Annotated in this window: 46 protein-coding genes, 2 tRNA genes and 1 riboswitch (2 of these 49 running past the window's edge); of the genes, 28 read left to right on the plus strand and 20 right to left on the minus strand. The window is 51.4% G+C overall.

Annotated features, from left to right (window positions below):
* Both MKQ68_RS04370 and MKQ68_RS04375 read left to right on the plus strand, forming a co-directional pair.
* A protein-coding gene (locus MKQ68_RS04370) for a hypothetical protein (RefSeq protein WP_244841430.1) crosses the window boundary here: on the plus strand, positions 1-34 show its 3' end. 737 nt of this gene lie to the left of the window's left edge; 34 of the gene's 771 nt are visible here — the last part of the coding sequence; the start codon falls outside the window, past its left edge; its stop codon occupies positions 32-34.
* Between the two features lie 36 nt (positions 35-70).
* Entirely contained in the window at positions 71-949 is an 879-nt protein-coding gene (locus MKQ68_RS04375) for a hypothetical protein (RefSeq protein ID WP_244841429.1), read from the plus strand.
* Positions 950-999: 50 nt separating this feature from the next.
* Here the strand turns inward: MKQ68_RS04375 and MKQ68_RS04380 are convergent, their stop codons facing one another.
* The 3 genes from MKQ68_RS04380 to MKQ68_RS04390 all read right to left on the minus strand — a co-directional run bounded on the left by MKQ68_RS04380 (position 1,000) and on the right by MKQ68_RS04390 (position 4,380).
* The gene (locus MKQ68_RS04380; protein WP_244841428.1) at positions 1,000-1,341 is read right to left on the minus strand and encodes a hypothetical protein; all 342 of its coding nucleotides are present in this window, start codon (positions 1,339-1,341) and stop codon (positions 1,000-1,002) included.
* A gap of 136 nt (positions 1,342-1,477) precedes the next feature.
* Positions 1,478-2,242: a helix-turn-helix domain-containing protein gene (locus tag MKQ68_RS04385; RefSeq protein ID WP_264282243.1), complete on the minus strand. Its 765-nt coding sequence runs from the start codon at positions 2,240-2,242 to the stop codon at positions 1,478-1,480.
* 74 nt (positions 2,243-2,316) lie between these two features.
* Positions 2,317-4,380, minus strand: a complete 2,064-nt coding sequence (locus MKQ68_RS04390; protein WP_264282244.1) for a CehA/McbA family metallohydrolase domain-containing protein — start codon at positions 4,378-4,380, stop codon at positions 2,317-2,319.
* A gap of 137 nt (positions 4,381-4,517) precedes the next feature.
* Here MKQ68_RS04390 and MKQ68_RS04395 point away from each other — a divergent pair.
* The 3 genes from MKQ68_RS04395 to MKQ68_RS04405 all read left to right on the plus strand — a co-directional run bounded on the left by MKQ68_RS04395 (position 4,518) and on the right by MKQ68_RS04405 (position 6,619).
* Positions 4,518-4,602, plus strand: a tRNA-Ser gene (locus MKQ68_RS04395).
* A gap of 152 nt (positions 4,603-4,754) precedes the next feature.
* Positions 4,755-4,829: transfer RNA gene (locus MKQ68_RS04400), tRNA-Pro, on the plus strand.
* Between the two features lie 233 nt (positions 4,830-5,062).
* Positions 5,063-6,619 carry a family 43 glycosylhydrolase gene (locus MKQ68_RS04405; RefSeq protein WP_264282245.1) on the plus strand — a complete coding sequence of 519 codons (1,557 nt, stop codon included), beginning with the start codon at positions 5,063-5,065 and terminating at the stop codon, positions 6,617-6,619.
* A gap of 125 nt (positions 6,620-6,744) precedes the next feature.
* Here the strand turns inward: MKQ68_RS04405 and MKQ68_RS04410 are convergent, their stop codons facing one another.
* The 5 genes from MKQ68_RS04410 to MKQ68_RS04430 form a co-directional block, all read right to left on the minus strand.
* A complete protein-coding gene (locus tag MKQ68_RS04410; RefSeq protein ID WP_264282246.1) occupies positions 6,745-6,951 on the minus strand; it encodes a hypothetical protein in 207 nt (68 codons plus the stop codon).
* Between the two features lie 108 nt (positions 6,952-7,059).
* Positions 7,060-7,416 (minus strand): hypothetical protein, encoded by a 357-nt coding sequence (locus MKQ68_RS04415; protein WP_244841422.1) that lies wholly within the window; start codon positions 7,414-7,416, stop codon positions 7,060-7,062.
* Between the two features lie 46 nt (positions 7,417-7,462).
* A complete protein-coding gene (locus tag MKQ68_RS04420; RefSeq protein WP_244841421.1) occupies positions 7,463-7,843 on the minus strand; it encodes a hypothetical protein in 381 nt (126 codons plus the stop codon).
* 60 nt (positions 7,844-7,903) lie between these two features.
* Positions 7,904-9,391: a family 43 glycosylhydrolase gene (locus tag MKQ68_RS04425; protein WP_264282247.1), complete on the minus strand. Its 1,488-nt coding sequence runs from the start codon at positions 9,389-9,391 to the stop codon at positions 7,904-7,906.
* Between the two features lie 150 nt (positions 9,392-9,541).
* Positions 9,542-10,888 (minus strand): sulfatase-like hydrolase/transferase, encoded by a 1,347-nt coding sequence (locus tag MKQ68_RS04430; RefSeq protein ID WP_264282248.1) that lies wholly within the window; start codon positions 10,886-10,888, stop codon positions 9,542-9,544.
* A gap of 352 nt (positions 10,889-11,240) precedes the next feature.
* Between MKQ68_RS04430 and MKQ68_RS04435 the strand changes: the two genes are divergently transcribed.
* The 7 genes from MKQ68_RS04435 (at position 11,241) to MKQ68_RS04465 (ending at position 24,273) form a co-directional block, all read left to right on the plus strand.
* Entirely contained in the window at positions 11,241-15,248 is a 4,008-nt protein-coding gene (locus MKQ68_RS04435; protein WP_264282249.1) for a hybrid sensor histidine kinase/response regulator transcription factor, read from the plus strand.
* 270 nt (positions 15,249-15,518) lie between these two features.
* On the plus strand, positions 15,519-18,716 hold the full coding sequence (locus tag MKQ68_RS04440) for a SusC/RagA family TonB-linked outer membrane protein (RefSeq protein ID WP_264282250.1): 3,198 nt from the start codon (positions 15,519-15,521) through the stop codon (positions 18,714-18,716).
* Between the two features lie 17 nt (positions 18,717-18,733).
* Entirely contained in the window at positions 18,734-20,671 is a 1,938-nt protein-coding gene (locus MKQ68_RS04445) for a RagB/SusD family nutrient uptake outer membrane protein (RefSeq protein WP_264282251.1), read from the plus strand.
* Positions 20,672-20,697: 26 nt separating this feature from the next.
* The gene (locus MKQ68_RS04450; protein ID WP_264282252.1) at positions 20,698-21,897 is read left to right on the plus strand and encodes a DUF5000 domain-containing lipoprotein; all 1,200 of its coding nucleotides are present in this window, start codon (positions 20,698-20,700) and stop codon (positions 21,895-21,897) included.
* A gap of 11 nt (positions 21,898-21,908) precedes the next feature.
* On the plus strand, positions 21,909-22,583 hold the full coding sequence (locus tag MKQ68_RS04455) for a DUF4998 domain-containing protein (RefSeq protein ID WP_264282253.1): 675 nt from the start codon (positions 21,909-21,911) through the stop codon (positions 22,581-22,583).
* A gap of 122 nt (positions 22,584-22,705) precedes the next feature.
* Entirely contained in the window at positions 22,706-23,335 is a 630-nt protein-coding gene (locus MKQ68_RS04460) for a hypothetical protein (RefSeq protein WP_244841406.1), read from the plus strand.
* Between the two features lie 68 nt (positions 23,336-23,403).
* Positions 23,404-24,273: an FKBP-type peptidyl-prolyl cis-trans isomerase gene (locus tag MKQ68_RS04465; protein WP_264282254.1), complete on the plus strand. Its 870-nt coding sequence runs from the start codon at positions 23,404-23,406 to the stop codon at positions 24,271-24,273.
* Here the strand turns inward: MKQ68_RS04465 and MKQ68_RS04470 are convergent.
* The 4 genes from MKQ68_RS04470 to MKQ68_RS04485 all read right to left on the minus strand — a co-directional run bounded on the left by MKQ68_RS04470 (position 24,265) and on the right by MKQ68_RS04485 (position 27,748).
* Positions 24,265-25,395, minus strand: coding sequence for a hypothetical protein (locus MKQ68_RS04470; protein WP_264282255.1), 1,131 nt, complete (start codon positions 25,393-25,395; stop codon positions 24,265-24,267). The genes MKQ68_RS04465 and MKQ68_RS04470 overlap by 9 nt on opposite strands.
* The gene (locus MKQ68_RS04475) at positions 25,392-25,934 is read right to left on the minus strand and encodes a DUF4365 domain-containing protein (protein WP_244841402.1); all 543 of its coding nucleotides are present in this window, start codon (positions 25,932-25,934) and stop codon (positions 25,392-25,394) included. The genes MKQ68_RS04470 and MKQ68_RS04475 overlap by 4 nt, the downstream gene beginning before the upstream one ends.
* 148 nt (positions 25,935-26,082) lie before the next feature.
* Positions 26,083-27,051 (minus strand): methylenetetrahydrofolate reductase, encoded by a 969-nt coding sequence (locus tag MKQ68_RS04480; protein WP_264282256.1) that lies wholly within the window; start codon positions 27,049-27,051, stop codon positions 26,083-26,085.
* A 70-nt stretch (positions 27,052-27,121) separates the two neighbouring features.
* On the minus strand, positions 27,122-27,748 hold the full coding sequence (locus MKQ68_RS04485) for a chloramphenicol acetyltransferase (RefSeq protein WP_264282257.1): 627 nt from the start codon (positions 27,746-27,748) through the stop codon (positions 27,122-27,124).
* Between the two features lie 31 nt (positions 27,749-27,779).
* On the opposite strand from MKQ68_RS04485, the gene MKQ68_RS04490 reads away from it, so the two are divergent.
* The 3 genes from MKQ68_RS04490 to MKQ68_RS04500 all read left to right on the plus strand — a co-directional run bounded on the left by MKQ68_RS04490 (position 27,780) and on the right by MKQ68_RS04500 (position 30,725).
* Positions 27,780-28,457, plus strand: coding sequence for a Crp/Fnr family transcriptional regulator (locus tag MKQ68_RS04490; protein ID WP_244841398.1), 678 nt, complete (start codon positions 27,780-27,782; stop codon positions 28,455-28,457).
* A gap of 36 nt (positions 28,458-28,493) precedes the next feature.
* Positions 28,494-29,414: a helix-turn-helix domain-containing protein gene (locus tag MKQ68_RS04495; RefSeq protein WP_264282258.1), complete on the plus strand. Its 921-nt coding sequence runs from the start codon at positions 28,494-28,496 to the stop codon at positions 29,412-29,414.
* 81 nt (positions 29,415-29,495) lie between these two features.
* Positions 29,496-30,725, plus strand: coding sequence for an MFS transporter (locus tag MKQ68_RS04500; protein ID WP_264282259.1), 1,230 nt, complete (start codon positions 29,496-29,498; stop codon positions 30,723-30,725).
* A gap of 29 nt (positions 30,726-30,754) precedes the next feature.
* Here the strand turns inward: MKQ68_RS04500 and MKQ68_RS04505 are convergent, their stop codons facing one another.
* From MKQ68_RS04505 to MKQ68_RS04515, 3 genes are all read right to left on the minus strand, one after another.
* On the minus strand, positions 30,755-31,657 hold the full coding sequence (locus tag MKQ68_RS04505; protein WP_244841396.1) for a UbiA family prenyltransferase: 903 nt from the start codon (positions 31,655-31,657) through the stop codon (positions 30,755-30,757).
* A 62-nt stretch (positions 31,658-31,719) separates the two neighbouring features.
* Positions 31,720-33,471, minus strand: coding sequence for a hybrid sensor histidine kinase/response regulator (locus MKQ68_RS04510; RefSeq protein WP_264282260.1), 1,752 nt, complete (start codon positions 33,469-33,471; stop codon positions 31,720-31,722).
* 411 nt (positions 33,472-33,882) lie between these two features.
* Complete coding sequence (locus MKQ68_RS04515) at positions 33,883-34,659, minus strand: DUF1963 domain-containing protein (protein ID WP_244841393.1); 777 nt, start codon at positions 34,657-34,659, stop codon at positions 33,883-33,885.
* A gap of 187 nt (positions 34,660-34,846) precedes the next feature.
* On the opposite strand from MKQ68_RS04515, the gene MKQ68_RS04520 reads away from it, so the two are divergent.
* Positions 34,847-40,228 (plus strand): DUF7379 domain-containing protein, encoded by a 5,382-nt coding sequence (locus tag MKQ68_RS04520; RefSeq protein WP_264282261.1) that lies wholly within the window; start codon positions 34,847-34,849, stop codon positions 40,226-40,228.
* 156 nt (positions 40,229-40,384) lie between these two features.
* Here MKQ68_RS04520 and MKQ68_RS04525 read toward each other — a convergent pair whose 3' ends face one another.
* On the minus strand, positions 40,385-40,762 hold the full coding sequence (locus MKQ68_RS04525) for a winged helix-turn-helix transcriptional regulator (protein WP_264283633.1): 378 nt from the start codon (positions 40,760-40,762) through the stop codon (positions 40,385-40,387).
* A gap of 74 nt (positions 40,763-40,836) precedes the next feature.
* Between MKQ68_RS04525 and fabF the strand changes: the two genes are divergently transcribed.
* The 3 genes from fabF to MKQ68_RS04540 all read left to right on the plus strand — a co-directional run bounded on the left by fabF (position 40,837) and on the right by MKQ68_RS04540 (position 44,467).
* Positions 40,837-42,084, plus strand: a complete 1,248-nt coding sequence (gene fabF, locus MKQ68_RS04530) for a beta-ketoacyl-ACP synthase II (protein ID WP_264282262.1) — start codon at positions 40,837-40,839, stop codon at positions 42,082-42,084.
* Positions 42,085-42,117: 33 nt separating this feature from the next.
* Positions 42,118-42,903 carry a DUF2490 domain-containing protein gene (locus MKQ68_RS04535; RefSeq protein ID WP_264282263.1) on the plus strand — a complete coding sequence of 262 codons (786 nt, stop codon included), beginning with the start codon at positions 42,118-42,120 and terminating at the stop codon, positions 42,901-42,903.
* A gap of 292 nt (positions 42,904-43,195) precedes the next feature.
* Complete coding sequence (locus MKQ68_RS04540) at positions 43,196-44,467, plus strand: MFS transporter (protein WP_255861158.1); 1,272 nt, start codon at positions 43,196-43,198, stop codon at positions 44,465-44,467.
* A 149-nt stretch (positions 44,468-44,616) separates the two neighbouring features.
* Here the strand turns inward: MKQ68_RS04540 and MKQ68_RS04545 are convergent, their stop codons facing one another.
* Genes MKQ68_RS04545 through metE form a run of 3 tightly spaced genes read right to left on the minus strand, consistent with a single transcriptional unit; the run spans position 44,617 to position 47,697 of the window.
* Positions 44,617-44,859, minus strand: coding sequence for a cysteine-rich CWC family protein (locus MKQ68_RS04545; protein WP_264282264.1), 243 nt, complete (start codon positions 44,857-44,859; stop codon positions 44,617-44,619).
* Positions 44,860-45,351 carry a PAS domain-containing protein gene (locus MKQ68_RS04550; protein ID WP_264282265.1) on the minus strand — a complete coding sequence of 164 codons (492 nt, stop codon included), beginning with the start codon at positions 45,349-45,351 and terminating at the stop codon, positions 44,860-44,862. It abuts the gene before it with no gap.
* Positions 45,352-45,390: 39 nt separating this feature from the next.
* Positions 45,391-47,697, minus strand: coding sequence for a 5-methyltetrahydropteroyltriglutamate--homocysteine S-methyltransferase (metE, locus tag MKQ68_RS04555; protein ID WP_264282266.1), 2,307 nt, complete (start codon positions 47,695-47,697; stop codon positions 45,391-45,393).
* Positions 47,698-47,855: 158 nt separating this feature from the next.
* A riboswitch (cobalamin riboswitch) is annotated at positions 47,856-48,054 on the minus strand.
* 145 nt (positions 48,055-48,199) lie between these two features.
* Here metE and MKQ68_RS04560 point away from each other — a divergent pair.
* The 7 genes from MKQ68_RS04560 (at position 48,200) to MKQ68_RS04590 (ending at position 54,483) form a co-directional block, all read left to right on the plus strand.
* Positions 48,200-51,043: a TonB-dependent receptor gene (locus MKQ68_RS04560; RefSeq protein ID WP_264282267.1), complete on the plus strand. Its 2,844-nt coding sequence runs from the start codon at positions 48,200-48,202 to the stop codon at positions 51,041-51,043.
* A 64-nt stretch (positions 51,044-51,107) separates the two neighbouring features.
* Entirely contained in the window at positions 51,108-51,668 is a 561-nt protein-coding gene (locus MKQ68_RS04565) for an RNA polymerase sigma factor (RefSeq protein WP_264282268.1), read from the plus strand.
* A 51-nt stretch (positions 51,669-51,719) separates the two neighbouring features.
* Positions 51,720-52,058 (plus strand): hypothetical protein, encoded by a 339-nt coding sequence (locus tag MKQ68_RS04570; RefSeq protein ID WP_264282269.1) that lies wholly within the window; start codon positions 51,720-51,722, stop codon positions 52,056-52,058.
* Complete coding sequence (locus MKQ68_RS04575; protein WP_264282270.1) at positions 52,058-52,582, plus strand: hypothetical protein; 525 nt, start codon at positions 52,058-52,060, stop codon at positions 52,580-52,582. Before MKQ68_RS04570 ends, MKQ68_RS04575 begins: the two co-directional genes overlap by 1 nt.
* Before the next feature lie 32 nt (positions 52,583-52,614).
* Positions 52,615-53,001, plus strand: a complete 387-nt coding sequence (locus tag MKQ68_RS04580; protein ID WP_244841371.1) for a DUF4890 domain-containing protein — start codon at positions 52,615-52,617, stop codon at positions 52,999-53,001.
* A gap of 152 nt (positions 53,002-53,153) precedes the next feature.
* A complete protein-coding gene (locus MKQ68_RS04585; protein ID WP_244841370.1) occupies positions 53,154-53,348 on the plus strand; it encodes a hypothetical protein in 195 nt (64 codons plus the stop codon).
* A gap of 13 nt (positions 53,349-53,361) precedes the next feature.
* Positions 53,362-54,483, plus strand: coding sequence for a hypothetical protein (locus tag MKQ68_RS04590; protein ID WP_264282271.1), 1,122 nt, complete (start codon positions 53,362-53,364; stop codon positions 54,481-54,483).
* Here MKQ68_RS04590 and MKQ68_RS04595 read toward each other — a convergent pair.
* Positions 54,464-55,033, minus strand: a complete 570-nt coding sequence (locus tag MKQ68_RS04595; protein WP_244841368.1) for an RNA polymerase sigma factor — start codon at positions 55,031-55,033, stop codon at positions 54,464-54,466. The genes MKQ68_RS04590 and MKQ68_RS04595 overlap by 20 nt on opposite strands.
* Positions 55,034-55,287: 254 nt before the next feature.
* On the opposite strand from MKQ68_RS04595, the gene MKQ68_RS04600 reads away from it, so the two are divergent.
* Together MKQ68_RS04600 and MKQ68_RS04605 are read left to right on the plus strand one after the other, a co-directional pair.
* A complete protein-coding gene (locus tag MKQ68_RS04600) occupies positions 55,288-56,292 on the plus strand; it encodes a FecR family protein (RefSeq protein ID WP_264282272.1) in 1,005 nt (334 codons plus the stop codon).
* 24 nt (positions 56,293-56,316) lie between these two features.
* On the plus strand, positions 56,317-57,671 hold the 5' end (the start) of the coding sequence (locus MKQ68_RS04605) for a SusC/RagA family TonB-linked outer membrane protein (RefSeq protein ID WP_264282273.1). Its footprint extends 1,873 nt past the window's final position; only the first 1,355 of its 3,228 coding nucleotides appear in the window; its start codon is at positions 56,317-56,319; the stop codon falls past the right edge of the window.

Consider the following 57,671-nt stretch of genomic DNA (forward strand, 5'->3'; position numbering starts at 1 on the left):
CAGCACCTGGGGATTTGTACCCGCAGAAAAGTAAGTTTTTATTTCACCCATTCATAAACACAATTTACCTATGAAAGCCATTTATGCGCTGGCAGTAGCGGCTGCTGTAATGTTTACCGCTTGTTCAAAAGATGACAAACCGACACCTAAGCCCGACGGTGGCGCAACTTACGTGTACACTAAAGTGCAGGGCAAATGGCTGTTCGGCGAAGAAGTGATTATTCCAACCGGCAAAAAGGCTGCTGATTCCAAATCAGGTTTGTTCGGCAAACGTGGTAATGCGCAGGGCAAAGAAGCTTCTGCGATTGTAAGCTTCGTAGAGTTCCTGAGTGATAGCACATTCCTGGTGGTGGATGCTATGGGCGCTACCTTCAAAGGTTCCTTCACTGCCAAGGATAGCACCACCATCGATCTGAAAGACTTCGGTACGATCTCCGGCATTTCCTTCACAGAGGGTAAGATCAATTTCAAACTGACTTACAAGGACCAGCAGATTGTGGTTGCGGCTAACAAAGCACCGCAGATCGCAGCGGATGACCGCAATAAACTGATCTGCCGTACCTGGTATCTCACAAAAGAAGAAGATGGCGGAGATGCTTTTGAAGGCGATGCTGTCTACGACGATAACGGAGAGATAATTGGTTACGAAAATGTGCCTGACAGCATCACGTTCCAGGCAACGCTTTCCGGAACGTACATGATCCAGTTCTTTGCCAACAAGCAACTGCTCGATGCAGATGTAGCTAACTGGAAGTGGCACGCAAGCGCTAATACATTCCAGTATTGGTGGGGTAACCAGGAACCTTCTGAAGATGAAAACCTGGTGATTATCCGCGAGCTGACGAAAGACGTGTTGAAGATCACGGAATCTGACGACTACAACCAGGACGGTCAGGTTACTGCCGACGAGATCACTAAAAATACACTGAGGCCGGCTGTTAAAAAGTAACGGCATCAATATTAGTAAGGGGCTGACTACCTGTCGGCCCCTTTTTTATTTCAAGCAGGCCTGCGTAGCGGGTAAAAAATCTTCCGCTCTACCTGCACCTGCAGTCGTTGATAGAAGGGAACCGGATCGAACCCCAGTCTTTTAAATTCCTGCTGAACAGATAACTTTGCATCGTCAAGCAGCTGTTGGTTTTGCCAAACAGCAATGGTGATGATGGTTACATTACTTTCGCTGTCGCTGGACTCAAATGCTTCGCCCCTGATGTATCCCGGAAGTTGTGCAATGAAACGGCGGTTAATCTCCACTTGTTTAATAAACGCCGTCACCGACGCTTTAGGCACAATAAATTTGTCTATAAAGCAGACCATGTTCGTGGTATCCTGATTTTCCATATTATTCGACTTTATCTGTGAAGCTGCCGCATGTGTCAACGTTGCTGTTAATCCAAGAAGACAGGCTATAAGGAATTTTTTCATGACTCAAAGCTCACAAATGTTGCCGCCAAATCATTGTAAAAAATCATTGAAGTTACCAATAGGAGGAAGCCCGGAAGAAGTCTGTAGGGGTTTGACCGGTAAAGCGTTTGAAGTCTCTGTTAAAGTGAGGTTGATCATAATATCCATGCTCAAACGCAAGGTCTAATAGGGAGGGGACTGCTGTGTATAGGGAGATGGCCGATTTCATTTTTACGATATGCGCAAACTGTTTCGGTGAGGCGCCGGTAGCCTTTCTGAATCGCTTCTCGAAAGCGTCCTGGCTGATATACATTTCCTTGATCAGCTCTTTTATCCTGATATTTCCTTTTGTACGGTTGATTTTGTCTATCGCCGCTACGACCATTTCATCTGCACTTTGCTCATGCAGTGTTGCTAACAGAAACCGTTCCAGGATAGCGATTCTTCCGGTATTGGAAGCGCTTTCCAGCATTTGTTCCCGGAGGATGCAAAGCGCTGATGGAGCGAACAATTGATCCAGCGAAACACTTTTTCCACAAAGTTCGAAAACGGGCATTTTGAAAAAGGCAGGTAAACTGATCTCCCTGAAAGTAACGATGATAGCAGCGGTGCCAGCTTCATATTGGATCAGCCTTGTCGTTTTTTGAATACCTGAAAAAGTAGCGAAATCCAGTGTGGCCCCATGCAGGTAAGAAATGTTGCCACTGAAACAAAATGCGAGTGTCGCGGAGGTGTTGGGTAGTACTTTGTTGGTGGTCCCCTGCCGGCTTTCAATGATTTTGTAGTCCCTGATGTAGGGGCTTAATTCCTCACTCGGTATGTAGGTTACGATTTCCACCGATGTAAAGTTAAGCTATTTCACCGTTGTAAATAGGGCTGACCAGTGTTACCGATCAGCCCTGTAGTGTAAGCTTATTTAATGTAGAAAGTCTGACTGAAGGCGCCATTTACGGCCACGTCCCAGGCTTCTACCCGTACCCATTTCCGGCCTTTCAGTGCGGGTTTGAAGCGGAAGTTTTGTTTTCCAAACGCTTTCGTATCGGTCAGCTGTATCTTTTCATGATATACTTTTTCGCCGTCACCGGAGATGATATCTACATATTGCATGGGGAAAGTCCAGCTCAGATCAAGTACCACGTCGGCGGTGCCGTCAGCCTTCAGTGACAGGCTGTCGCCGGAAATGCGGTCGTTGATGCGGAGAGATGGTATCAGTACTTCGCCCGTGCTGCCGAAGAAGCGGCCGTGCTGCATGGCATCCAGGATCGGCATCCAGCTGTCGCTGTATTTTGGCAGCTGGTCCAGCATGAGGTAGTTTACGTTCATGTGCGCGTACATTTCGTTTTGTGGGGTGATGGTGAACAAATCGGCTTCACAGATCACGGTTTTCTTCACGCCCCAGTTGTTCATGTCGTCCATTAAGTCGAGTACACGTTTACCCAGGCGAGGCTCGGATAGGTCGGCGGGCATTGCCTTCCAGGCTGCTCCCATGAAGCGGTCGGATAAAAAGAAGGCTTCATGGTTGTAAATGTCGGGCGTATTTACGGAGCCTTTAGTGCGCGGGTGAGCGGTCCAGGCGAGGCCTTTTTCATCTTCGAGGAGCTTCAGCATTTCCTGCTTATTGCCGATGTGGTACACTTTACCATAACCAGGTTTCTCCTCCACATAAGGTACGCCCTGCTTGCGCGACATCACCCAATACACAGGTCTGGGGAAGATGTCGAGCCAGTGACCGCCAAAGAACTCGTTTGGTTCTTCACCAGGTAATAACAAAAACTCGTTATCAGATTGTTTTTCGCAAAGATCGAATAAAGCTTTCAGCTGTGGCAGCCTTTTCTCATCCGGCCCCTTTGGATCGGCAGTGTAATGGAACTCCGCGAGATGCACGATGTCTACGCCCATCCGTTTGAAAACGCCCACAAACTCAGGCTTTTCAGGAACAGGTTTGCCCGCCATGATCACATTCATCACAAATTCATTATGAAAATGGCTCGACATGGTTTTGAAGCCGGGCAGCTTTTCATAGCGGTCATTACGAGTGAATGTTTTCGCCGCAGTCAGTGCTGCATTTGCGTTTCGGTCACTTAACAGGCAGAAGAAATTCAGCCTTTGCTTCGTGCCGGGAGGCGCATTAAACCAGGGTACAAAGCGGTTGTCGCCTTGCAGCTCCTGGCGGATGCCGATGCCGTAACCCTCGGCCATTTTGCGGTATTGGCTGCCGAACCAGGTGAATCGCAGGTTAAAGGCTTCATCCAGTGGATAAAAATACTGGTGGGGTGGAGGGAACAGGGCCAGTGCGCCTTTGTTGCCCGCGGCTGCAATGGCGCGGTACTTTACGGCCATGTGCTGCGCAGTATCACTGCTCACGATAGGCTGCTGTTTCAGGCTGTCGCCGGTGTTGATCCATGACACGTTTTGCCATTGGTTGCTGTTGCTCACCAATCCTGCATCAAACACGATGGCTTTGGCGTTGCGACCGGTGGTTAGTACAGCGGCTACGTTAAACAGCGGGCTGCCATGGAAAAAGGTGACTTCCAGGTTGCCTTCGAACGTTTCTGCGGACAGGCGGCCGATGGTGACGATCGTTCTGCTACCTTCCGTTTTTACCGATGCCGAACTTTTCTTTAGTTTGATCGGATACGTTTCGTGTGGGCGTGTGGGTACTTTGTCGAAAAAGATGTTCCACCCGTTCTGCGATAACAGATCGCGCCGGCCTACAGTGAGCAGGAAGACAGGATCTACACCCGCAGCAACCGGTTGATTGCCGAGTGTGACCGTGCGCAGCAATGGCTTGGCAGGGTCGAGGTCGAACGTTACTTTGCCCGTGAGATTGTTGCCCGCGGGCCAGCTTACATCGAGCTGTGATTGTTGTTGCACGGCCGTCGCGCCGGTGCCGGTTTTCAGTGATTTGAGGTCTGCTTTGATTTGAGCGGATGCCGTCACAGATAAGAGTAGTGGTAATAAGAGCGCCAGTTTCATTAACATGGTTTTAGTCGGCATCAATATAAAAAGTAGGGGAGGGAAGGAGAAGTTTTTTATATGGGCGGTTGCATCTATTTTTATTGCAGAGAATAAATTTTTTTTGAAAATTGATTCTGATTTATCACCTTTGCGCCGGAGGAATGGCAGAGCGGTCGATTGCGGCAGTCTTGAAAACTGTTGACTGTAACAGGTCCGGGGGTTCGAATCCCTCTTCCTCCGCTGAAAATGTTCAGCGTTTTACGCGGAACATTTTGCGTTTTTAGAGCGGCAGTCTTTGCATAAACGATATTGACTGTAACAGGAAATTTGCCTGGCGATGGTCAGGCGTTTTTTTTCAGAATGTGTGTAAATATGTTCGGGAAAATGAGTTTCGGGATGTAGCGTAGTCCGGTTATCGCGCCTGCTTTGGGAGCAGGAGGTCGCAAGTTCGAATCTTGCCATCCCGACTACAAAAAATGAAAATGTCCGGTGTTATGCACCGGACATTTTTCGTTTTAGCTGGCAATAGTTTTGTGCTGGCCAATTTAATTGTTGTTGTGATGTTGACCTGGAGAACCCTATCGCCCTATATAAAATATCAAACTAATTATCTATCTTATAATCTCAGTTAACTCAATTCCAAACCCCGCTACAATTCTTCCACGTTAAACAAACCCGGGTTGTAGCAATAAACACGCTCATGAAAAACAAAAACTGCACAACACTTGTCGCCGTATTGGCCCTATTTGCCATGGCCTGTCAAAAAGAAGCACCCAACAAAAAGGAACTGGTTAAAATGGATGATGCCCGCATCAGCGCAGCGCCCCCGCTCGGTACGTTGATCGATGGTGCCACCTATCGCATCCGCAGTGTAGCATCTTCTGCACCAGCCGGCCCCGTTGTGGAGGTTACCGGTAACTCCACTGCCGAAAACCAAAAGATCCAGCAGTGGTGGTGGTTTCCTAACAACGGGCAGCGATGGAAACTGGTGAAGATAGATGCAAGCTATTACAAACTGGTAAACGTTAAAAGCGACAAATGCCTCGAATCCCCATCTGCCACTTCGGGCGATATTCTGCAGCAGGCGACCGACGATGGGAGCGACTCACAGGCTTGGTCAATTGCTTATTCAGGAAGTAACAATGTGTTTTCGCTCACCAACAAAGCTACGGGCATGAAGATGGCATTAGACCCGCAAAGCACGACGCCCGGTGCGAAGATTCGACAGATAGATTCCGTTACGGGCAATCAGCACCTGTTCAACTTTCACAACCTCAATTTCCAGAACCCGCTGATCAATGCCAGCAGGCCCGATCCGTTCGTTGCAGAAAAAGATGGTTACTATTACTTCATGTACACCAGGGGGAATAACATTGGTCTGAGGAAAACCACCTCTATGTCATTGCTGTCAAATGCCCCCGAATCCGTGATCTGGACGCCGCCTGCAGGCACTGCCTACTCGTCCAACATCTGGGCGCCCGAACTATTTTTCTTATCCGGGAAATGGTACATCTATTTCGCTGCGAACGACGGCACCGGCGATTCGCACCGCATGTTCGTATTGGAAAACCCCAATGCCGATCCTATGACCGGCACCTGGACGTTTAAAGGAAAGATCTTCGACTCCAGCGACCAGTGGGCCATTGATGGCACCATTCTCACTGTAAACGGCAATAACTATTTTGTATGGTCAGGTTGGGAGAGCACTGCCAGCCGGTATAAACAATATTTGTACCTGGCTTCCATGTCAAATCCCTGGACGATCAACGGACCAAGAATAAAAATTTCTTCTCCGACCAATACCTGGGAAAAACACGAACCCAATTCAATTGGCGCAGGCGTAAATGAAGGCCCCATCATGCTGCAGCGCGATGCGAACAGCCCGGTGTTTATCATCTATTCCGCCAGCCGTTATACCAGTGACAACTATTGCCTGGCCCAAATACAACTCAAAGCCGGAGGAGATCCTACGGTAGCGGCAGATTGGATCAACAAGAAGCAGGTGTTTGTCCGCAATGATGCCAACTCCGTTTACGGACCAGGGCACAACGGCTTTTTCACCAGTGCTTATACCGATCCTAATGGCGTTGCGAAAAAGGAGCACTGGTTCATCTATCACGCACGCAGTGTGGCCGCTACTACCAATGGTCAACGTTCGCCGAGGATGCAGAAGATTACCTGGAATACGGACGGTTCGCCCAACTTTGGCGTGGCTGCGGCTACCGGGGTTGATATGGCGGTCCCGGTAGGGGAATAGCCTATAGCTTCTTAACGCAAAATGTCTGGTGTTTTTGCACCGGACATTTTGTTTACACTGTAAAACGCATGATATTGAAGTAGATGATATTACAGTAAAAGCCGGGCATCTCCACCCGGCTTTCATCAGCTACCGCCCCGCACTTCATTATTGTCAATATCTTCATCTCGCTTATCTGTCCTCGAATATTTCCCATTTGCAGAATCACCTCTCGTACTCACTGCGTCTTCAGTAGCCTCCGGGTTATCAGGTAATTTCTTATACCCGGCAGGAATCGGATTTTCGGCCTGGACCGGCTTCTTCTTTTTCTCTTCTTCTTGTTGATGTGCCATGGTATGTTGTTTTGGTGTAACAACAAAGGGACAAAATCCATTCCTGTACACACTGTATAAATAATGGGTTTCAGCGAACAGGCAATACATTACCCATTGTGTAATTTATTACGCTTCCTCATTCCAATCGGTGAATAGTACAGTGAGTCCTGCCAGTGCAGTGAACGCCAGGTTGAACAGCAGGGCTTTCCGGCTTTTACGGAATGCCGGCAGCAGGCTTTGCGCAGCAAACTGGGCTACGTTCACCGGGTCAATTTTACCGTGAGTTTTGTAGGGGATCAGGCCTTTTGCGGCCAGTGGCTGCCTGGTGAGCATCGCGTAAGGTAGCAGCAAGGCTGCCTCAGCAGCGTAGAGCAAACGGGCCTTTTTATTCAGCTTCAGCAAAGAAGGTAAAACCAGCATGCCGCCGATAAGGGCGTAGTCCATGATGGCGTGTTGTTTCGGAGATAGGATGTTCGTCTTCATATAGATGTCTTTTGGAACATAAAGACAAATCGCCCGCCAAACATCCTTAATGTGTTGCATACACAAAATCTAACAGCGAAAACGCCGCCGGATCAATTTCATCTGTATGCCAGGTTAAACACGCAAGCGCATCCAGGTTAATGGAGTAATCCGCACTCCACCAATCGTTCGCAATCACGACCTCCATAGGATGAGGGTAGCGCTCCACACCCGGCAGCCTGCCTGCTGCGAATAACAGCGGGATCGAACGCCCGCAGAAGAATACCTGCTCACCTTTATCGTTCATCACATTGATCCAGGCGTCGTCCTCTTCATTTGATGAGTATTCAAGGTCGTTGTCGGTCACCAGGGAATCGACAAACCGAAGCCAGCTGGCGGCATCGAAATTATGCGCACAGGCGTTGTTGATGGTGTTGGTAAGGTCCATATTGCTAAGGAAAACAAAAATACGGAGACGACAAGCAGGCCGTCTCCGTAAAGTATAAATTTATTCGGCCATAATGAACGCGCCTGCTTCGGCAAGGCCAGGTTGTGCCTGGGTGTCGTGGCCGTTAACAGGTACAAGTTTGAAGTAGCGGAACTGTTTGCGGGCGGGCAGTTTGTAGTACTGCCTGTTCGGACTCAAATCCAGTAACTGCATAGTGCCCACGCTCTCCCAGGTCTGGTTATCGTTGCCGACGAGGATCTCCAGGTCCTTCACTTTCCGGTCGCCGCTCTTTTGTACGAACACGAAACCGTCTACCGGTATGGTGTCCTGCATGTCTACGGTTACCCAATGATCGGGGTAGGTGGTCGGGGCGGTGGAGTAGCGACTAACCCAGAAGGTGGACGGGTTGTTATCGATCAAACGGATCGACAGGCGGTCGTTCACGAGTTCTTCGGAGCTGTAGCCTGCGATGGTCCAGTTGTCGGTACGGTACACTTCGCGTATAGGTTCACCAGAAGGCTTCTGTACCGGGAAGCCGATCTTGGCAGGGATGCCGAAGTTAGGCGATCCGTCGGCGTTCCAGGTGAACTTTTGGATACGGGCGTTGCGGCTGCCACCGCCAGGACCGCTGCGGGCGTGATAAATGATCCAGTCTTCTTTGCCGTCGGGCGATTTAAAGAAGCCGTTATGACCAGTACCATAAGCGCCGCTTTCGGCGTTCATAGAAAAGACAGGCTGCTGGGTTTTGGTCCAGTCTGCCGGATTCATAGGATCGCCGTTTACCTTAAGGGTGAGTAGTCCCAGGCAATACGTATCCACCCAATAACCACTGCCAGAGTACACGATCAGTACCTGGCCGGAGGGATTGATCAGCACCTGCGGACCTTCATTGATCGCGCTGCCGTTCATTTCCCAGTTGTAAGACGGACTGGAAATTGCGACTCTCGGGCCGGAGATGGTCCACGGGTTGCTCATCTTCGCAATGTAAATATGTTGTGGTGCAGCGCCTGCAAGGCCGCCTGACCATAACATGTACATCTGTCCCTGGTGTTGCAGAATGGTGCCGTCAATGGCCCACTGGTCGGTCGAATCGGCTACTTTGCCTTTCATGACCCATTCACCCTGCATCGGGTCGGACGAGCTGTTTTCGACCACGTACATGCGGTGATTGGCATTACTGCCATTGTCGGCTGCGAAGTACATGTACCATTTGTTGTTGATCTCATGCAGCTCGGGTGCCCATAGGTTTTTCGAGTAAGGCATGTTGGGCTCGGGCGTCCACGCGTCGTGTTGTGGGGCCAGGGCCAGTTCGGATAAGGTGTTGGTCTCAAACAGTACCAGCTTACCTCCATGGGTATACGTAAAGTAATACTTGCCGTTCTTCTGGGTTACCCAGGGATCGGCGCCGCGGGGGATGAGCGGATTGGTAAAGGTGTTCTCAACGATGACCGGGTGCTTGCGGTACCCCGGGAGGTCACAGACTTTTTCACAAGCGGAAAACAGGGCCAGGCCTAGCATGCCAAGGACATAAGAGCAGTTTGTTCTCATGGATTAACGATTAAGAGTAGTTCGTGGAATAAGGGTCAAAGTAGTAAATAATTTGAATTGTTCATAGCGTTGGTGGCCCCGAAAAAAAATAGTCGCGTTACAGCAGTGGCAATGCTTCCTGGCATTACAGTGTGACGGCCACCTTGCGAGTTAGGACGTCTTCAGTTTCGGCAACGCCTCCCACCATTTCAGCAGCTTCTCCTTTAGCGCGCCAACTACTTTCGCTTCTTTGTCCGCCAGGTTCACCGCTTCCGTTTTGTCTTTGACGATATTGTATAACTCCACCCCGCTGCCATCGTGGTTCATGAGTAATTTCCAGTCGCCGGAGCGTACTGCCAGTTGCGGGCTTTTGTCCTGCGCACGGGGATAGCGATACGCAATAGTGTTGCGGCCATACTCCCAGTACATTTCCTGCTTGCGGGCAGCGGGTTGGCCGAGTAGTACACGGCTGCGGTCAATGCCGTCGCCTTTATAGTTTTTGGGCAAGGATACTCCGGCCATCGACGCCAATGTGGGTAGGAGGTCTGTGGCGTGAATGGGCGAGGTGTGATCAACGCTGCCGGCTTTTACGTGGCCCGTCCAGTTCACGATGAAAGGCATCCGGGTACCGCCTTCGTAAAGCGACAACTTGGTGCCACGCAAGCCTGCTGCCCGTTTACCGCGGAAGGAGGGCAGCGGACCGTTATCGCTGGTAAAAATGACGATCGTATTTTTGTCTAACCCGTGTCGTTTCAGTTCGGATAAGAAGCGCCCGATCTGCATATCGTATTCCTTCATAACGGCGACCAATGCCGCTTCCTCTTCCCGGTTGGAGGGATGCTGCTCCGCATCTGGCACCCACGGCGTATGTACGTCATCCGGCCAAAGATTAATGAAACAGGGCTGGTCGCGGTGGCGTTGCAGGAAGTCCAGTGCCTTATCTACGAAATACGTGCTGCGGTCCCAACGTTTGATCGAATCTTTATCTGACCATATCCAGTTGGTTGCGGTCAGTAACGGATCCGGATCGGGGCTTTCGTATGTGCTGCTATGTTCATCGATCCCATATTGTTCAAAACCCGGTGCATCCTTTACATCCCTTCCGCCACCAAGATGCCACTTGCCGAAATGCGCCGTTGCATAGCCGGCGTTTTTAAAGATCCGGGCGATAGAAGGCGCCTTTGGATCGAGGTAGTCGGCCTGTTCGGCGTCCCGGTTATGTTTTTTGTTATCGAGATAGGTGGCGAAATTCCAGCGGCCGGGGTACTGACCCGTTAGTAATCCTGCCCGGGAAGGCGAGCAAATAGGGGCGGCACTATAATATTGCGTACACATCAGGCCGTTCCTGGCCATCTGGTCGATGTTCGGGGTAGGTACCAACTGCCCGCCGTAGCAGGCAATATCGCCCACACCCATATCGTCGGTGAGAATGATGACCACATTAGGTTTAACTGGCGACTGGGCCTGCAGGTAATGCATTGGTGCAAACAATAGTGTAACGAGGAGCATTTTTTTCATAGTGATAAAGATAAAAAGGTTTTATTATCAAAAGCTTACGCCATCCGATCGCGTTATTTAAAAAGAATATTTTCCATTTAGAGTGTCACATCGACACTTTTTATTTATATTGCGTGAAAGACAATTTATCAACCAGCATCAGAATGACCTGAACAGAAGCGCGGACTTAATTGATCTAAATTGCTGCATACTTAATCACACGTTAATGAAAATGATTCCCTTTAGTTGCCAGTGACCCGTTTGGCCTGACTTCCGGCCTGCGCAGAGATGTTAGAAATGATCGTTTTTTTTATAGTGGACATTGCTTCAAAGCAACTGTTAAGGCATTGTATTGTCCTTAAACATGTGTGTTATGGTAAAACCCTGGTTTGTACTCGCATTGCTCATCGTAGGCGTAGGCACGCCTTTGTGCGCCGCTATTCCCGGTCCGGTAAGTTATATCGGCAGGGAGCAGGGGCTGTCTAATAATTCGGTGCGGTGCATCTACAGGGACGATAACGGTTACATGTGGTTCGGTACGTACGATGGCCTCAATCAATACAACGGGTCGGGGTTTAAGGTGTTTCGTAATAAACTCTCTGATCCGTTCTCGCTGCCGCATAATTACATCTATTCTATTACGGGCGATAAACAACACCAGGTGCTGGTAGGTACCGGGCAGGGACTTGTATCCTATAACAGTGTTTCTGGCCGGTTTACGCCGGTGGACTGTCGCATGCTTAACGGACAGCAGTTTGCGCTTAAAGTGCACGTAAATCTCCTTAAAACAGATAAGAACGGGCATGTGTTCGTGTGTACGAATGGCCTAGGGTTGATGGTGCGGCCGAACGGGCAACAGGTGGCAGTACAGGCGGCGTTGCCCTCGGGTAGTCCGAATGTGAATGCGCAATGCATTACGTTTGATGATAAGGGCGGCGCATGGGTTATTATAGGCGATGGCGGCCTGTACCGGTACGATCATGCGAAAAATGCACTCACGCTTGCAGATACGAGCATACGCTCTGCATCGGCCATGGCGGCAGATAAACGCGGGCAATTGTGGGTGGCGAACGGGAACGGACTGTATTGTTATAATATGTTAACTCGTACGACTACACTACGTAATAAAGCGTTTACAGACATCCTCTCCCTGCACGCCGCAGCTGACGGCCGTTTATGGATAGGCACTGAAGGAAACGGGATCATGGTATTAGATCCGCAAACGGGCGATCTAACGCACCTGCCTGCCGGTCGCAACGGCTTGTCGAGCGAAAGTGTGCATGATATGTTAAGTGATCCCGCCGGCAGAATGTGGATCGGTACGATCAAAGGCGGCGTGAATGTGATCGATCCGCAGAAGGGACGGTTCCAGACGATCAGTCGTAATCCGCAGGAAAGTAACAGTCTTGTATCCAACTTTGTATCCAGCTTTTGTGAGGATGGGAACTTGCTCTATGTAGGTACAGACGGCGGCGGAATGAGTATATGGGACAGAAGGAACGACACATACAAGAACTACAAAGCTTCACCCGGTGGCCTTAGCAGCAATATCATCAACAGTATCGTGAAAGGCCCGGAAGGGGACATATGGATGGCGACGTTCGTCGGCGGTATTAACCGGTATCATCCGGCTACAGGCAGTTTCCGGCAATACAAGTGTATCAACCCACTTACGAAGTTTGAGAACAAAAGCGCCTGGCTGCTCTTTCTCGATCGCGACAAACAGTTATGGGCTACCACGTTTGGCGCAGGTAAGTTGTATCGCTATAACCGCGGCACCGACGAGTTCGAGATGTTCGACGATGCATTCAATGATTTGCTGTCGATGGCGCAGGATGCAGATGGTATGCTGTGGGCGGGCAACTATAATTACCTCATTCGCATCGATGCACAAAAGCGGAAGTATGATTACTTCGAGATAGGCAAGCCGGTACGGGCCATTCATCCGGATAAACAAGGTGGCCTCTGGCTGGGTACAGAAGGGGGCGGACTGGTGTTGTTCAAAAATGAGAAGATCGAAAAACGATATGCCGATGGCGAAGGGCTGTGTAATAACGCGGTATTAAATATTTTGGAAGATGCGCAGGGCCATTTGTGGCTCAGTACTTTCGATGGGCTTGCGAAGTTTGATAAATCGGCAGGCAAGTTCGAAACGTTTTACCAGGGCGATGGTTTGCAGGGCAACCAGTTTCTCTACAATGCGGCGCTGCGGCTTTCTTCCGGGGAACTGGCGTTTGGCGGCATCAATGGATTTAACCTGTTTCAACCTGTTAAAATTACAGCTAACCGGCCGGATGCGCCAGTTGTGATCAGCGATCTGCTGGTTAATAACAAACCGTTGGAAGAGCAGCACATTACGGAAATGACCGGCGGCGTTGTGCGTGCGTTGGAAATTCCATTTCATATGGGCGCTTTCTCCGCCAGTTTCGCGGCGCTGGAATATTCATCACCTGAAAAGGTGCATTTTTCCTACAAGCTGGAAGGGTGGGATAAAGACTGGATATCGCCGGGCAGCAGCCGGTCTATGATTTATACAAATCTGCATGAGGGGGACTATACGCTACGGGTGCGGGCTACCAATGCAGATGGTGCGCTGCAAACGCGCGAATTTACGATGAAGATCAAAGTGCTGCCACCGTGGTACCGCAGCTGGTGGGCCTGGCTGCTGTACACGTTTTCTGCAGCAGGCGTGGCTTATGCAGGCTTACGTTACAAAACGGCACGACAGCGCATGAAGTACGAGATAGCCATCGCACACCTGGATGCGGCGCGGCAACAAGAGGATAACGAACGCAAACTAGGCTTCTTCACGAATATCGTACACGAGTTTCGTACACCACTTACGCTGATCATTAACCCTGTGAAGGATATGATCAAACAGGCAGAGGAGGAGCCGGAGGAATTACAAACGGTGTATCGCAATGCGCGCAGACTTTTGAGCCTGGTAGATCAGTTGATGTTGTTCCGCAAATCGGAAAGCGAAACGGAGGAGCTGCATCCCACGGTGCTGGACTGTGAAGCATTTTGTCACGACATCTATCTCTGTTTTATACAACAGGCGAAAGCCAGGCAGCTAGACTATGTATTTCGCTGCGATGTACCGGGGCTACAGCTGGTAGCCGATCGTCAGAAGATCGAGATTGCATTATACAATTTACTTTCCAACGCGATCAAGTTCACGCCGGTAGGGGGCAGGATCGTATTTGCCGTGACGTTACAGGATGGGCAGGTGGTGATTAGCGTGGAAGATAACGGGGAAGGTATTCCTGCAGCAGCAGGCGAATTGCTGTTCAATAAGTTTTACCAGGTGCACCGTAAAACGGGTACGATCGGCTTCGGCATCGGTTTGTACCTGGTGAAGAAACTGGTGACGCTGCATAAGGGCACGGTATCTTATGAAAGTAAAGAAGGCGTGGGCACGACTTTTACGGTTACATTGCCGCCGGGCGATGTGAGTGTTTGTCCGCAAACCACTGTCGCCAGCCGCTCCCAGGTGTTGGAAACATTGGCGGAAGAATCCTCCGTTGCACCGAAAGTACGCAGTCGACAGGAGGAAGTGGTGTCTGAGAAAGATACGATGCTCGTAGTCGATGATAACGAGCAGATGCGCGACTACATCAAAAAGATATTTGCAGATAAGTTTCTCGTACATGGCGCCGGCAGCGGCCCCGAGGCATTCGACCTGGCCTCGCAGCTGCTGCCGGACATTATCATTTCTGATGTGGTGATGGATGGGGGAGATGGTATTGAATTATGCCGCCGCATCAAAAATACGCCTGCACTCAGTCACATTCCCGTTATCCTTTTATCTGGCAGTGTGCTGGAAAATACGAAGCAGTACGGCGTGTCGCAGGGGGCGGAGGATTTTATCACCAAACCTTTTGAGAAGGATTTCCTGGTCACGAAGGTGGAAAATCTGCTGAACGCGCGCAACAGTCTGCAACGCTACTTTTATAACGAGATTACCCTGCAACAGCAAACGACGCGTATTTCGCCGGAGTATAAATCTTTTATCGACGACTGTATAAAAATACTGGAGGCGCATCTGCAGGATGAAGACTTTTCCGTGAAAACGTTGGCATCCGCGCTGGGCATGAGTCATAGTAAGTTGTACAAACGGATCAAACTGGTATCAGGCCAAACCGCGAATGGATTTATTCGGTTTATCCGGCTGCGTAAAGCGGCGGAATTGTTTATCAACTCGGATTGCAACGTCAGTGAAGCCGCTTATTACGTAGGCATGCGCGATATCAAACATTTCCGCGAACAGTTCAATAAAACTTTCGGGATGAATCCCTCTGAATATATTGGAAAGTACCGTAAAACCCTGGGTAAAAATTACCAGTTAGGTACTACAGTATTGCACCGCGGGCGAAAATAACATTCGCCCGTTTTACCCCCTCTTTCCTATACGAAAATCACCCCTTTTTATCCGAATTTCCCCATCACTCCCAGGCTGATCTATACCTATTTTTCCGGAGAGGTTAGCATTCCACGTTACAGCCAACAAATTTTATCACCAAAATTGACAAAATGCGCAGATCGATTCCACACGCGCTGTTCGCCAGGAGGGGTATTCATTTTCCCTTGCCACCGCGGCCTGCCGCGCCAGCAATTCTCACATTCGTATACCTCCAATCAAAACTGATTTATGCAATTGACTTTTAAGAAGCTGTTAGCCTGTATGGCGCTGCCGCTAACGATGTTGTGCCATAGTGCGTCGGCGCAGCAGAAGATCGAAGTAAAAGGGGTGGTGACCGACAGCACCGGCGGCGTGCCCGAAGTGAACATCGCCGTAATGGGACAAACAACGCGGTTTACGACCGATGCGCAGGGACGTTTTTCCCTCACTGCCAACCGCGACGCCACGCTGCAGTTTTCCATGATCGGCTTCGTGTCCCGCGTAGTGCGCCTCTCCACCCAAAAGCCGGATGCTGCGGGTAATTATTTCCTGGACATCCGCCTGCTGCCCGACCAAAAGGACCTGAACGAGGTAACAATCGTAGGTTTCGGTACGCAGAAAAAGGCGAGTATGGTGAGTGCGGTAGCCACGGTAAACGTAAAGGACCTGAAAGGCCCGACGGGCAACCTTACCAACACGCTCGCCGGTAAAGTACCCGGCCTCATCTCGTTCCAGCGCAGCGGCGAACCGGGCCTGGGTACAGATAACTCGAACTTCTTCATTCGTGGTCTCTCTACCTTTGGTACCGGTAAACAAGACCCCCTGATCCTGATCGACGGGGTGGAATCCAGTCCGACCGATATGGCCCGCCTGCAACCGGACGATATTTCCGACTTCTCCTTATTGAAAGATGCGGCCGCCTCGGCGGTATATGGCGCAAGGGGGGCAAATGGCGTGGTGCTCATCAACACTAAACAGGGGCAATTGGGTACGGTGAAGTTTAATGTAAGGGGGGAAAATCGTATTTCCTCCAATACGAGGAACTTTAAGTTCGCCGATAACATCACGTATATGGAGCTGGCCAACGAAGCCACGGCGGTAAGATCGCCGCAGGCTATTTTGCCTTACTCCCAGAACAAGATCAATCACACTAAAGCAGGGGATGATCCGGTGCTTTACCCGAATAATAACTGGCTGGAGAAACTGATTAAGCCTAACACCGTGAACCAGGGGTACAATATGAACCTGAGTGGTGGTACAGGTAAGGCCCGCTATTACGTGGCCGGTACGTTTAACCGCGACAACGGGGTGTTAAAGGTGGATAAGGTGAATGATTTCAATAGCAACATCAAACTGTTGAATTACTCCCTCCGCACGAACGTAAACCTGAATGTGACCAATACTACGGAACTGGTGTTTCGTATGTACGGACAGTTCGACGATTACCAGGGCCCTATCGGCGGTGGCGCGCAAACGTTCAGGAACGCGCTTACGTCCAACCCGGTGGCATTCCCCGCGTTGTACCCTTCGGAATTACTGCCTTATGTAGAACACCCGCTGTTTGGCTCGGCGCCGATGGTATCCAATGGCGCCTTAACGACTACACTGTTCCGTAACCCGTACGCCGAAATGGTGAAAGGTTATAGGATGTACAAGTCGTCCAACCTGCAACCGCAATTCGAATTGAAGCAAGACCTGAAATTCATTACGCCCGGTCTGCGACTGGATGTGATGACTTATGTACGCAGGGATTCTTACTTCGAGGTAGACCGCTCGTACAATCCATTCTTTTATAACGCGGTGATCAATCCGCAGGACCAGACTTACCATATTAAGGTGCTCAATGACGGCTCTGCTACTTCGATTGGTACCGTGGGATCGGAATTTCTGGGTTATGGCGAAGGGGCAAAAACACTTTCTTCCCGCGTATGGTTACAATCGGCGTTGAACTACAACCGCGATTTCGGTAAACATTCGGTGGGCGGCATGCTCATCACGTATCTTTCCAGCTTTCAGCGGGGTAACGACGGTGGTGTGACTAAATCTCTTCCGCAAAGGAACAACGGTGTTTCCGGCAGGTTTACTTACGGATATGATGATCGTTACATGGCGGAGCTGAACTTTGGTTACAATGGTTCCGAGCGTTTTGCGGCCAATAATCGTTATGGGTTTTTCCCTTCTGCAGGTGTGGCTTACCGGGTAGTGAACGAGGCTTACTTCCAGCCGCTCAGGAAGGTTGTTACGGACATGAAACTGCGCGCTACCTATGGGATTGCAGGTAACGACGCCATCGGCAACCAGGATGACCGGTTCTTCTATTTATCCAGCGTAACGATGAACGATGCGGCGTATGCCGCAAACTTCGGTAAAAACGAAGGGCAGGGCACTTACGGCCGGCCGGGTGTATCTGTACTACGTTATGCCAACCCCAATATTACCTGGGAATTGTCGCGCCAGCTGAACCTCGGTATGGACCTTAAACTGTTCGAAGACTTTGAACTGATCGTGGACGTGTACAAGCAATGGCGCTCCAAGATCCTCATGAATAAAGCGTTTACAGAGTCGGCCTCCGGGTTGATGGCCACGCCGATGTCTAACTATGGTAAACTCGAAAGTAAGGGCATCGACTTATCCGCCCAATACCGCAAGTCATTCAACAAAAACCTGTGGGCTACCGCCCGTGGTACGTTTACTTACGCGGTGAATGAAAGAACGTTGGTGGATGAGTTGCTCTTCGACCCCTCAGTGGCCTATCTATCTGCAAGGGGGCATTCGGTAAGTCAGACGTGGGGCCTGGTAGCCGAACGTTTGTTCGTCGATACCAAGGAGGTGGCCAATTCGCCGGTGCAGTTCGGCGATGTAGGCTTACTGGCTGGCGATATCAAGTATAAAGACATTAACAAAGATGGGATGGTCAATAATGACGACCTCGTGCCGATCGGTTATCCTACACAACCCGAAATAATTTACGGTTTTGGTGGTTCGGCGGGATATAAAAACTTTGACTTCAGTTTCTACTTCCAGGGTTCTGCAAGATCGTCGCTGTTCATTGATGCGGCGGCCATACAGCCCTTCTTCCGCGATAGCAATACGCCAGGTACTGAAACAGGTTTGCTGAAAGTGATTGCCGATAATCACTGGTCTCCCGAAAATCCCAACCTCTATTCGTTCTGGCCGCGCCTGAGCACCTGGAGGGTAGGCCCCAACAACCAAACGTCTACCTGGTGGATGCGTAACGGCAACTTCCTGCGCCTGAAGAGTGTGGATGCCGGTTATACCTTCCCTACGATGAAAAAAGCGGGTATCGATATGGCGAGGATATATTTCTCTGCAACCAACCTTTTCATCCTGAGCAACTTCAAACTGTGGGATGTGGAAATGGGTGGTAATGGTTTGGGGTATCCATTACAATCCGTGTACAGCATGGGTGTACAGGTTAATTTCTAATTTAAAAACTTAAGTTGATGAGACATATAAAGATTGCGCTTGTCTGTACACTGCTGGCGCTGGTGTCGTGTAAAAAGTTCCTGGATGTAGTGCCGGATAACGTGGCTACACTCGATAATGCTTTCCGCCTGCGGAACGAGGCCGAGAAATATCTCTTTACCTGCTATTCTTACCTGCCCTGGAACGGCGATAACTGGTTCAATCCTGGTTTTATGTCCGGCGATGAAATATGGTTGCCGCAGACCGACCAGGCTACCTGGCATGCTGCTTTCCGCATCGCGCAAGGTATGCAGAATGCCAATGCGCCGTACTTTGACGATTGGTCGGGTGCCCGCAAGGGAAGTACTTCCGATGTAAGGCGCGACCCATTCAAAGTATGGAGGGCCATCCGCCATTGCAACATCTTCCTCGAAAACCTGAACAATCCTAACAAGGTGCCCGATATTACGATTGACGAGCGCCAGCGCTGGATTGGCGAGGCCGAGTTCCTGAAGGCCTTCTATCATTACTATATGTTACGTCAGTATGGGCCCATTCCCGTGATCGACAAAAATGTATCTATTGAAGGAGAAGAAGCCGTGCCTAACGTACGCCGCGAGCCGGTAGATACAGTAGTCAATTACATTTCTCGCCTGCTGGATGCCGCTGCAGAAAAGCTGCCGGAGAAGATCGTGGACGAAAATACGCAGATGGGCCGCATTACCAAACCCATTGCCCTCGCCGTAAAAGCGAAGCTGTGGGCCATGGCTGCCAGTCCGCTATTCAATGGCAACCCGGATTACGCCAACTTTAAGGATAAAGAAGGATTGCAACTATTCAACCCAGCCTTCGATCCGAAGAAGTGGGAGATGGCAAGAGATGCTGCCAAAGCGGCTATCGAGGCGGCCGAAGCAAACGGGCATGTGTTATATGAGTATAAAGTGGACGTGCTGGGACTGAACGATACGACCAAAAGGCAATTGAGCATCCGCAATTCATTTACGCAACGTTGGGCGCCTGAACATATCTGGGCCATGTCGAACAGTTATTTCGTGAACGAGGCATTGTGTGCGGTGCCATTCGAGCGTGGCTCCAATACCAATCGCTCGCAGCTGCGTGGCCTTTGGGCGGCGCCGATGAAGATCGCGAAAATGTTCTACACGCACAATGGCGTACCGATCGATGAAGACAAAACGCTGAACTTTACCAACTATTCAGAACTGCGCACCGCGACCGTGGCAGAGCGTTTCAATATCGAGAAAGGTTTTGTGACCGCCCGGTTGAACTTCGACCGCGAGCCGCGTTTCTATGCGGACCTGGGCTTCGATGGCGGCGTATGGTATATGAAGGATAGTCCGAGTGGCAAGGATGAAAACACCTATTACATCAAAGCCAAGAACGGTGAAAAGGCAGGCTTCGGCGATTACCTGAACTATAATGAAACCGGTTACTTCATCAAGAAGCTGTTGCACTGGGAGTCTACAACCGCCGGTACTGCTGCGCCTACGTTCAAAACGTATCCTTGGGCAGAAATCCGCCTGGCAGACATTTACCTGCTGTATGCAGAAGCGCTCAATGAAGTAGAAGGCGGCTCGCTGCAGGCGATCGAGTATATCGATAAAGTGCGTACACGTGCCGGTTTGAAAGGTGTAGTGGAGTCATGGAGCAACTTCTCTACCAACCCTGCCAAATACACTACAAAAGATGGTTTACGGCAGATCATTCACCGCGAACGTAACATCGAACTGGTGTTTGAAGGCCAGCGTTTCTGGGACCTGCGCCGCTGGAAAGAAGCTGCAGAAACATTGAACGCAGATGTTACCGGCTGGAACAGTTTCGGTAAAACGGCAGAGAACTATTATAAAGAGCGCGTGGTGTATACACAATCATTCATTGCTCCGCGCGACTACTTCTGGCCGATCGGTGTGTATGATATTCGTCGTAATCCGCGCCTGGTCGAGAATCCGGGATGGTAATCATTAGTCAACTTAAAATTGCAAACATGCGCATCAACATAAAATATTACGCATTACTGCTGCCCGCCCTGCTCAGCATCGCGTCCTGCAAGGAAGATCTTGGGCTGCAGGAACCAAGCGGCAGTGATAAAACGCCTCCGGCCAAGGTGTCAAACGTCGTGGTGACGAACCAGGCGGGCAAAGCATTACTCACATATGATCTGCCTGCAGATAAAAACCTGCTGTACGTAAAGGCTGCTTACGTATTGCCGAACGGTACTAAAATGGAGGCAAAAAGTTCTTACTACAACAACTCCCTTACAGTGGAAGGCTTTGCGGATACCGACGAGCATGAGATCATGCTCTATTCTGTAAGCCGTACCAATGTGCTGTCGGAAGGTCAGCTGGTGAAGATCAAACCACTGGAAGCGCCGATATGGGAAGTGTATAGAAGCATCAAAATAGAAAATGCATTTGGCGGTTATAACCTTACAGCACGTAATACCAGTAAGGCGGATGTTTCGCTGCTGGTGCTGAAGGATAACGTGTTTAAAGAACTGGAAGTCGACAACAGCAAAAGCATTTTTACGAACGTAGATTCTATTCTCTCTAAAGTGCGCGGACTGGATACTATTCAATACAAATTCGCCTTTATGGTGCGTGACAAGTGGGGTAATACTACCGATACCATGTTTCATACTGTGAAGCCGATTTATGAAGTAGAGTTCTCGCCGTTGAAGTTCGCGCCTTTTGCATTGCCTGGCGATGCGCCGCAGGTAAGTGGTGCAAGAATGGAGTTCATGTGGGATGGTAAGTTCGGGTGGGGTGCTACCAGCTTTACGCACCAGGTAAATGGCGGTAACAATCCGCACATGGTTACCGTCGACATAGGTGTGTTAGGTAAACTAAGCCGCGTCTGGATCAGGCCCTATCCGGAAGGCAACCGCTGGTACTTCCTTACCACCATGAAACGGTTCGAGATTTACGGTGCTACTGCACCTTCGCTCACCGGTGCCCTCGATGCCACCTGGACATTGCTCGGCAGCTACACGGTAATAAAACCTTCCGGCACGCCTTACGGCAGCGATACCGGGGCCGACCAGGCCACTGCTGCAGCGGGTTTTAGCTGGGACGTTGATCTCGCAGCCGGCAAAGTACGTTACCTCCGCATTCGCTGCCTGGAAAATTTTGCCGGTGGTACCGCACAAAGTATTAATGAATTGAAAGTTTACGGTGATAACCGCTAAAAAGATATTGTATGAAAAGAAGATTGTCGACATACCTGCCCGCCGCCTTCATGGCCTGCTGGCTACTGGTATCCTGCTCCAAGTGGGATGACTTTAAAAAATACCAGGTAGATGGGGAGACGCTGTACACCGGTAAACTCGATTCCATAAGAGTATTCTCCGGCAACGAGCGCGTGAAACTGCGCGGCGTACTTATGCCCGATCCCAAGATCGCCAAAGTGCGCATCACCTGGAACGACGGCGCCGACTCACTGTTCTTCCCGATAGATAAAGGTGCGCCGCGGTTGTTTGAGCAAACCTTTCCAGTATCAGAAGGTGTAAAAAGCTTTCGCGTACACACCTTCGATGCGCAGGGAAATATATCCGTACCAGTGAATGCGATCGGTACCTCGTACGGCACGGCTTACAAACGTAAGTTGACTAACCGTAACGTAACTTCCGCCGTTTTTGCCGGTGGTAATACCACGATCAACTGGGATCAGATCGACTTTTCGATCGGCGCGCAGTATACCGAAACGGAATATGTGGTAAATGGCGTCACCCTTAACGTGAAGACGCCTGTAACCCAGGCCTCGACCGTGCTGACGGGTTTTAACACCACCACTACCAAGTTCCGTTATCGTACGGTGTTTCGTCCTGATACATCCTGCATCGACTATTTTTATACTGACTTTGTTGAACGTTAGAGAGTGAAAGCGACGGCTGCCTGTAAGGACAGGCGGCCGTTTTTATAAACCTGATTCCACGATATGACGGGAGGCCCCGCGTTTAGATACATTAAATCATCATTTTAAGAAAACCTTTTATTATGAAGTTACACCCAATAATGGCCGGCATACTCACCGGCGCTTTGTTTATGACCGGCTGTACAAAAGAAGTTGCAACCCCGGGAGCACCAATAAACAACGATAGCGAAACTGCCGCAGTAGCCGCACCTGCCGCACTCGGCACACTTACCTGGTACCTGGTAAGGGCCGCCAATCCTACGGCAGACCAAACAGATGCCTATAACAGGATTACTGCTGCTATGAATGCAGCGGTGACCATGTATAATCAACAAACAACCCGCTGTACCGGCAACCTGCGCGTAGAGTACAATACCGGCGTGCCCACCGCAGACGGTAACTCCAACGGCACCATCCGTTTCGGCGCGAACCGCAGCTATATGACACAACGCTGCGCGATGCATGAGATAGCACATACACAAGGTGTTGGCACCACCAGCCGCTGGACGCAGCTGGTGGTAAACGGTAAGTATACCGGCGCCAATGCACTGGCGATGTTGCGCAGTATGGTAGGAGAGAGCCCTACCTCTACGTTAAGCGCAGACGGTCACTCGTTCTGGCCTTACGGGCTGAACTATCAAAGCGAATGGACCACCGTGAACGGCCAGCGAAACGCCCGCATCGTGGGCGCTATGCAGCAGGACGGTGTTTAGTATCCGATTGAAAGCCTCCTGTACTAAACCGCCCCATGCCATGTGGGGCGGTTTTTAAATAATTGTTTATGAGATACCTCTTGTTCGTTTGCCTGCTCGCCGCCTGTTCCCACGGCGACATAAAATACACCATGCACAAAGACGTGCCCGGCCCGCACATTCGTACCGGCGATTTCCTGTCTTTGCACTACACCCATCACACTATGAGCGACTCACTGTTATCGAGTTCGTACCTCATTGGCCACCCCGTGTTCTTCGAGCAGCAAAAGCCCTTTTTTAAGAACGACATATTTACCGGCCTCTCGCTCCTGAGTGAAGGCGATAGCGCCACCTTCCGCCTTAATTTCGATTCTATGCACATCATTCTCAACGTTCCCCGACCCGCGAATGCCGGGCCAGAGCTCGTGTTTATGGTAAAGGTCGAAAAGGTCATTGCCCGTGCAGGTAAGCCTGATTCGGTATTCCAGGCCGAAGTACGCCAATGGTATGCGTCCGAAGCCGAGAAGGCACGCCTCGCCGAACCCATTAAGCTTGCGGCGTTCAGGGCGATGGACAGCACGGGTTCCGGGCTACGTTACACGATCTTACGTGCTGGTAATGGCGTTATAGCGCACCCTGGTGACAGCGTCACCTTCTCGCACACCGGCCGTTACCTGAGTGGCATAATGTTCGTCACAAGCAATCGCGATTCCGCGATAAAGGCAGGGATGTACGATGAAGAACGGGTGTACCGTCCGGATGTGGTGGTGGCAGGTGCAGGGAGTACGGTGCCTGGTGTGGATGAGGCGTTGTTAAGGTTCCCGGTGGGCACGTTGGTGAGACTGCTGTTGCCGTCGAATCTGGCGTATGGAGAGCGGGGGAATAGTATGTTTCCACCGTATACACCGTTGGTGTTCGAGGTGGAGGTGATGGGGGTAAGCGACTTTAGATCACGGTAATATGAGTTCGACTAATGTAATGTCGGTTAGGTTCCTGGGCTGATTTCCCTGGTGCAGTTTACCCTTTATTTTCAGGAAAGATCCGGCGGTCATGTGGGATAGGTCTGCATTTCTATAGGCTTCTGCATCCAATATTGTTCTCGCGCGAATTACTTCACCCTCTTTGTATAAGTTGAGTATTACCTCGCCGGAACGGTTGTTGTCATCACCTATCTCGCCGGAAAGGCGTTCGACAGTGGCCATAAATACATCGTCGATTTTCTGTTGCTCTGTATTCTTTAGCTCACGGCGCACATCATCTATGCGTGAAAAGTAATCTTTCTGAATTTTGATGCGATCGTAAAGAGGCATTGATGCCGGAACAGGCAGTGCACCTGCCCACGAAAAATCTATATAGAGGTCGTAGTCATTATGATCCTCCTGGAAGTTCGTGATCGCTTTACATAGGTTAGATGACAAGTATGGCGCAGTGGCAGCCTTAACTTCATCTATCAAATTATCCAAGGTGTCAGCCTCGATAGCCGTTACCAGGTCGCCCATTGCATTGTTCAGGACAAGCGTCGTTTGTCGGACGAATGGCAGTTCGTCCTCGAACAAATTACCTTGTATGTCGAGTGCCTTTACGGGCGTGGAGACTTTTATCACGAAGCTGCCTGTTTCCGTATGGCGAAACTTTGATTTATCGACCAGTTCAAGCGCTTCGGATCTCGATAGGCGTGGATGATGTGCCTGTGGTTTTAATACTGTGCAGGCAGCCGATAACAACATTTCCTTTGTGCCATTAATAGCGGATACTGCATATGATAAAGGAATGTACTTCTCTTCATTTCTGGTATCAACCACCCTGAACCGTAAAGTGTCGTCCTTGATTTCATTGAGTGCTGAAATAATCGATGTAACAGGCCGGTTTTCGAGTTCAGCCAACTTGTGCAGAGCTATACTGATGGCATCTGCATAATCAGGAAGGGATGAATTGATCGGGATCACCAGTTGCCTTTTTTCAAATGCGGGATTGCTCAACACGAATAACCCGTCGGCAACCGCATCAGCAAGTTGCTGCCAGCCCCTGGATTTCGCATAGTCCCGGAAGTCTGTTGAAGCTATATTTTGATAAAGGTTCATGGTAGCCGGTAGTTTAAGTTTTCACCTCTGCTGCGTCGTACAAAGATATCCTTTAAACCATTGCTATGAAATATTTGTGTTTGTGGTATATATATGGTTTGTCCGGATGCATTCGTTGATTCAGGGGCACCTCTGAGGCTTACCCAATATGCACATTTTTTCAGTGCGAGTTCATTTTCCGTGATATTCAGCCAGTCGCTGCTTTCAGGAGGAAGAAACATGACTACCAGTATCCTGTGGGTAGCCAAAGCTTCGCTGCGTAGATCATTGTACCGTTGGATGCCATTCAAAAAGTAAGAAATATATCCATTCTCGATAACGGGCTTAATCGTTGTCGCTTTTAATTGAACTTTAATGTCTACTTCCTGTAAATAACCACCTTCGGGAAATGGCCCCCAAGCGGTCAATAAAGCATCAATCCCATTGCCGTCTGAGGCCCTGTTAGCACTATGGCAGCCAGCTCCTACGTGGGAGGCGACTGCATGTAAATAAGCATAACTAATCTCGCTTTCAATGTCGTTATTCGTAAGTGGTCGCATTTGGGTAACATTTGGTTAAATAAATGGTTGGCGATATGGTTGGTCTGCAATTGTAAGTATATTTTTGAAACTATTTGTATCAATCAACGCATAAAAAAAGGGAGTATGCTATGGCATACTCCCCTGGTTATATTTGAAGAATATAAGACTAATACCCCGGCGCCACCACCATCTCCTCCCGCTTCACCACCTGCCTGCCCGGCTTCACCATATTCAACACGTTATGCAGCATCTCCTGCGCCGCATTGATCTCTTCTTTCTTGATAGAAATACTTTCAATATTAAAGCCTACAGGGATGTTTTTCGCACTGGCATAATCCATGATCTCCTGCGCGATGTTGATGGAGGTTTGTACGGATGCTTCCAATATATCTTTCGAGTGTTTCAGGTCGTTGAACAGCCACCTCGGTACTTCAATACCCAGCCACTCCATGAACTGCAGGGTCTTCAAAGAGCCGCAGGGGGTGAGGGTGAAGATGAGGGGAGCGGCTTTATCTTCTGCATGATAGTGATAATCGGATAGCAGGTTCTTGGTATCGTTGATGTTGTATACGCATTGCGATACGAAGAAGCTGCAGCCGCTTTTCATCTTGTTAAAGATGCGCAGGTGTTCGTCGCCTTTTTTGCTGTGCCGCTCCGGTATGGTAACGCCGCCGAGTTGTAAACCCGGTGCGCTTTGCCGGCGCAGTTCGTAGGCGTCGGTAAGGGAGAAGTTGGTGGCTTCCACCTGCTGTTTAGACGATGCACCTACGAATACGGCATACTCCAGGTCCCTGTTCGCCTGTAGCCATTGCTCAAACGTTTCGCGGGTTTGATTGGCGATGCTCTTATAGATGATCCTGGGCACAGGTAATGACGACAGGTATTGACTGCCGTAAAACTCGGGGGCCAGGGTGGGAATGAAGGAAAACGGGCGCTCCTTGTCCGTACGGGTCGATTCGTCCTGTATGTCGTACAGGATCAGTCCATCGATATTCAGATGCTGGAGGCGGGCTACCTGTGCGGCGGCGATAACGTCCATCCGGGCGGCCTCGGTAGTGATCTTGGGAGGTGTTAAGCTGTAAAGAACAAGCCCTGATTGTCCTTCCTCTATTTTCTGGCTGAGCGTCTTTGTCATGCTGGTAATTAACGGCAGGCCCGCAAACAGGCCAAACCGACAGCAAGATTAGGAAAAAGCCGGAACATAGTCAAGATTTACCCATCAACTCTTCCAGTGCCTGGAAGAACAGGCCTGCGTGGTATCCATCCATCAAGGCGTGGTGCACATGTACGGAAACGGGCATCAGCTTGCGGCCATGCTGGTCTTTGATCTTACCGAACGAGATCTTCGGGCAGCTATCGGCAAAGCTGAATTTACGCGCGTGTGACAAGCCGGTAAAGTTGATCCAGGGCAACGCACTGCAATGGAGTACGTTCTCGCCGGATACTGCGGGGTGCAGGCCTGTACTGCCTTTTACACGATGTATCTCGGCCTGTGCCTGCTTGGTGAATTGGTGAAAGTCTTCGTGGTAGTCGATGTAGGCAAAACCGAAGGTGCCGCCCGGACGGTCGATCGTAGGTGAAGCGTGTACCTGGTCGTATACCCATACTTGTTCCCCGTCTATGCGGTAGCGGAATGGCTCGATTTGGTTGGCGGCGGTGAGGGTAGCATGCAGGTACTGGAGGAAGAAAGATCCGTTGCCTCCCTGGGCGCGCTGGTATGCGGCGGTGCAGTCTACGTCGGCGCAAACACCAAAGAAAGGCTCTTCGAACTGGCGGAAGAATTGAAAGTGTTCTTTCCTTGCCCAGCTTTCCATGTCGAGTAATTGTCTCATTTGTTTTACTTTTAGGTCGCGCAAAACTAGCGTGCACTTTTACCAAAACCGGGACATTTGTCCCGCTACGAATATGTTACTGACCAATCCCCGCTTTTCCGCTTATATGGAACAGTTGTCTGCACGCGGACAGGTGTTCACTCGCTCGTTTCAACCCGGCGCTTTGCTGCTAAGGCAGGATGCACAGGCCTTACAGGCATTTGTGATCCAGGAAGGCATTGCCAAATGTTACATGCGCGAGAATAACGGGAAGGACTATATTTTTGAGTTTCTGGGTAAAGGAGAGATCACCGGGGAGCTGGAACTGATCGGCGGACAACGTTGCATCTGTTCCATCGAAGCGATTACGGAGGTAACGGCCTGGGTTACGCCTGCGGATGTATTTGCAGGATTGTTACATACCGATATGGAGTTTAACCGCCTGGTGATGGGAGAGCTGGCCACCCGGCTCACGCAAACCTGCGTAAGGGCTTCTTACCAGCAGGCATATCCGCTCGAGTACGGATTGCTGCGTTTCCTCATGTTGCAGCAGGAAGCACAGTTGTTTTTCTCCAGTGCGGATATAGCGGCCTATCTCGGTATTACGGTGCGTAGTTTCAACCGTACGGTGAAACAGCTGCGCGAAAAGAAGGTGATCGCGGTAGACGGCCTGCACCTCGATCTTACCAGGAAGGAACTGGACTTGCTGTTAAAGCGTTTCGAAGACTAAATTTCTCCCTACCTTCGCTTTGAAATATATAATGTGATGCAGATCCACACCGAAACCATCCGACAGTATTATCAACGCGTAGGTCACCCCGTTCCTGCAGGCTTTCAGCCGGGAGAGGGGCATTTCAATGTACGCCGGCGTAATTATATACCCGGACTACTGCCTTACAACCGCCGCGATTACTATAAGATTTGTCTCGGTACCGGGCAAATGACGCATACGACCGCCAAACGTAAAACGGTGATCCGGCAGCCTGCGATCATTTACTCCTGTCCATCACTGCCTGTAGAGATAGAAGCTACGTCCGCCGACCAGGGCGGCTTTACCTGCATCTTCAACGACGCCTTCCTGCTCAATGGTCTTCGCCAGGAAATACGATACGAAAGCCCCTTGTTTAACGACGCGCTCGAAGCGGTATACCCGCTCGACGAAGCCGGCGTACAACGCTTCTCGCACTACTTCCTGGAAATGGAGTCGCTCATGGCCAGCGACTATCCGCATAAATACGATATGATCCGCAACCTCCTGTTCGCACTGATCCACGAAGGCATCCGGTTGGTGGGCCCCGCAGAGGCGAAGGTGCCCGTAGGGGCCGATCGCCTGGTGACAAGGTTCTTCCACCTGATGGACCAGCAGTTCCCGGTCGATTCGCCGGAGAGCCCGCTGAAGATGATGACGCCGGCTGATTATGCCGGGCAGCTGAGCGTTCACGTCAACCACCTGAACGCCACGGTGAAAAAGAGTACGGGTAAAACGACGCGTGAAGTGATCCACGAACGCATCATCGCAGAAGCTAAAACGCTGCTGCTCAACACCGACTGGGACGCCGCCGAGATCGCGTACGCCCTCGGCTTCGAGTATCCATCGCACTTTGCGAAGTATTTCCGGCAGTATGCGCAGACTACGCCCTTACTGTTCCGGGAAACTGCCCGCGCAGGTATGTTGGTGAATATTTGATTTTTATAACTATTGCTTTGTTTCGTCTAACCAGCGGGAGGGGAGCCTGCGCTAACTTTGCGATACCTAATCGCAAACATCATGAGGACCATCAACGAGACGAACAAAGGCATCAGCACGATACTGGCTTTCGCATTGATCCCACTCTCCGGCTTCGCGCTGGATGTATATATTCCGTCGCTTCCCGACATGGCGCAGCAATTACAGGTCGCGCCATCAGCCATACAGCTTACCTTATCGATTTACCTGATCAGTTACGGCATTTGCCAATTGTTCGTAGGCGCCCTGCTCGATACCTTCGGCAGGTTCCGGCCCAGTTTGTACGGACTGTTATGCTTTAGCCTGTCGAGCGTTATTATCGCACAAACCGGCAGTATTGCCGTTATCTACCTGATGCGTGCTTTGCAGGGCTTTATGGTGGCGATGATCGTAGTCAGCAAACGTGCGTATTTTATGGACGTATACAGTGGCGATAAGCTGAAACATTACACCAGCCTGTTCTCCGTGATATGGGCCGCGGCGCCGATCATTGCACCATTCGCAGGCGGCTTTCTGCAGATGCACTTCGGGTGGCGGTCTAACTTCTACTTCCTGGCCGGTTTAGGCTTGGTGTTATTCGCACTGGAGTGGATATTCAGCGGCGAGTCCCTGAAGGTGTTCCAGCGTTTTCACCTGCGCGCGGTGACCGATAGTTATGTATCCATGATACGCACGTGGGACTTTGTAGCAGGGCTCATCATCCTGGCGCTGGCCTATAGCATGCTGCTCGTATACAACATGGCCAGTCCCTTCATCATTGAACAAGTGCTGCATTACCCCGCCTCCGTAACCGGCAACTGTGCCCTGTTATCGGGCGTGGCGATGTTCGTCGGCGGACTGCTTTCCAAGTACTACATCGGCAAACCCTTCACGCGCAAACTGTTGACGGTACTAAGTTTGCAACTGATCGCCGCATTAGTATTGCTCACTATTACCATCTACGTGCATAACCTGTATACCCTCATCGCTTATGTGATGTTGCTGCACATGTTTTCAGGCTTCATCTTTAATACCGTATTCTCGTACGCCCTGACCCGCTTCACGCAACACGGCGGCAAAGCGAGCGGCCTTGCTGGTGGCGGGTATATCATCTTTACATCGGTGTTCAGTTACTTTATCGTGAGTGGTCTTACGATTCGCAGCCAGGTGTGGCTGGGTGCAAGTTATACGCTGTTGACGGTGGCAATATTGCTGGTGCTGTTACTGACGAAGTGGCGTGGGGTGGGCGAGCAGTTCTCAAGCAAAAAGTTCGCGCCACTGCGTGCGCAATGACGCCATTAGTCCATACGCGTCACACGAAGTCACAACACGCATATCAACGGTATCGTTAAACAAAACAAATAGACAAACCAGTGATAGGTACGATCATCCTCGCGCGGGCTCTGGTACCACCACAACCGCAGCGCAATACACCAATGCCATAACACCTCCACGATCAACACCGCCAGTGCCACCGGGTGCGACAACACCGAAGACAGTGGCACCTGTGTTAACACCGCCCCGTAGTAAATGACCGGCGACAACAGCGCCAGGTACAGGCTCAGCGCAATACGTGCGCCGTTGTCGCCCAATGCAATTGGCAGTGTTTTGCGACCCATGATGCGGTCGCCGGCCTGGTCACGCATATCTTGCAAGGGCAGGCCCATACCGGCCCACAAACTGATAAAGCCAATGTAGGCCCAGGTTCGGTGAGAGATGTCTGCCACGATCAGCCACTCGGCCGCCAGCAGGTTCGCCGTGCCGAGACTGATGCAGAACAGGTTCTTCAACGCCCAGTGGTTGGAAAACCCCCATTGGCACAGCATTTTCGTAATGAGTTGCCAGCTTAGGGCGAGCCAGAACAGCTTCATGGGAATAGCCACCAGCAGAAACAGGATGTTATAACCTAACAGGCGGCGCTGCGCGCCTTCGATGCTGATCAGTCCCGCTACCAGCGGCCTGTCCGGCTTGTTGATCTTATCTTCTTCCACGCCGTATAACTGGTTCGTCATACAAAAGGTAAGGATATACAGCAGCGTGTATACAAGGCAGTAGCAGGCGTAAAACGGTAGCTCCTGTAACGGGCGTGCAGCGTAGATCCATGCGGTAGTAAAGGTGATGATGCAGGGGATAACGGTGTCCCAGATGTCGTTGTTTACGAACCGCCAGATCAGTAATAACTCACGTCCGGCAACCCGGGGCAGGCTGAGGTGTTGGGGTATCATGGCTAACAGTTTAAGTGTCTCTCTGTTACTAAGTTAGCCGATTACGCTGCGATGATGTTGCATTACGGGAAGAGGTGCTGAATGATCCGGTCGTGCAGGGTGCCGAGTTGTACGGGCTTCTTCAATAGTTCCGTGGCGCCGGATGCGAGGATGTCGCTCACCTCATCGTCAAAGGCGTTGCCGGTCATCACGATGATGGGAATATGCCGGAAGTCCGGCAGCTGGCGGATCATGCGGATCAACTCACGGCCCTGGATGCCGGGCAGCCCATCATCGCACATAATGAGGTCGGGGCGAAAGCCGGGCATCGATTGCCAGCCTGCTTCGGCGGTTTCCAGGGCGAGTACCCGGGCACCCAGGCGGGAAAAATGTTTCTTCATGGCTTCGCGGGTAATGGAGTCGTCTTCCACGATCATGACGCGGTAGCCGCCCAGTTCCAGCTGTCGTTGGGTGTTTTGCGGAGCTACAGGTTGCGTAGCCGCAGCGATGAGCGGTATCGTGAAGCAAAAAGAAGTATAGCCGTCCTTACTCACAAATTGAATATCGCCCTGTAGCTGTTTCACGAAAGCCTTGGTGTTAAACAGTCCGAGCCCGGTGCCAGGCAGCTGGTAGTTGCGCTCCGACTGATACGGCTGAAACAAGGTCTTGGCCCGTTCTTCAGGGATCACGCCACTGTTGGTTACCGTGAAGCGCAGCACCCCGTCCACATGCGCTACATGCAGTCGGATAGGCCTGCTCTCCGCCGAAAACTTCACTGCGTTATACAGCAGGTTATTCAGGATCTTCTTCAGCAGGATGTCGTCTGAAATGATTACCGGCGGCACGTCCTTCTCGGTTTCCAGCAGGATGCTGATTGACTTGCTGCGGGCAATGGCGCGGTTGATCGTCAGGCTGTCCTGCATACAGTCGGCCAGCCGCATGGGTCCGAGGGAAACTTCTTCCAGCCGGCCCGCCTCTATTTTGGCGTAGTCCAGTTTCTCGTTGATGATCTCCGCTGCCAGCTGGCAGGAAGTATTGATCACCCCCATTTCTTCGTCCAGCAAAGACAGTTCAGGGTGTGCCTCCCTTACCTCCAGCATCCCCTGCACTGCAATGCCAATGGCATTCAGCGGCGTGCGCAGCTCGTGGTTGTTCTCACGGATAAAACGGGTTTTGGCAATATTGGCCTTCTTCAGCCGCTCATTCAGTTCTTCGATTTCCTGCCGCGAGGCATCGTTCTGCCTGATCGTGAAGATGGCGATAAAAGTCATCAGGATACAAACGCCAATCCAGCTGCCGGTCTTGATAATATGTTCGTTCCCCGCCGATATCGGGATAGGGGTAATAAAATCATACTCCGCATTCAGCAGGAAGATGGCTACGATCACCAGCGTAGCCGAAATCGTCGCGCGCCGGCTGAACCCCTTCCTGTACACCAGGGTAGCCGTACCCGTCAAAAACGTCAGCAGGAAGGCTGTTAAGGCCTCGATCGGCAACGCACTCCCAAGCATGGCCCCGAAGTACAGTCCGAATACGCAATGGATCACCAGCGTGGCCGCATTGGCCAGGTAGTACCGCCGCTGACTGTTCAGTACGATCACGGCAAAGAAAGCCGTCGCCTCCATGAGCACGCCGGCCAGAATGTAAACCGATTGCGTAAGCGCCGAAAAATAAAGCCCGATGCAGAGTATCAGGAACGCCGTGGTCAGCGCCAACGTATTGATCACGATTATCCTCCGTTTGGCATCACTTCCGGTAATATGTTCCGTCCCGGCCAGCACAAGCCAGCGGGCGGCGTATAGAATCGGTCGATGTGTGTGGGTGCTTACTGCCATGATCAAAAGCCTTGGAACGCGCGAAAAGTGGCTGTCAGGAGACGGTTTAAGGGCTTGTCTTAAAGTTCTGCATAGATCAGTCAAAGTGCGGTTAAACGCTCGTTAACAATTCGATTTTACGGGTTTATACGATTTTCTTCTGGTCACCAGCTTTTCACCTTCCCTCAGCCCCCGTTGTGTCACTCCCTTCAACCGAATTTTTGCTTAGGGGCGGATGAGAAAAACATCATTACTGCCAGCTTGTCAGAAACCTGTTTGGATGGTTGGGTGATGGTTGGGTGATGGTCGGGTGATGGTCCAGTAAGCCGGTCAGAAGCGAGCCCGGGGCTGAAGTGAGTGACACAACGGCAGCTGACCATGGGAGTAAAAGCTGGTGCAATAAAAATGGCGCTCTGTATAAGCGCCATCGTGTTATAAACTTTGAAGTTGAAAGAAGTATTCCCCGGGCTTTTCGGGGTGGTGGTAGATGTACAACAGGCCCTGGTCGGAGAAAGAGATGTCAGCATTTACCTCGGAATCCAGCTGGAAGAGGAGTTGCATCTGTTCGTCCCCGGGGGCGTCATAGCCTTGCAGCCATTTCGCGTAACCGCCTAACTGGGACTGGTACTGGGGCTCGCCGCCCAGTTCCTGGGTGGTGGCTTCGTAGGCGGCCCAGGGTTCGTCTTCATCCAGGATGCACGACAGCTTGGAGGCGGTCGGTTCAAAGGCATCCAGGCTTTGCCAGTCGGGCAGGGTCTGGGTCTGCTGGAAATGTATATCGCAGTATTTGGCGCGTGGCAATACGGACGGGCGGTCGATCTTTACCTGCTTATCCGGGTGAATGTCGCTATAGGTTTTTACCAGCCAGCCGTCTTCCTCTGTGCTCCAGGGAGCCAGGCGCCAGTCGTAGTAAAATTGCAGCACTTTAATGTGGGCGGGCAACTGTAAGCTGCCATCGTTTACCACCTGGAAGATGAAGTCCAGCGGGGCGCCGTTCCCGGACGCCGGCCAGGTTTCGCCCTGTTCAAAATACGGATCGCCGCCAAAGTGGGAGCGGGTGGCCGCATCCTGCCGGGGGCGCATCGAGGGTTGTACTACCAGCTTCGTGGTGGGGCGGAGCAGCGGTTGTACCAGGCGGGTTAAATCTTCTTTAGTGCTAAGGCCCAGCTGTTGCAGCTCGGTCCTGTATTTCTCGAAAAACTGGCTCATAGTCGAATCATCTGATCCCCCTAATTTACTAAAAGCTTTCAAATAAAGCGGCGCACGTTACGCAATATTCCAAGGTATTTTGCTAACTTAGTTTTCATATAATCCCCCAAAAATCATGTAAAGACATATTCCCGTTTGTCATACTATTTCATAACCTCAAATCTCCTGTCATCTAAATTCTCAACAGATGAAAGTTACCAGTATCGTCGTAAAAGGTTACGATCAAACCAATACATCTACCGCCACGCCGTCGGGTGAATTGCTTACCCTCAAAAAATCGATCGCCGTCAGCGGACCTATGCGCGGTGTGGCCTCGCAACAACAAGTACCGCTCGATCCGGATGATGTGGTGGAGCTGATCTTCGAAGATGAAACCACGTGGATCTGCGGGCCGGATACACTCGACGAGGTATTCCCGGAAGTGGCCCTCCAGGCACGTGGCACCAGCAGCGAAATGTTCGAACTGCCGGTCGGCATCAGTGCGCCGGGGGCAGAACGCGGCCTGTTCGGCAAGGTGCTCATCAAACTGGTGAACGTGTTCTCCAAAAAGAAGGTGACGGTAGTGGTGAAAGACCTCGCAGCCGACCTGGAACGTAAGCAGCTGGAGAATTTCAGCGGCCTTTACCGCCTCGACGATGAGTTTAAGTTCCTGCCTTTCGAACAGGCGAATCCCGATAAGCCTTACTTCATTTTCCTGCACGGCACGGCGTCTTCCACCAAACGATCCTTCGGCGACCTGCAGGGCACGGAGGTATGGGCACACCTGCGGCAAACCTATGGCGATAACCTGCTGGCCTTTCAGCACGAATCGCTCACGAAAAGCCCGTTGCTGAATGCGTTGCAATTGGTACAGGCATTACCGCAACGCGCTACGCTGCATCTCATGAGCCAGTCGCGCGGCGGGTTGATCGGCGACATCCTTTGCCGCTTCTGTACCACAGACGATCACGCACGCGGCTTCACCGAGCAGAACCTGCAGCGCCTGCGCGATGAGAACGATCGTAACCACGACCTGCAAATGATCGCGGCGCTGCAAATGGAATTGTCGAACAAACAGATCACCGTAGAAAAGTTCATCAGGTCCGCCTGCCCGGCCGACGGCACTACGCTGGCCTCCAGGCGGCTGGATAATGTGCTGAACATGTTGTTCAATATTGTCGGCATCGGTACGGCCTGGGCGGGCAGCCCGGTGTACCTAGCGTTTAAGGGGCTCATCTCGAATGTGATCAGTGCAAAGAATGATGTGAATACTTTGCCCGGACTCGAAGCCATGAACCGGCAGTCGCCCTTCATCGAGGTGCTGAACCACCCGGTGAGTGGAGTAGTGGTGGATACACCGCTCACGATCATCGCTGGTAACTGTAAGGCGAAGTTCAACCTGAAAGCCTTACTGGTGATCGCGAGTAAGTTGTTTTTCCTGAAGAAGAACGACCTGATCGTGGATACGGAAAGTATGTACAAAACACCCGTGCGCAGTGGCTTGGTGCAGGTGTTCTTCGATGAAGGTACCGACGTAGACCACTTCAGCTATTTTAAGAACGACCGTACCCGGCAGAAGTTGCTGATGGCCTTACAGGCACAACCGAACGTGGCCCTGGATGGCTTCGCGTTACGCGGTCAGACCGCCCTGGCGGCCGAAGAGCGTAATGCAGCGCTGGGCCTCGAAGGCGGGCAAGTATACAAAGACAAAGTATCCGGCAGCCGGCCTATTGCGGTGATCCTGCCGGGCATTATGGGTACCAATCTTTCGCAGGATGATATTTTGATCTGGATCAACTACTTCGGTATGGTATCCGGACAACTGAAGCGGCTGAATATAAAAGGCGAAAACATCAAAGCACATTCGCTGGTGCGCACGTCGTACCTCGACCTGGCCAGGCAGCTGGAGAAGCAGTACGATGTGGTGACCTTCGCGTTTGACTGGCGTTTGCAGCTGAACGAATCGGCGAGCCTGTTCAATGACAAGATCAATGAGTTGCTGAAATACAGGCAGCCGATCAAACTGGTGGCGCACTCGATGGGTGGTGTGCTGGTGCGCGACTTCATTATCAGCTTCCCGGATACGTGGCGGGAGCTGAATGCTTCCGCAGGGTTCCGGCTGTTGTTCCTGGGAGCGCCGCTGGGCGGATCGTTCCGCATACCGGCGGTGTTGTTCGGGGAAGATGCGATTATCGAGAAACTGAACAAGGTAGATATCTTCCACTCGAAGAAACAACTGCTGAAAGTGTTTGCGCAACTGCCGGGCATCCTCAGCCTGCTGCCGCTGAACACCGACAGCGATAACGATTTCGAACAGGAGTCGGTGTGGGAAGAGATGCGTGCGGCGTATGGCGATAAAGAGTGGCCTATCCCGTCGGCGGCCGACCGTAAAGTGTTTGCAGCCTACCGCAATTACATCAATGAGCAGATGCCGCTGATCGACTTTACTAATGCCGTGTACATCGCGGGTAAGGACAAAGCCACGCCCAGCGGCTACCGCATCGACGATACGAGCAAAGGTAAACGCCTGGTGTTCCTCAGTACCGCCGAAGGTGACCAGAGCGTAACCTGGGACAGCGGCATCCCTAAAAAAATGGTGGAAGCCAATACCGTGTATTATGCGAACGTGACCCACGGTGGCCTGTCCTGCGATAAAAGCATTTTCCGTGCGATCGAGGATATTCTAAGTACGGGCGTTACGAACCTGTTAAGCCGCAACCGGCCTATTGTGCGCGGCGATGAGAAAGTGTTTCGCATGCCAGACCGTTACGACTTTGACCTGTCACCGACAGGCATCATGAATACCCTCATGGGCATCGAGAAAGAAGAAACGACGCAGCTGGTGCAGGTGCCGGTGGAAGTTACCGTATCGAAAGGCGATCTGCGATATGCTTCATTCCCGCTGCTGGCAGGCCACTTCCAGGGAGATGGCATCCTGTATGCCGAGGAAGCTGTGAATGCGAACCTGAAAGGTGCGCTCACACAACGGCATGCATTGGGTTTATACCCGGGTAAGATCGGAAGCAGTGAAATTGTGATCACTTCTGAGCAGAGCTTTAAAGGCGCTATTATCGTGGGCTTGGGAGAGATGAATAAACTCACGGCCTATCAACTGGCGCAAACCGTGGAACAGGCCGTGTCGCGCTATTTGCTGGACCTGAACACACGCGGGCCGCAGGGGAGTAGTCCGGCCCAGAAGCTGAAGCAAGTGGGTTTGTCCTCATTGGTGATTGGATGTGGGTACGGGGGGCTGTCCGTACAGGAGTCCGTGAAAGCCATCCTTCGTGGCGTGGCCAATGCCAACGCGAAGATCAGCCGCCTGTACGAAGGTGATGCCCGACTGATAGAACATTTCGAGTTCGTGGAGCAGTATGAAGACAGGGCGCTGAGTACCTACTACGCCGTGCGGAATGTGCAGAACGACAACGACCGTCTGGTGAACATCAACCTGTCCGAACAAAAAGTACAGCTGAAGCCTGGTTACATGCAACGTATCGCGGCCGATCCGTCTTCCGGCTGGTGGACGCGCATCACCGTAGCGCTAAAAGAACACCTGGTCGAAAGCGCAACCATCCGCAGTCTGCAGTTCACCGTAGCCACCGATGGCTCGCGGCAGGAGCAGCGCTTCCTGCTTACGACAAGGCAGATTATTGAACAGCTGGTAGACGAGATTTCTGAAAACAATAACTGGACGCCATCGCTGGCCAAGTCGATATTCGAACTGCTGATCCCGAACGACTTTAAAGAGCTGCTGAAAAAGCAGGGCCACATCATGTGGATCCTCGATAAAACAACCGCAGCTTATCCATGGGAGCTGTTGCAGGACAGCGTAGCGAATGCACAACCGCTCTGCGTAAACGGCGGCATGGTGCGGCAACTGGCCACACAGGATTCCGAGACGCGCATCACCGCGGTGACCAACAACCAGGCCCTGGTAATCGGCGACCCGGACTTACGCGGCTTCGTGGCACAACTACGCGGCGCGCAGGAAGAAGGACGCATGGTGGCCGAGCAGCTCGTCAACAATGGGTATGAAGTAAAAGACCTGATCAACAGCTCGGCCTCTGCGATCATTGAAGCTATGTTCAGCAGCGAGTACAAAATCATTCACCTCGCAGGCCACGGTGTGTTTAACGAAGATCCTGGCCAGGGATCAGGTATGCTCATCGGGTATGATACCTACCTCTCCACCCGCGAGGTCGGACAAATGAGCGCCGCACCGGAACTGGTGTTTGTGAACTGTTGTTACCTGGGTAAAACAGATGCCGCTACCGAGGAGTTGTTCCGCTACCGTTACAAACTGGCTGCCAACATTGGTACACAGTTGATCGAGAACGGTGTGAAAGCAGTCATCGTAGCCGGTTGGGCGGTAGATGATGCGGCGGCGCTGAAGTTTACGGAGATATTCTACAACCGCATGTTCGAAGGGCAAACGTTCGGCGATGCGATACGGGCGGCGCGCAGTAAGGTGTTCGAAGAGTTCGGGCATACCAATACCTGGGGCGCTTACCAATGTTATGGTGATCCGTTCTACCGCATCCTTACGAGTCACGAAGCGTTTACACATGCACCGCTTTCCTTTGCTATCCCGGAAGAAGCAGTGGTGGCATTATCGAACCTTGCCAATAGCCTGGAGACCGGTATCGCCAACGCAGAAAAGGTAAAAGCAGAAATGTTGCAGATCGATACAGCGGTAGATGCGGCAGATGTTCGTACCGCAGAAATCACCGAAAGGGAAGCGTTTATTTACAGTGAGTTGATGGAATACGAAGCGGCGATCGCCAAGTATGATATGTTGGTGAAGATGGAGGATACTTCGTTCTCCGTCGCTGCCATGGAGCGTTACAGCCGGGTGCGTATACAAAAATGCATCTATGATCACGCCGAGTCGGCAGGGGACGCGAAGGACGCGTTACGTATATTGGACGAAGTGACGGAAGACTTATCGGGCCTGCTGCGTTTAGGCGCTACGGTGGAACGGTATTTACTCCTGGGTACGGCCACCCGCTTTAAGGCGATGCTGAAGGGCGGGCAGTCCGAACGCGTGCAGGCGGCTAAACTACGGTTGTATGAAGATGCAGCTTACTACTATTACAAGGCCTGGTCCTTACACAACAATGCGAATGCAGAAGCAGCCATCGTGCCATTGGTGGAAATGGAACTGCTGCTGCAAATGCTGACAGGCAGCCGTAAATGGGGAGCCGAAGTAGAAGGCCGGCACGGGCAACAGAAGGAAGTGTATTACGTACCGGGGCTGGAGGTGATACAGGAATCGCTGAAAAGCCGCCTGTCCACACTGGAAAACCTGCCAGCATACAAACGCACCGCCGACCACCCAATATTGCTGGCAGACATCGACCTGTGCTGGTACGTGTTGTCGCCCACCGGTGGCAGTGAGGCGGCGTATACGAAAATGCTCGAGGCTTACACGCGTTGCTGGGCACAGCGCATCCGCAAGAGTAATGCTTATGTGATAAGGCCGCACCTGCGGTTTTTGTTAGATGCGTTGTCGGTAACGAAGAAAACCGCCGCCGTGAAGTGGCGTAAGCAGCTCACGGAGATGGTAGAGAAGCTGGAAAAGTTAGCGTAAATAAAAAGCGGCTGTCTCAAAAATAGTTTGATGGTCATGAGATTCGCGTAAACGAAAAATCTCTCCCTCAGGTACCCGAATAAAACGGATACGAATTACTTTTGAGACAGCCGCATCTCTTTAAGTTTCGGGATGCCTTTAACGGCGATAAGAGGTTTATTGCTGCTGTTTCGCCACGATCTTATGCACCACCTCCAGTCGTTCGCGCACGCCTGGCGAATACCTGCCGCTCCAGTCGCCGATAGCGAGTATAACAGGCAGCAGGTCCAGGCCCTTTTGCGTAAGGTTGTACACTACCCGCTGGCGGTGTTCCGGGTCTTTTCCTTTCTGGATGATTTTCTCCGCTTCCAGCATAGCGAGTCGGTCTGTAAGAATGTTAGTGGAAATGCCTTCTTCCGAAGATAATATCTCGTTAAAATGCCGTTTACCGAATAACAGCAGGTCGCGCACGATCAGCAGGGTCCACTTGTCCCCGAATATTTCCAGTCCGAAATTTAACGGACAGGCAGACCGCATATCTTTTACTTTTTTCACTACTTGCAAATATAGAGTGGTTTTTCGTTACATTTGCAGTTCACTTGCAAAATACAAGTGGTAAATCTTCTATCATGAAAAGAGTAGTGATAACAGGGATGGGTGCCCTTACACCCATCGGCAACGATGTAGCCTCGTTTTGGGACAGCCTGGTGGCTGGTAAAAGCGGGGCTGCAACCATTACCCGATTTAATGCTTCCGCATTCCGCACCCAGATTGCCTGCGAGCTGAAAGGCTTTTCGCCCGAAGGCATCCTGGACCGCAACGAGATCAAACGTACCGACCTCTTTACCCAATATGCACTGGTAGCGGCCGATCAGGCCATGAAGGACGCTAACCTCGACATTGCTGCCATGGATCCTTTCGATATCGGCGTGATATGGGGCTCGGGCCAGGGTGGCATGCAAACCTTTGAGGAACAGGTGAAAGAATATGTGCAGGGCGACTTCGTACCGCGCTTCAGCCCGTTCTTTGTACCCAAGCTGATCGCCAACATGGCTTCCGGCATGATCTCGATGAAGTATGGCCTCATGGGCATCAATTATACCACCGTATCGGCTTGTTCAACGTCTAACACCGCTATCATGGATGCACTCAACTATATCCGTTTGGGTAAGGCGAAAGTGATCGTGACCGGCGGTTCCGAAGCACCCATCACCGAAGCTTCCATTGGCGGCTTCTGTGCCATGAAAGCGATGTCGACCCGCAACGACGATCCCACCTCCGCCTGCCGGCCTTTCGATGCCGACCGCGACGGGTTCGTCATGGGAGAGGGCGCCGGCGCATTGGTGCTGGAAGAATACGAACATGCGAAAGCCAGGGGCGCTAAGATCTACGCAGAAGTAGCCGGCGCATCCATGACTGCCGACGCATATCATATGACGGCCACGCATCCCGAAGGACTCGGTGCTGCCAAAGCCATGGAGTTCGCACTGAAAGATGCAGATCTCAAGCCGACCGATGTTCAGTACCTGAATGCACATGCTACTTCTACACCAGTGGGTGATTTGAGCGAAATCAAAGCGATTACAAGGCTGTTTGGCGACGCGCCTACTCACCTGCAGATAAGTGCCACCAAGTCAATGACTGGTCACCTTTTGGGTGCCGCCGGCGCCATCGAAGCGATTGCCAGCGTGATGGCCATCCGTCACTCTATTATACCGCCTACCATTAACGTACACACGCCTGATCCCGCTTTGCCGGCAGGGCTGAACATCGTGATCAACAAGGCGGTAGAGGCTAAAGTGGATGTAGCGATGAGCGATACCTTCGGGTTCGGTGGCCACAATGGTATCGTGGTATTTAAAAAGTTTAACGGCTAAGCGCTATTTTTGCGAATTAACAAAAGCAGCGTTATGAAGAAGATCATATCAGGATGTAAATACGCCATCGCTTCGCTGGTCGCGGTGTTTGCCGGTGAAGACGCGCAGGCGCAGACCAGGCTCACCACGCATAGTACGATCGGGTGGTACAATACCTTTCACACCGTAAAGGTGAACGATAAATGGTCGGTGTTGGGCGAATACCAGTGGCGTCGCACACACCTGGTCAAAAACTGGCAGCAGAGTTTATTCCGGGTAGGCGTGCAGCGCAACCTCACGAAAGACATCAGCGTGCTGGCCGGTTATGGCTGGATCGAAACGTTCCCTTATGGTGATTATCCGCCTGCCGCGGCGCAGCCGTTCCCGGAGCACCGTATTTATGAGCAGCTGGTGATCAATGATGTACATGGGCGTGTGGCGTTTAATCACCGCTTCCGGTACGAGCAGCGCTGGCTGGGTTTACTTGATGCCTCGGTGCCTGCGGAAGATAAACGCGAAATCACGGACTGGCAGTTCCTGCAAAGGGTGCGTTACCAGTTCCGCACACAAATTGCGCTGAATAACCCGACGATGACGGATAATACGATCTACGCCAGCGTGTACGATGAGTTGTTCATCGGTTTCGGCGGACAAATACTCAACAACATCTTTGACCAGAACCGTGTAGGCATCATGGCAGGTTACCGCCTCAACAAACGCTTCAGCGTGGAGGCCGGCTTCCTTAGCCAGATCGTGCAGCAGGCCCGCCCGGTAAGCGGATCAGACGTTTACCAGCATAACAACGGGTTTATACTCAATACGATATTCAACTGGAATTAATCCTAAAGGCCGGTGCCACATACGCACCGGCCTTTTTTGTCCCTCCATCTTTGTGCTTCGTCACATTTGCCGCAGCGGCGCTGATACTAAGGTTATACTTGCATTCTCAAGCCATTCTTTTACCCACTTTGGTAACCCTTTTCAGCCGCCGTTGTGTCACTCACTTCGGCGGCTGTTTTCGCTATTCGTCAAATTAAAATAGGGTTAAAATCGCCTCCTGTGCAGGAAGTAAGTGCCTGTTCGTTTATATTTGTCCCTTTCCCCGTTAAACATTCATTGCGCAGCTATTTACATGGAAAATACAAAGGAGATCAAACAGCGGGTTTTTACCCCTTACCAGGTTTTTGTGATTACGATTCTTGCTTTCCTGCAGTTCACCGTCGTACTCGATTTTATGGTGATGTCGCCACTGGGCACGCTGCTGATGGATAAACGATACATGGGCCTTACGCCCCACCAGTTCACGACCGTGGTATCTGCCTACGCCATCAGCGCCGGTATATCCGGGTTCCTGTCGGCCAGCTTCGCCGATAAGTTCGATCGTAAGAAGTTGTTGCTGTTCTTTTACAGCGGCTTTGTACTCGGCACGCTGTTCTGCGGTTTGGCCCCCACGTACGCCACGATCCTCGCAGCCCGTATCTTCACCGGCGTATTCGGTGGGGTGCTGGCGTCTATCTCTTTCGCCATTATCACCGATCTGTTTCCGCTACAAGTACGCGGACGGGTGATGGGCTTCGTGCAAATGGCTTTTTCTGTCAGCCAGATCATGGGCATCCCCGTAGGGATTAAACTGGCGTCGATGTTCAACTGGCATGCGCCGTTCCTGCTGATCGTAGGCATATGCATTCCGGTGGGCATTATCATCGCCATCAAACTAAAACCGGTAAATGCACACCTGCAACTGCAGCAGGCTACCCGCGACCGTAACCCGATGGCGCACCTGTTCAGCGTCATCAAACAGCCGGCATACCTGCGCGCTTTTACCGCCACGATGCTCATGGCGACGGGCGGTTTTATGCTCATGCCGCTGGGCAGCGATTTCACCGTGCATAATGTGGGCATTCCTTTCGAAGATCAGTTTCTCATTTATATGGCAGTTGGCTGCTGTACGCTTATTGCCGGGCCTTTATTGGGCAAACTGGCCGATAAGGTCGGTAAGTTCAAAGTATTCGTGGGCGGTTCTATCCTGGCCATGATCATGGTCGGTGTATACACGCATCTCAGTATCACTCCTATCTGGGTGGTGATCATCATCAACGCCCTTATGATGATCGGCGTTTCTTCCCGCATGATCTCCGGCAGTGCGCTCATGACTGCGGTCCCCGAAATGAAGGACCGCGGTGCGTTTATGGCCGTGAACTCTTCCGTGCAACAGGTATCTGGCGGCATCGCCGCGCTCATCGCCGGTATGATCGTGATCCGCCAGCCGGACGGGCACCTGGAGCGGTTCGATATCATGGGGTATGTGATCATAGCAAGTATGATCGCGATGATACCGTTACTGTATGTCGTGTACAAATACGTGATGTCGAAAAGTACGGCTGCGGAGAAGAAGGCGGCATAAGTCGCGATGACACCGTGTGGTATAAAAGTATGTAATGTCGAAGCGTACGGCTGCAGAGAAGAAGGCGGCTTAAGTGACACCGTTATTTTACGTGGTATACAAGTAGGTAATGTGAAGCGCACGGCTGTGGGGAAAGGCGGCGTGCGTCTTTAGCGGCTTCTACGAAAAGAGAAGAGGCGGAGCAGTTTTTCCTTCAGCGGCTTATTGCGGTACTCCTGCTGAATATCCAGCAGGCACTTGCGGCACAGGCATTCCGTATAGGCGCCGGCGATGTGTTCGCGCATCTCCGCATTCAGCTCGATCCCGTTACACTGGCATTGGAGGATGTTGCCCACTTTACATTCAAAGGGAGCATTACATCGCTGGCAGTATTTGGTTTCGTGACACGGCATCTAAAGCGCTTTTAAGAAAATAATATAATTCACCAGTTCGCCCTGTTGATTCATCAACGGAAAGCTTTCTAACCGGGTAGGGAAGGGGCGGCCGGTTTGCGAGTGTACGGTAAACTCGGTCTCGAATGGCTGCTGTGCCGCGATGGCCCGGGTCATCTGCTCGATCATCGAGGCGTCGCTGTCTTTATTCCGGAACTGTTTCAGTTGTTGATGCAACACCGCGTCCGCACTATACCCTGTAATCTCCCACAAGTTACTGCTTATGAATAAAATCTGGCGTTCGGGGTCAGTTACGATCACCAGTTTGTTGTCCCGGAGCAGCGCCTGGGCAAAATCCCACCTCAGGTGCCAGTTTTGATCCGCAGCGAGCTTGTCCAGCTCCTGTACATCACTGCCCAGTTTCAGGTTGCGATGGTAATAGGAAATGAAAATGTCCCAGCTCATGAGCGGGGCATTAAACCTTGGGCTGGATTGTTTAGCTGTTGTTTTCATAAAAAGGCCGCACTGCAATTTAGCAATGCGGCCGGATATTTAGATGGTTACTTGTTGTTTTACCACTTCCCTCGCCTTGGCAGCAGCCTGCACCATGTTGATGAGGGCGGCTTTGGTTTCAGGCCACTTGCGGGTTTTAAGTCCGCAGTCGGGGTTTACCCACACGTTTTGTATCGGCAACAACTGCGCCGCTTTTTCCAGCAATGCGGCCATCTCTTCCACACCCGGTACGCGGGGCGAGTGAATGTCGTACACACCAGGCCCGATCTCGTTCGGGTAGCGGAAGCCGGCAAAGGCATCCAATAGTTCCATCTGCGAACGCGACGTTTCGATCGTGATCACATCGGCATCCATTGCGGCAATGTGTTCGATGATGTCGTTAAAGTCGCTGTAACACATGTGCGTGTGCACCTGCGTATCATCCTTCACACCACTGGCCGATATACGGAACGCTTTCACGGCCCAGTCGAGATACGTTGGCTGGTCCTGTTTCCGCAACGGCAACCCTTCGCGAATCGCAGGCTCGTCTATCTGTATGATATGAATGCCCGCCTTTTCCAGCGCCACCACTTCATCGCGGATAGCCAGTGCAATCTGGAACGTGGTTTCGGAACGTGGCTGATCGTCGCGCACAAAAGACCATTGCAGGATCGTTACCGGCCCCGTGAGCATGCCCTTCATCGGTTTGCTTGTTTGCTCCTGCGCAAAGCGGCTCCAGCGCACGGTCATGTCGGCCGTACGGCTTACATCGCCGTATATCACCGGCGGCTTCACACAACGGCTGCCGTAACTTTGTACCCACCCGTTTTTAGTGAACAGGAAGCCGTTCAGCAGTTCGCCGAAGTATTCCACCATGTCGTTCCGCTCAAACTCGCCATGCACGAGTACGTCCAGCCCGATCTCTTCCTGCACGCGGATCACGTTGATGGTGGCTTTTTCTATTTCCGCATCGTATTCCGCAGTGGAGAGTTCACCTTTCTTCAGGCGCGCACGCAACTGGCGGATGTCGTCTGTTTGCGGGAAGGAACCGATCGTCGTAGTCGGGAACAGCGGCAGTTTAAAGCGCTGTTTTTGTAACTCCTGCCGTACGCGGAACTCGCTCGCGCGTTGATCATCTTTAGGGCCGATGGCGGCTGTCCTGGCTTTTACGGCTGCCTGGTGAATGAGCGGAGACGTGCTGCGTGCTGCAATGGCGGCCTGGTTAGGGGCGAGCAGTTCGGTGGCGCCGTGCGCGATGGCGTGCAGTTCCTTTACCTCCTGCAGCTTCTGTTTGGCGAAGGCCATCCAGTTTTTGATTCCTGGTTGTATCGCCGTTTCTGCCTCCAGGTCGAAGGGGGTGTGGAGTAACGAGCAGCTCGGCGCGATCATTACCCGATCGGTACCAATAGCGGCTACCGCTTGTTGAATGAGTGCGAGTGATGCATCGTAATTGTTTTTCCAGATGTTACGGCCATCTACCACGCCCAGTGAAAGCGTGAGCTGTGGAGGTAGTAGTGGGAGCGCGGCTGCCAGCTGTTGCGGTGCCCGTACCAGGTCGAGGTGCAGGGCACATACAGGCAGGTTTACCGCCAGTGGCAGGTTTTCGCGCAGGTCACCGAAGTAAGTGGCGACGAGCAGCTTTAATCCTTTGCAGGCCTTGCGGATCTCTTTGTAAGCCCACTCGTAAGCCTGGCGGTCTTTGTCGGCGAGGTCCATGGCCAGGAAGGGCTCGTCCAGCTGCACCCATTCGGCGCCGAGCGACTGCAAACGTTGCAGGGCTTCGATGTACACGGGTACAAGTTTGCGGATCAGGTCAATACGCTGGAAGCCGGCTTCTTTTTCCTTGCCCAGCAGGAGGTACGACACAGGGCCGATCAATACCGGTTTAGGCACGCGGCCTAACGCGTGTTTGGCGCCGCTGAACTCCGCGAACAGCTTTTGGGAAAAGAGGCGAAATTCCTGTTTGGCCGTGAACTCCGGCACAATGTAATGGTAGTTCGTATCGAACCACTTGGTCATTTCCATGGCCTTTACGTCCAGCCCGTTTTGCTGGTAACCCCGCGCCATGGCGAAGTACAGGTCAAGCTCCGTGTTGCCTTTTACGTCTGTAACCACGGCCGCATAGCGCTGCGGGATATTACCCACGAGCAGGCTGGCGTCGAGCACCTGGTCATAAAAGCTGAAGTCGTTGCAGGGAATGAGGTCGATGCCCGCGGCCTGCTGAAGGTTCCAGTGTTCTTCCTGGAGCAGTCGGGCGGTTTGGATCAGTTCACCGGCAGTGATCTTTTGCTGCCAGTATTGTTCACAGGCTTTTTTCAGTTGCCTGTTGGCCCCCACACGCGGGTAGCCGAGGTTGTTCTTGAGCATACGCATAAAACATTTAAACATTATGAAATAATGTTCCTTCAGTTTTCGGTATGCTTTCGGAAGTGAGATAGGGGACACAGGTTTCCCTGTCAGGCACAAAATGGCATGGCCTGTGCTTGGGAAATTGGGTCCTGACTATGCTTCATTGCGCGAAAGCATTGGTCTTGAACAGTAGGGCAAGTATCCTGGCTTGTAACGTTATTGCCGTCCTTCTCATGCCTTATGGAATGGCACAATGGAACTTGTTTCAGGCAACAACTCAGGTATGTTACTTACAGTTGCGCGACAGCCCGTGATTTACACACGGTTCCTTATTAAAAGCGGCTTTCACCGCTTACCTCACTGTGGAAGAGAAAATTAAAGAACTAAGGCAACAAAGATAGCACTACGCGCCATCAATTCCAAAGGCATATATGGCTAAAAAATAAATATCGAAAGCAGCGAAGGTTTTTAAAAGCATTATCGTCCAATACATAATAACAAACGAACACCAACAAATTTTATGCGGCAGATAACGGCGATCATCGTTTTTACCTTACTGGCACTGGGCGCACAGGCGCAGGACCTCATACTGAAGGGCACTTTTAAGAACAAGGCCGGCGAGGCCCCGGTACGCGGCGCTACGGTGCGGGTTACCTCTCCCCAGGACTCCACTTATAAATTTAACGCGGTAACCGACAGAAACGGTTCTTTCGAAATAAAAGGCATGAAGCCGCAGCTCGTATTACTTACCGTTACGTCTATCGGGTTCAGCGAGTACAGCAAGGCATTCATGCTGGAGCCAGCCTCGGCTGATATGGGTGTGCAATACATGATAGAGGGCGCCCGCGACCTGAAGGCTGTAACCGTGAAAGGCCAGGTACCACCAGCACAGCAAAAGGGTGATACCACACAGTATAATGCAGCGGCTTTTAAAACTAATCCGGATGCATCGGGCGAAGACCTGGTGACCAAGATGCCGGGCATTACGGTAGAAAACGGTACGGTAAAGGCACATGGCGAAAATGTACGTAAGGTGTTGCTGGACGGTAAGGAGTATTTCGGGGAAGATGCAACACTTGCCCTGCGTAACCTGCCGGCAGAAGTGATCAGCAAAATTGAGGTGTTCGATAAACTGAGCGACCAGGCACAGTTCACCGGATTCGACGACGGTAACTCTATGAAAACGATCAACATCGTCACCAATGGCAGCATGCGGGCTTCGCAGTTCGGTAAGGTGTTTGCCGGTTACGGTACGGATGATCGTTACAGCGCAGGTGGTAACCTCAACATCTTCAACGGCGACCGCCGTATTTCCATTATCGGGATGGCTAACAACATCAACCAGCAGAACTTCTCTATGCAAGACATTCTCGGCGTTACCGGTGGTGGCGGCGGATTTGGTGGTGGCCGCGGCGGCGGTGGTCGTGGCGGCGGTGGCGGTCGTGGTGGCTTTGGCGGCGGCGGCGCAGGCGGCTGGGGTGGCGGCAATGCCGGCAACTTTATGGTGGGTAACTCCAGCGGTAACAACAAAACCAACTCCTTCGGCATCAACTTTACCGATAACTGGGGCAAGAAGTTGCAGGTGACGGGCAGCTACTTCTTCAACAACAGCATCAACGAAAACCTGACCAACACCGACAGGCAAACGATCCTGAGTGCAGACACCTCTACCTACTATAAAGAAACGGCACAAAGCAACAGCAAAAACTACAACCATCGCATCAACCTGCGACTGGAATATAAGATCGACTCGATGAACACGTTGTTCATTACGCCGAACATCAGTTTCCAGGATAACAGCAGCAACACCTTAAATGAAGGTTCGCTCGGCTACGACCCGGTAAAGGCATACTCGCTTACTTACAACAGGCGCGCTAACGAAAACAAAGGTTTCAACTTCAACAATAATATTTTGTACCGCCATGCGTTTGCAAAACGCGGCCGTACGATTACGCTGGGTGTAACGACTGGTTTCAATAAACGTGACGGTGAAACGTATCAGCAGGTATACACTACTAATGTTTCCAACAACGTAGCACAACCGTCCGATTCCAGTGATCGTCACACACTTCCTAAGAGCGATGGCTACCAGTTGTCGGCTAATGTGTCGTACACCGAGCCAGTGGGACAAAAAGGACAGTTGCAGTTCAGCTATAACCCGTCTTACTCCAAAACGAACGCTGACCAAAGGGCTTACCTGTTCGACGATGTGGAAAGTAAATATTCGCAGTTTGACACCACGCTGTCTAACGTATATTCCAATACTTACATGACCCAGAGTGGTGGCGTTAGCTATCGTTTGGGCGATCGCGACAAGATGTTGTCTGTCGGCACCAACTATCAGTACTCAGAACTGAACGGCGACCAAACCTTCCCGATGACACCCCGTACCCGTAAAAACTTTACCAACGTGCTGCCCAATGCGATGGTGCGCTGGAAGTTCAACGACCGTAACAGCGTACGTTTGTTCTACCGCGCTAATACCACGCAGCCTTCCATCACGCAGTTGCAGGGCGTATACAATGTAAATAACCCGCTGTTCTGGACAACCGGTAACCCGGACCTGAACCAGCAGTATTCCAATACCCTCAATACCCGTTATAACTTCACTAATACCACTAACGGCTCCAGCTTTGTAGCCAACGTGTTCTTCCAGAAAACCCAGGACTATGTGGCCAACGCGACGTACGTGGTGCGCGGCCGGGATTCACTGGTGGTAAGTAACGATACGCTGAAACGCGGTTCGCAGTTAACCAAACCCGTTAACCTGGATGGTTACTGGAGCCTGAATGGTTTCCTGAACTATGGCATCCTGCTGAAGGCGCTCAAAACGAACCTGAACGTGAATGGTGGTATCAGCTACTCGCATGTACCGGGCATCATTAACCAGGTAACCAGCATGACCGATAATTATAACTACAGCGGTGGTGTGGTGCTGTCGAGCAATGTGAGTGAGTACATTGACTACACGGTATCGTACACCGGTAACTACAACGTGGTGAAGAATAGCGTGCAGCCTTCGCAGAATTATAACTACTTTTCCCATGTAGCCAGTGCGCGCCTGAACCTGCTGAGCAAAAACGGCTGGTTCCTGTCAAGTGACTTGAATAACCAGTATTACAGTGGGTTGGCCGACGGCTACAACCAATCTTACTGGCTGTGGAATGCCAGTGTGGGCAAGAAGTTCCTGAAGGAACAAAAAGGCGAGCTGCGACTGAGCGTATTTGACCTCCTGAACCAGAACCGCGCGATCAGCCGTACGGTGGATGGTAACGTGATAGAGGACGTGAGCACCATGGTGTTACGCCAGTATTTTATGCTTACATTTACTTACAAGCTGAAAAACTTCGGCAAAAGATCATAAAGCCGGCAAGCCGCTCCCGTAACGGGGGCGGCGCTGTCGCAGTAGAAAAGTTCAACTTCACTATTTGACGGGTCTGATAGAAAATCTGAAGCAGGGCGATGCAGCTGCTTTCAAAAACGTGGTGGACACCTGTAAGGACATGGTGTACAATACGGCTATTGGTATCCTTCAAAATGCACAAGATGCGGAAGATGTGACCCAGGAAGTATTTATGCAGGCTTTTGAGTCGATATCGTCGTTTAAGGGAGATGCGCAGGTAAGCACCTGGCTCTACCGTATAGCTGTTACCAAATCGTTGGACCATCTGCGTAAAAAGAACCGCAAAAAGCGCTGGGCAAAGATTACCAGCCTGTTCGGTTTAAACGACGAACCTTTGGTGGAACCTGCCGACTTTCACCACCCGGGTGTAGCGTTAGCCAATAAAGAGCGATCAGCGTTGTTGTTTGGTGCCATGGCCCGCCTGCCCGAAAATCAAAAGGCAGTATTTGTATTACATAAGCTGGAAGGGTTAAGTGCCAAAGAGATTGCGGCCGTGCTGGAAATCAGCCTGGCGTCCGTAGAGGGGCTCATGCATCGTGCGAAGGCCAACTTGCGGGAGCAGCTGGAAAAATATTACAGAAGTTGAAAATTCTGCGGAGGTTTTTCCCCGGATTGTCGTCTAATAAATATGTACCGTATGAGAAAGAGAAAAGACATTGAGCAGGAGATAGATGCCGTACTGAACAGTATGGATGGAAGTGAGCGGGCCACGCCCGGCGACTTCTTTTATACGCGTTTACAAGCCCGTATGCAGCAGGAGCGCCCCGGTTTACTGGAGCGCCTGGCCGGGTTTATGTCGCGCCCGTCAGTAGCCATTACCGGTATAGCGGTGATACTGCTGATCAACGGCGCCACGATGCTGAAACAATGGTATACCGCACCTGCCAGGCAGGACCAGGTAGCGCTGCAGGCTTTTGCAGAGGAGTATAGCCTGGGTGTGGTTACTTTTTATGAAGATGAAAAAACAGAGCCCTGATGACGATGCCAACTAAGAGCAGGATACTCGGTATCCTGGTAGTCATCCTGCTGGCCACCAATGTGGCGATGCTTGTTTTCTTCGTTTTCCTGAAGCCGCAGCCGCCGCAAAAGCAAGGCAAAGGCAGGGGCGGTTACGATGTAGCCGTGATCCTGGAAAAAGAAGTAGGCTTTAGCAAACAGCAGATGGATACGTATAATCATTTGCGTGAGCAACACTGGGAAAAAATGAAACCTTCCTTTATGGCAATGCGTACCGCGAAGGACAGTTTTTACCAGCAGTTGTACCTGGACGGGGTAGCCGATTCTGTCGTGAACCGTTATGGCGACACGATTGCATACCGGCAGAAGTCGATAGATATGCAAATTTTCCGTCACTTCCAGCAGGTGAGGGGGCTTTGTACGGACGAGCAGCGGCCACGTTTCGACTCACTGGTAAACCAGGTGATAAGGAAGATGAGCGGCCCGTACCGCCGCGACAAGGGCGAGCGGCCTGATAGTACACATTCAAATCACAAACCATAGTTTAATCCATTTTTCTAAAAACAATCAACAAGATGAAAAACAAGATCATGTTATTCCTCGGCCTGCTGATCGCCGGTTTCGTTACAACAGCCAGCGCACAAGGTCCGGGCGGCCAACGCCGCACTGCGGAAGAAAGAACTAAAATGCAGCTCGACAGAATGAAAGAGCAACTGTCACTCACGCAAGACCAGGTTACCAAATTAGACACGATTCTCCTGAACAATAACAAGGAGATGGACAAAATATTCCAGAGCGGCCAGCGTCCCGATCGCGAAACCATGCAGAAAAACAGGGAAGCGCAGAACGAGAAAATTAAAGCGGTGCTGACAGAAGAGCAGTACAAAAAATACCAGGAAGAGCAGCAGAAGATGAGAGAGCGTCGCGGTCAGGGCGGCCCTGGTGGACAAGGTAATAACTAAGCCGATAATTTATAAGCAGAAGGAAGGGCCGCTCCTGGATGGGCGGCCTTTTTTTTGTAACTTGTTAGTAATCAGCCTGGCGTATTTTATGTAAGAAGATGTACAGGCATCCAATAAATTAGTTATTTTTGTATTAATTAAACTCCGGTCGCATGAAAGGCAACAACAGTCCTTTAATGAAAGAAATCAGGTCCGATCGCCGGCTGCTCTCCATCTTTATGAAGTATGTACGTGCTTCAGAAAAAGAAAAGGAGCAGTTCGAGTTCATCCGCTATAAAAGCACCGGCGTCCTCGATATTATCGATCACCGCGGAGGGCGCGCCCGCTTATTGCCTGTAGCCAAATAACTCCGTTTCCCGAATGAACATTGCTATTGGAACCCTCTTATTATTCCTTTTGGTCATACCCGGGATATCTTTCCGCAACGCCTATTACTTTGGGCCGCTATCCAAAAAATTATCCAAATCCTCTGCTTTCGACGACTTCATCTGGGCTATTATTCCCGGTATTCTCTTTCAATTGCTGTTCGCCGGCCTGGTAAATCGTGTACAACCCTGGGGTTATACGGTTGATTTTCATAGTCTTGGCCGGATATTGTTCAACAGCCAGGAAAGTGCAAGGGAATTTGGTAAACTCGGAGGGCACATCGTTCCGATATTAAGTTATAACGCCATCCTGATCGTATTGGCGGGGATCTTCGGTTATGCGGTAAGGTTAGGCATCCGCCGTTTACATCTCGATCATTATTTTCAGTTCCTGCGATTCAGTAACCAGTGGTTTTACTTTCTGCGGGGCGAATCGACCTTATTTAAAGAAAACAGGGTGGAGGGGGAGGCCCGGCCGGAGATAGATACGTGTACCGTACAGGCGGTGGTGAAGCTGGAGGACGGGTGTTATATTTATACAGGCAACGTAGATTCGTTCGAGTTAAGCAACGCCGGCGAGCTGGATTACATCGTATTGTACGGCGCCTCCCGCAGGAAGTTCGATGAGGTGGGCGAAACGGACGATTACATCATTCCCGCCGATATCGTGATCCTCAAACATGCCGAAATTATCACCCTCAGCGTAAAAGTCGAATACTTCCGGGAGATTGAGATCGTGGAAACGGCCGAAGATGTGAATGCTTTGGATGACGTGAAAACACGTTACGAACAGGCCCAGGCCGAACTGCAGGAGGCACAGAACTGGCTGCGCGACGCTGAGGCGGAGTACGATATGAAAAAACAGGCTGCCGGGCAGGCACGGTTGAACCCCGGGGTGTTGCAACGCGCCACGGAGGCCATTACGACCCTGAGCGAAACGAATGAACAGTTGGAAGCTGCGAAGAACGCGCAACAGGCCGAAATGGAGGCAGCGAAAATATTGGAAACGGCGAATATAGCGGTTTTTGAAGCTGACCGGGCCGAGCGGCTGGCCTATGCTGATTGGATAAGGCAGGAGGCAGAAAGCAGGCAGGCACCTACTTCGATAAATAACTAAACAACACCAGCAACGTTTGCATGGCCGGTATCAGGATTTCTTTCACCTTTTGCACCCCGATGGCTTTCTGCTTTTTCACCGTAAGTGGCGATAAATCAAGATAATCTGCGATTTCTGCGTTAGACAAACCCTCAAAATAGGCCATTTCGAAGATCACCCGGCACTTTTCGGGGAGTTTTTGGGAGGCGTTCCGGACGAAACTGAGCATTTCGTCTTTACCATCGCCTTCTTCATGGTGGTGCGCTTCCGGATCGATGTCGACGCCTACACGTTCCCGCTTCATTTTACGCATATAGTCGAGCGCCGTATTCCGCACCGTCTGGTACAGATAGGCGGCCGGGTTGGCTACTTCCTTCAGGGAACCCCGTTTTTCCCAGATCTTGAAAAAGGCTTCCTGTACCAGTTGGGAAGACAAGTCTTCGTCCTCCGCAATTTTGGCGCATAGCACCACCATCTTTACAAAATGCGTCTTGTAAAAATGTTCAAAATCGGCGATGTTCTCCCAGGGGAGGCCCCGTTGTGAGTCGATATGTGCTGCAAAATCATCCATTCAGGGAATGGTATCGGAATAAATAACTGTATAGGCCCGCTATCAAATGCACTTTTACCTCTAAAATGTGGACTATTCATTTAAAGCCAAACTCGTTGGCAAGATACTCTCAATTAAGGAGTTTTCATAACACGACAAGATAGATGTGCATAAATGGTGGATGAAATGCGCATTTTAAAAGTATTTGAATTTTTTTTCGATCCGCTTACTCCTTTTTTACTTTTCGTACGTCATACCTGTAAATAATCAAAAAAATGGAGAATACCTTTTCAGCGCAACACCCGATTTGGCAAGAGTGGTTGGACCTTTACCTCCGCGGGGAGGCTGACGAAGCCACACTGGCCAATTTAAAAAGCTGGGTAGCTGCATCTGCTGAGAACGAGCGTGTTTTCCAGGCCTTTCTAAAATCTTACAAAGCGGACGTGCCTGCCTGGGCCGCCGCCATTGACACGAACCAGCACTGGAACCAGCTCCGTGCGCGGATTGCCGCTACCCCCGGCAAAACTGTCGTGATGAATGGCGCCAACGGTAAAGTACGTACCCTGCGCCTGGCCATAGCAGGAGCTGCAGCAGCTGCAGCCGCCATCTTAGCTGTATTTTTCTGGTCGGGTAAAGAGGAATACCAGACTTATGAAGCCTTCGCCGAGCCGATCTCCGTTGTGTTACCCGATAGTACGACCGCCCTCCTCAACAAGAATAGTAAACTGCGCTACCTGCCGGGATTTGGTAAGGAGCACCGTAACGTTGAGCAGCAGGGGCAGGTGTTTTACCAGGTAACGCCCAATCCCAAGGTGTCATTTAAGGTAAAAACTTCTCATTCCGTTGTTAAAGTGCTGGGTACCAGTTTTGACCTCAAATCGTACGCAACAGATGCTACGGAGCAGCTGGCCGTATTAACCGGGGCCGTAAGTTACGAGCCCACGGCGAATGCGGCCGGCGCTAAAACTGTAAGAGCCGGTCAGAGCGCCACGCTCGGCGCCGACGGCCGTACAGTAGAAATGCAGGCCGGGCTGGCAGAGCAACAACTGTATTGGAGCGGCAACCTGGTATTTGAGCAACAAAAGCTCGAAACCATCATTGGCGTACTCAATACTTATTACAAGGCCGACATCCGTTTTGCAGATACACAATTGGGTAATGCAAGCTTCACCGGTTCATTTGAGCGGGAGCCGCTGGAAGATGTGCTGCAGGTGATCTGCTACTCCCTTAATATGAAGTTTACTAAATCAGGTAATCACTATACCATTCAACCTAAGTAATAGCTGTAATCAATCGTCTCGTAAATGAAGAAAGTGCTACTCATCGTGCTGTTAATGGCAGGGATGCAGTTGCCGGGGTATATACAAGCCCAGGTACCTGCGCCGGCCACGCAACAGAACGCGGTAAAGCTAAGCGAACTGTTATCGACTCTCGAGAAGAGGTTCAAGGTAAAGTTTGCCTACAGCCCCGATGTAATGCCGCTGAATAAGCTGGTGAGCATCAGGGCGAAGGGCGACAAACTGGAACCGGTGCTCGACGAGCTGGCGAAAACGCTTGGCATTACCTATGTCGTGAACGGCAAGCGGGTAGTGTTCGCAAAAGCAGAGGAACGCAAGGCCGGTAAAGTCAGCGGCCAGGTAACCTCTGCAGCGGACGGTACACCGCTGGAAGGGGTAACCGTATCGGTGCCGGGCACATCCCGCCATACGGTTACCAATCCTGCCGGCCAGTACGCCCTGGCGCTGGACGATGGTATGAGCGAACTGGCATTCAGTTATGTAGGCATGCAAACACAGCGTACGCCCATCACCGGCAGCACCGTCAACATTGCCCTGGCGCAGGACCTGCGGGAACTGGAGAGTGTGGTGGTGAGTGGTTACGGCCTCAGCGAACGTCGGGAGAACCAGATCGGCAGCGCGACCGTGATTACCTCGTCGCAGCTGGAACGTAAACCGGTAGACCGGGTAGATCGTATGCTGGAAGGCCTGGTGCCCGGGCTGCAATATGGTGTACAGAGCGACGATACCGACAGTCCACGCCCCAGGTACCAGACGCGTGTTCGCGGACAGGCATCGTTCCTCGCATCCAACGACCCTTTGTGGATCATCGATGGGGTGCCGATTTACACCGGCAACGCCACCAACCAGATTATTGGTGTAAATGTGAGTATCAGTCCCCTTTCCTATATTAATCCGAATGACATCCAGAGCGTTACCGTACTGAAAGATGCGGCTGCTACCTCCATTTATGGCGCCAATGGTGCCAATGGGGTGATATTGATCACCACCAAAAAGGGCATCGTATCAAAAGATAAAATTACTTACAGCTTCCGCACCGGCATCAATACGGTGACGGACGCTAAATTCCAGGTGCTGACCGGAGATGAATACCGTGAGCTGGCCGCCGAAGCTTACGCCAATGCAGGATTGAACCCGGCCGATTATCCATTTCCCCTAAACAAGGACCACGCGAACACAGACTGGTACGATGAATTTTTTCGTACCGGCCACACCATGTTGCATGACCTTTCTTTTTCCGGTGGCAACGAGCGCACCCGGTACTTCATCTCCGGCGCCTACTTTAAAGAAAAGAAAACCATACTGGCCAACGACAACGAACGGTTGTCGGTCCGTATGAACCTCGATCAGCGCGTCCATAA

Source organism: Chitinophaga horti (assembly GCF_022867795.2).
GTDB lineage: Bacteria > Bacteroidota > Bacteroidia > Chitinophagales > Chitinophagaceae > Chitinophaga > Chitinophaga horti.

Bases quoted from the DNA above. Each gene is read 5' to 3' on its own strand.
- MKQ68_RS04375 (WP_244841429.1), top strand. From the start codon at position 71: ATGAAAGCCATTTATGCGCTGGCAGTAGCGGCTGCTGTAATGTTTACC.
- MKQ68_RS04380 (WP_244841428.1), bottom strand. From the start codon at position 1,341: ATGGAAAATCAGGATACCACGAACATGGTCTGCTTTATAGACAAATTT.
- MKQ68_RS04390 (WP_264282244.1), bottom strand. From the start codon at position 4,380: ATGAAACTGGCGCTCTTATTACCACTACTCTTATCTGTGACGGCATCC.
- MKQ68_RS04405 (WP_264282245.1), top strand. From the start codon at position 5,063: ATGAAAAACAAAAACTGCACAACACTTGTCGCCGTATTGGCCCTATTT.
- MKQ68_RS04410 (WP_264282246.1), bottom strand. From the start codon at position 6,951: ATGGCACATCAACAAGAAGAAGAGAAAAAGAAGAAGCCGGTCCAGGCC.
- MKQ68_RS04415 (WP_244841422.1), bottom strand. From the start codon at position 7,416: ATGAAGACGAACATCCTATCTCCGAAACAACACGCCATCATGGACTAC.
- MKQ68_RS04420 (WP_244841421.1), bottom strand. From the start codon at position 7,843: ATGGACCTTACCAACACCATCAACAACGCCTGTGCGCATAATTTCGAT.
- MKQ68_RS04425 (WP_264282247.1), bottom strand. From the start codon at position 9,391: ATGAGAACAAACTGCTCTTATGTCCTTGGCATGCTAGGCCTGGCCCTG.
- MKQ68_RS04430 (WP_264282248.1), bottom strand. From the start codon at position 10,888: ATGAAAAAAATGCTCCTCGTTACACTATTGTTTGCACCAATGCATTAC.
- MKQ68_RS04435 (WP_264282249.1), top strand. From the start codon at position 11,241: ATGGTAAAACCCTGGTTTGTACTCGCATTGCTCATCGTAGGCGTAGGC.
- MKQ68_RS04440 (WP_264282250.1), top strand. From the start codon at position 15,519: ATGCAATTGACTTTTAAGAAGCTGTTAGCCTGTATGGCGCTGCCGCTA.
- MKQ68_RS04445 (WP_264282251.1), top strand. From the start codon at position 18,734: ATGAGACATATAAAGATTGCGCTTGTCTGTACACTGCTGGCGCTGGTG.
- MKQ68_RS04450 (WP_264282252.1), top strand. From the start codon at position 20,698: ATGCGCATCAACATAAAATATTACGCATTACTGCTGCCCGCCCTGCTC.
- MKQ68_RS04455 (WP_264282253.1), top strand. From the start codon at position 21,909: ATGAAAAGAAGATTGTCGACATACCTGCCCGCCGCCTTCATGGCCTGC.
- MKQ68_RS04460 (WP_244841406.1), top strand. From the start codon at position 22,706: ATGAAGTTACACCCAATAATGGCCGGCATACTCACCGGCGCTTTGTTT.
- MKQ68_RS04465 (WP_264282254.1), top strand. From the start codon at position 23,404: ATGAGATACCTCTTGTTCGTTTGCCTGCTCGCCGCCTGTTCCCACGGC.
- MKQ68_RS04470 (WP_264282255.1), bottom strand. From the start codon at position 25,395: ATGAACCTTTATCAAAATATAGCTTCAACAGACTTCCGGGACTATGCG.
- MKQ68_RS04475 (WP_244841402.1), bottom strand. From the start codon at position 25,934: ATGCGACCACTTACGAATAACGACATTGAAAGCGAGATTAGTTATGCT.
- MKQ68_RS04480 (WP_264282256.1), bottom strand. From the start codon at position 27,051: ATGACAAAGACGCTCAGCCAGAAAATAGAGGAAGGACAATCAGGGCTT.
- MKQ68_RS04485 (WP_264282257.1), bottom strand. From the start codon at position 27,748: ATGAGACAATTACTCGACATGGAAAGCTGGGCAAGGAAAGAACACTTT.
- MKQ68_RS04495 (WP_264282258.1), top strand. From the start codon at position 28,494: ATGCAGATCCACACCGAAACCATCCGACAGTATTATCAACGCGTAGGT.
- MKQ68_RS04500 (WP_264282259.1), top strand. From the start codon at position 29,496: ATGAGGACCATCAACGAGACGAACAAAGGCATCAGCACGATACTGGCT.
- MKQ68_RS04505 (WP_244841396.1), bottom strand. From the start codon at position 31,657: ATGATACCCCAACACCTCAGCCTGCCCCGGGTTGCCGGACGTGAGTTA.
- MKQ68_RS04510 (WP_264282260.1), bottom strand. From the start codon at position 33,471: ATGGCAGTAAGCACCCACACACATCGACCGATTCTATACGCCGCCCGC.
- MKQ68_RS04515 (WP_244841393.1), bottom strand. From the start codon at position 34,659: ATGAGCCAGTTTTTCGAGAAATACAGGACCGAGCTGCAACAGCTGGGC.
- MKQ68_RS04520 (WP_264282261.1), top strand. From the start codon at position 34,847: ATGAAAGTTACCAGTATCGTCGTAAAAGGTTACGATCAAACCAATACA.
- fabF (WP_264282262.1), top strand. From the start codon at position 40,837: ATGAAAAGAGTAGTGATAACAGGGATGGGTGCCCTTACACCCATCGGC.
- MKQ68_RS04535 (WP_264282263.1), top strand. From the start codon at position 42,118: ATGAAGAAGATCATATCAGGATGTAAATACGCCATCGCTTCGCTGGTC.
- MKQ68_RS04540 (WP_255861158.1), top strand. From the start codon at position 43,196: ATGGAAAATACAAAGGAGATCAAACAGCGGGTTTTTACCCCTTACCAG.
- MKQ68_RS04545 (WP_264282264.1), bottom strand. From the start codon at position 44,859: ATGCCGTGTCACGAAACCAAATACTGCCAGCGATGTAATGCTCCCTTT.
- MKQ68_RS04550 (WP_264282265.1), bottom strand. From the start codon at position 45,351: ATGAAAACAACAGCTAAACAATCCAGCCCAAGGTTTAATGCCCCGCTC.
- metE (WP_264282266.1), bottom strand. From the start codon at position 47,697: ATGCTCAAGAACAACCTCGGCTACCCGCGTGTGGGGGCCAACAGGCAA.
- MKQ68_RS04560 (WP_264282267.1), top strand. From the start codon at position 48,200: ATGCGGCAGATAACGGCGATCATCGTTTTTACCTTACTGGCACTGGGC.
- MKQ68_RS04570 (WP_264282269.1), top strand. From the start codon at position 51,720: ATGAGAAAGAGAAAAGACATTGAGCAGGAGATAGATGCCGTACTGAAC.
- MKQ68_RS04575 (WP_264282270.1), top strand. From the start codon at position 52,058: ATGACGATGCCAACTAAGAGCAGGATACTCGGTATCCTGGTAGTCATC.
- MKQ68_RS04580 (WP_244841371.1), top strand. From the start codon at position 52,615: ATGAAAAACAAGATCATGTTATTCCTCGGCCTGCTGATCGCCGGTTTC.
- MKQ68_RS04585 (WP_244841370.1), top strand. From the start codon at position 53,154: ATGAAAGGCAACAACAGTCCTTTAATGAAAGAAATCAGGTCCGATCGC.
- MKQ68_RS04590 (WP_264282271.1), top strand. From the start codon at position 53,362: ATGAACATTGCTATTGGAACCCTCTTATTATTCCTTTTGGTCATACCC.
- MKQ68_RS04595 (WP_244841368.1), bottom strand. From the start codon at position 55,033: ATGGATGATTTTGCAGCACATATCGACTCACAACGGGGCCTCCCCTGG.
- MKQ68_RS04600 (WP_264282272.1), top strand. From the start codon at position 55,288: ATGGAGAATACCTTTTCAGCGCAACACCCGATTTGGCAAGAGTGGTTG.